Raw genomic sequence first — 57,671 nt, forward strand, 5'->3', positions numbered from 1 at the left:
TTAAAAATGTGGTGACCTTCAATATGGATGAATACGTGGGAATTCCTAAAGATCACCCTCAGAGTTACCACTCGTTTATGTGGGATAATTTCTTTTCACATATCGATATTCAGGAAAAGAATGTTAACATTCTGAATGGCAATGTCTCGGATGTGAAAGCAGAATGCCAACGTTACGAGGATAAAATTAAATCGGTTGGTGGAATTGATTTGTTTTTAGGTGGAATTGGTGCTGACGGACACATTGCTTTTAATGAGCCAGGTTCATCGTTGGTATCTCGCACACGCGACAAAGAGTTGAACTACGATACCATGGTGGCCAATTCTCGCTTTTTCGACAATGACGTAAATAAGGTGCCTAAAAGCTCACTGACCGTTGGTGTTGGAACTGTCCTGGATGCCAGAGAAGTGGTAATTATTGTGAATGGCCTGTCGAAAGCAAGAGCTTTACGCCATGCTGTTGAAGAAGGAGTGAACCACATGTGGACCATCAGCGCGCTGCAGCTGCACCCCAAAGGAATGATTGTTTGCGACGAGCAGGCAACTTATGAACTGAAAGTGGGAACTTACAAACACTTCAAGTCAATTGAAGCTGGCAATTTGGACGCGGATAAATTAGCCGGTTCAGATTTGGTTTGGTAGCCTGATCCCAGCCAATAGCGCATTGAAAGGACGATTGCAATTACCCGGTTAAAGGGGATGGCAGTCGTCCTTTTTGTTTTGTACAACAGGCTGCGCGAAACTCATATTTTTCATAACTTTAGTGGAAAATAAGTCATTATGAACGAGGCTTTTCTTCAGTTTATATGGAAGCACCGGTTATTTACGGCGGGTAATTTGAAGACCGAAGATGGGGAAGTGGTCGAGGTGGTTCATCCCGGGCAGCCGAATACCGATGCTGGTCCCGATTTTTTTAACACGCGGGTTAAGATTGGTGAAACAACCTGGGCCGGCAATGTTGAGATTCATCAAAAAGCATCGGATTGGTACCTGCACCAGCATGAAAAGGATGCCGCTTATGACAACGTGGTGTTGCATGTGGTGCGCGAAAACAATGTAGAAGTGAAAACCTCAGCAGGCGAAGAGGTTCCAAGTCTGGTGCTTCAGTATCCATCTTACTTGGAAGAGAATTATCAAAAATTGCTGAAATCTGATCGTTGGATTGCGTGTGCCGACCGTTTTCATGAAATAGATCCTATGGCTTTGCAGATTTGGTTTCATGGGCTGATGGTGGAGCGCTTGCAGCAAAAAACACGGGCTATTGTTGACCAGCTGACACTTAACAAGAACGATTGGAACGAAACCTTTTACCAGTTTCTGGCGCGTAATTTCGGCTTGAAAACCAATGCCCTGCCGTTTGAGCTGCTAGCCCGGGCTTTACCGGTTCAAACTTTGGCGAAGCATAAGAATGACCTGTTTCAGTTGGAAGCCTTACTGTTTGGAACTGCCGGCTTGTTGAACGAACAGTTGTTGGGGGACGATTACTTTCTGGCCTTACGGAAAGAATACGGGTTTTTGTATAAAAAGTACCGATTAAAGCCCATTGAGGCTCATCTCTGGAAATTTTTACGACTGCGTCCGGTCAATTTTCCGACGGTTCGGCTGGCACAGTTTGCCGCCTTGGTGCACCACTCTTCGGCTTTGTTTTCGAATTTGGTTGAAAAGGATAATTTGCATGACATCCGTGAATTGTTTCGGGTTCAGGCTTCGGGCTATTGGGATACCCATTATCGTTTCAACAAAGAATCGGGCAACCGACCTAAGCTATTGGGCGATACTGCCTTTCAAAACATCTTAATCAATACGGTCGTGCCTTTCTTGTTCGTTTATGGCGAATACCACAACCGGCAATACTTGAAAGACAGGGCTCTGCAGTTTTTGGAGAAACTACCGGCCGAAAGCAATTCCATTATTTCGAACTGGAAAGAATTGGGAGTATCGGTTCGGTCTGCTTTTGACAGCCAGGCTTTGATTCAATTGAAAAATAGCTATTGCACTCCAAAGCGTTGCTTGCAGTGTCATTTGGGTGTGAAGCTCGTTAATCATGCGTTTGAGCAAAAATAGATGTAAGGAACATGGGGGCCTGGCTGAAAGATTTACTGTCGTTTGAAGGTTGGGCTGATATCAGGCAGGGCAGCCTGCTGCAGAAAGTGGACTCGGATTTCAAACAATTCAGAATGAGGCACTCTTTTGGCTGAAAAATCAATCTTTGGGATTGATAATCAAAGAATATTCATTACTTTTGCGGAAGTTTTTTGGAATTAATTTTAAGCGGTTGTAATTGAAAGCGATGCAGCGGTTTAAAAATTGTATCACAATTAAAAAAAGAAAAAATGTATTTAACTTCAGAAACAAAAAAAGAGTTTTTCAAAAAATTTGGTAAAAACGCAGAAGATACTGGTACTGCAGAAGGACAAATCGCCTTGTTCTCTTTCCGTATTTCTCACTTAACCGAACACCTGAAGAAAAACAAAAAGGACTATAGTACACAGCGTGCCTTGGTTCGTTTGGTAGGTAAGCGTCGTAACTTGCTTGACTACTTGAAAAATAAAGATATCGAAAGATATCGTGCGATTATTAAAGAATTGAAATTACGTCGATAATTTTACAAAAGAAAAGGCAATAAAGTTATTGCCTTTTCTTATTTTTGAAATCCCCACCACCATTCGACTTAGTTCGTATTGTTAAATTTTATCTGAAAAATTGATTATGAATCAAATTATTAAAACGATTGACCTTGGCGATGGCCGGACCATTTCGATTGAAACGGGTCGTTTGGCTAAGCAAGCTGATGGTGCAGTTGTCGTTAGAATGGGTGACACCATGTTGCTGGCCACGGTGGTTTCAGCCAAAGAAGCTAAAGAAGATGTTGACTTCATGCCTGTTTCGGTTGATTACCGTGAAAAATTCTCGGCTGCAGGTCGTTTCCCCGGTGGATTTCTAAAACGTGAAGCTCGCCCAAGTGACGATGAAATCTTGGTTGCCCGCTTGGTTGACCGTGCTCTTCGTCCGCTATTCCCTTCTGATTACCACGCTGAAACAGCCGTGATGATCAGCTTGATTTCCTACGATGAAAACGTCATGGCCGACTCATTGGCCGGGCTGGCTGCGTCTGCTGCCATTGCCGTTTCTGACGTACCTTTTGAAGCACCCATCTCTGAAGTGCGCGTAGCCCGTGTTGCCGGAGAATTGATTGTTAACCCTAGCAGCGCTCAGTTGGACGAAGCTGACATCGATATTATGGTGGCAGCTACCTACGATAATATTATGATGGTAGAGGGTGAAATGGACGAAGTCTCCGAAGAAGAGATGCTGGAAGCCATTAAAGTTGCTCACGATGCCATTAAAGTTCATTGTAAAGTACAGGAAGAATTAGCCGCTGAAGTAGGCGTTGTGAAACGTGAGTATTGTCACGAAGTAAACAACGAGGAGCTGAAAGCCAAAGTAGAGGCTGATTTGTTCCAGCCTTGTTATGATGTTGCCAAGCAGCAAATTACAGACAAGCAAGTTCGTATTGAGTCGTTTGCAAAGATTGTGGATGACTACGTAGAAGCTTACTTGGAAGCCAATGCTGAGAATGAAGAAATTGACCTGGTACAGGACGAAAAACTAATCCGTCGCTATTTCCACAAAGTGGAAGGCGAGGCCATGCGTCGCATGATTTTGGATGAAGGTATTCGTCTGGATGGTCGTAAAACAGACGAAATTCGCCCAATTTGGGGTGAAGTGGATTACTTGCCAGGTGCACATGGCTCAGCCATCTTTACCCGTGGCGAAACCCAATCGCTTTCATCCATTACTTTGGGAACAAAAATGGACATTAAGAAGATTGATAATGTAACTTTCCAGGGAACCGAAAAATTCCTGTTGCATTACAACTTCCCTCCTTTCTGTGTGGGTGAAGCAAAAACACCTCGCGGACTGGGTCGTCGTGAAATTGGTCACGGTAATCTGGCATTCCGTGCCCTGAAACGCATGATCCCTCAGGATTTCCCTTATGTGGTGCGCGTTGTCTCTGATATTCTGGAGTCAAACGGATCATCGTCCATGGCTACTGTGTGTGCCGGAACAATGTGTATGTTGGATGCCGGTATGAACATGAAACGTCCGGTTTCAGGTATTGCCATGGGATTGATTTCAGATAAGGAATCAGGTAAATTTGCCGTTCTTTCTGACATCTTGGGTGATGAGGATCACTTGGGTGACATGGACTTCAAAGTAACCGGAACCGAAAAAGGTATTACGGCTACTCAAATGGATATCAAAGTAGACGGACTTTCGTATGAAGTTCTGACACAAGCCTTGCATCAAGCCAAAAAAGGCCGCGAGCATATTCTTGGAAAAATCCTTGAGGTTATTCCTGAGCCACGTGCCGAATACAAACCAAACGTACCACGCGTTGAAACCATTCAGATTCCGAAGGAAATGATTGGACCAATCATTGGACCTGGAGGTAAGAATATCCAGCAAATGCAGGAAGAAACCAACACGGTGATTGTGATTGAAGAACGCGATGATTTTGGTTGGGTTGAAATTTCAGGATTGAATAAAGATGCGTTGGAAGCTGCTAAAGAGCGCGTAAAACGAATTATTGCACTACCTGAAAAAGGAGAAACTTACAAAGGTAAGGTGAAGAATATCACCACTTTTGGAGCTTTTATTGAAATTATGCCGGGCAAAGAAGGCTTGCTTCATATTTCTGAAATTACCTGGGAGCGCTTGACCAATGTGGAAGACGCCTTGAAAGTGGGTGATGAGGTAGAAGTGAAACTGCTGGATATTGACCGCGATGGGAAACTGAAACTTTCTCGCAAAGCATTACTTCCAAAACCGGAAGGATATGTGGAGCGCGAACGTAGCGACCGTGGAGGCGATCGTCGTCCGCCACGCCGTGATGGAGGTGACCGTCGGGACGGAAGAGGAAACCGCGACAACCGGGGTGATCGTCGTCCGCCAAGAGAAAACAGAGACTAATACTAGTTTATAAATAGATGCCCGCTTGTCGGGCATTTTTTTTCTTCTATTATGAAAGAATGGAGTCAGAAATTAACCGCTCATATTGAGCAGGAGCTGGAAGGAACCAAAGCAAGTGATTTGCGCTTTATGCGAGTTGCCGAATACCTTCGCATGCTTAGCCGGATTGATGAGTTCTCGGATGGTTGTCCGCACTGTAAGCAGTTAAAGCCGGAAATCGAAGAGCAATCGGCATCGATCAAGCAGGCTGTTACGCATATTGGCAAAGAACGACGTAGCTACGACAAGCATATTGATAAGCTGGCTCGCCATCTGAAAAAAGAGCATGGCTTTTATCCGCCTTATTTCTATACTTATTCATACAGCTTTTACTTTATTGTAGTGGCCGGCGTAATTGGTTTCCTGCTTAGCCTGCTGTTTCCCGCTACCGATCGCTGGTTTTTTCTTATCCCTGGCCTTGTTTTTGGCTTACTGGCTGGCCAGTTGGTTGGCAATCGGAAAGACGCGCGAATCCGATCCGAAAATAAAATATTGTAATTATTTACCAGAGCTGAATACGGATAGGTTTTAGTTTTTGCAAAACAAATATATCCGATCATGAAGAATAGCTTATACTTATTCGTTTTTGTATTGATGAGTTCCTGTACAAACCAATCCACAATACCTTATCCGGAAACCACCAAAGGCGAGGTGAAAGATACCTACTTTGGGACGGAAGTAGCTGACCCTTACCGCTGGCTGGAAGATGATAACTCAGCTGAAACAGCCGCATGGGTTGAAGAACAAAACAAGGTGACCTTTAATTACCTGGAAGCACTTCCTTACCGGGAGGAAATTAAAGGACAGCTGACCGATTTGATGGACTACCCCAAACATGGTACCCCATTTAAAAGAGCTGGAAAATATTTTTATTTCAAAAACAATGGGCTTCAAAACCAAAATGTTCTGTATCGCACCGAAAAGCTGGGCGAAGAAGCGGAAGTCATTCTCGATCCCAATACTTTTTCGGAGGACGGCACCATCGCCTTGTCAGGGGTTGAACTTTCGGAAGATGGACGATACCTGGTTTACATGGTGGCCAAGTCAGGCTCTGATTGGAATGAAATCTTTGTGAAAGATCTTGAAACCGGGAAGCTGCTTGACGACCAGATTCAATGGGTGAAGTTCTCCGGATTGGCTTGGTACAACAATGGGTTTTACTACAGTGCTTATGACCGGCCAGAGGAAGGGACTGAACTGTCAGAGTCCAATCAATATCAGAAGATTTACTATCATCAGCTTGGAACGTCGCAAGCTGAGGATCAGCTGATCATGGAAGATCAGGATAAGCCTAAGCGCATGTTTGGTGCCGAAGTTACTGAAGATAAGCGTTTCTTGCTGGTGTCGGTAAGTGAGGCTTCGCATGGAAATGCCTTGTCGGTGAAAGATTTAACCCGTACAAATGCTGCCTATGTTTCGTTAATGGACCGGCTGGATTATGAGTTTCATGTTCAGGATAATGTTGGCGACAACCTGTTTGTTCGGACCAACTATAAAGCTCCGAAGTACCGGTTGGTGAAGATTGATGTGAAGCATCCGGAAGAGGAAAATTGGGTTGAAACCATTCCGGAGAAAGACGAGGTGCTGCAGACCGTTAGTTTTGTTGGTGGCCGCATCGTGGCCGAATACATGAAAGATGCCCACAGCGTGGTGGAAGTTTATGACTACGATGGCGCTTTGGAGTATGAGATTGAACTACCCGGGCTTGGAAGTGTCGGCCAGTTTTCGGGAAAGAAGGAAGAGCCGGAAGCTTTTTACAGCTACTCATCCTACAATACACCGGGTGAAATCTATCAGTTTGATGTTGAAACCCAGGAGTCTTCGCTGTTTTATCGCCCTGAAGTGAAGTTTAATCCGGATGACTTTATTGTCAAGCAAGAGTTTTTCACTTCGAAAGACGGGACGCGTGTGCCAATGTTTATTGTGCATAAAAAAGGTCTTAAGCTCGATGGAACAAATCCCACTTTGTTATATGGTTATGGCGGATTCAACGTAAGTTTAACACCTTCTTTCTCTACCACCCGCATGGTTTTTATTGACAATGGTGGAGTTTATGTGGTGGCTAACCTGCGGGGTGGCGGTGAGTACGGTGAAGATTGGCACCAGGCCGGCACCAAGTTGAATAAGCAAAACGTATTTGACGACTGCATTGCTGCGGCAGAATACCTGATTGCCGAAAAATATACTTCGAGTGAGAAACTGGCCCTGATGGGAGGATCGAACGGAGGCTTACTGGTGGGGGCAGTCATTAATCAGCGTCCGGAGCTGTTTCAGGTAGGCCTGCCTGCTGTTGGCGTGATGGACATGCTTCGGTTTCATAAGTTTACCATTGGCTGGGCCTGGGCCGGCGACTACGGAACCAGCGAAGACAGCCAGGAAATGTTTGAGTACCTCTACGGCTATTCTCCTTATCACAACATTCGCGAAGATCTTGACTATCCGGCGGTTTTGGTAACCACAGCAGATCATGATGATCGCGTGGTGCCGGCACATTCCTTTAAATACATTGCCCGCTTGCAGGAACGGCACAGCGGATCGCAGCCTACCTTGATTCGGATTGACACCAAAGCTGGGCATGGAGCAGGTAAGCCCACCGCCAAAGTAATTGAGGAATACACCGATGTTTGGTCATTTCTGTTTTTCCATCTGGGTATGAGGATGTAAACACTCACCGAATACATACTATCATCAGCTTTGGGCTGAAATCGTTATTCACCATCAGCAGATGAGGCAAGAGATCTTGCCAATCAACAGGAAATTATTGTACTTTTATGTCCCGGAAGAGATGAAGCTTCCGGGATTTTTTTTGACATGAAGATCAACTACTTAGTCATAGAAGGAAATATTGGCTCGGGGAAAACAACTCTGGTCAATAAGATTGCCGAGGAATTTGAAGCCCGAACTGTATTGGAAGGCTTTGATAACAATCCGTTTCTGCCCAAATTTTACAACGAGCGTGAGAAGTTTGCCTTTCCGCTGGAAATGTCGTTTTTAGCTGACCGCTACAACCAGTTGAAAAACAACATTCGTGAGTTTGAGCTTTTCAGCTCGTTCCTTGTTTCGGACTATTACTTTATGAAATCGCTGATTTTTGCCCAAACCACCCTGTCGCCCGATGAGTATGTGTTGTATCAACGTTTTTTTAACATCATCTACGACAAGTTGCCCAAGCCTGATCTTTACGTATATTTACATGCTGATGTTGAAAAACTGCTAAGCAATATTGAAAAAAGAGGACGGGCTTACGAGCAGAATATGGATCCGGCTTACCTGGAGCAAATCCGTCAGGGATATTTCTGTTTTTTTAAGCAACAAAATGATTTTCCAATTCTGGTAATTGATACGAATAATATTGATTTTGTGCATGATGAAACTCATTTTCGCCAACTGCTTTCCGTTATTTTTGAAACCGACTATTCCAGTGGGATTAACAGGGTTTTAATGGATTAAAAAAGTTCGAACAATGCTTTTATTTCGTCAAAACATTGCTATTTTTGTGTACAAGTACCGAATTAATTCAAAATTAAATATTCTAATACTGTCGACATGAAAAAACTTAGTTTAAAAACTCTATCCTTTTTTGTTTTGGCTGCAGTGCTTTTTGCAGGCTGCTCCAGCCTTAAGAAGATGAAAAAGAATGCAGATGACATTAACTTCAAAGTAACTCCGGAAATTTTAGAAGCCAACGGTGGCGATGTGGATGTTGCTATTGATGGCCGTTTCCCGGCAAAATATTTCAACAAAAAAGCCACAATTGTAGCGACTCCGGTCTTAAAATATGACGGTGGTGAAACTGCATTCGAATCAGTAACTCTTCAAGGGGAAAAAGTAGACGCCAACAATAAAGTGATTAGCTATGCTGGTGGAAACTTTTCATACAAAGATGCGGTAGCTTATGATGATGACATGCGTGTTTCTGATCTTGAAATTCGTATTACTGCGTCAAAAGGATCTAAGAGTTTGGATTTCGAGCCGATCAAAGTGGCTGACGGTGTGTTGTCAACTTCAGAAATGGCCATTAACTACCCCATGCCAATCATTGGTATTCAGCGTGAGAAAAACACAACAGGTGTTTACGATCCAAACATCGATGCATTCCAACGCATTGTGCCAGATCAGTATGTAGCTGACATTCACTACTTAATCAACAGCTCTTACGTTCGTGGAACTGAATTGAAAAGCGAAGATGTAAAAGAATTGTATGCTTACGCGAAAGACGCTTTCGAGGCTGAGCGCAAAGAGTTGAAAAATGTTGAAGTTTCAGCTTATGCTTCTCCTGATGGTGAGTTGGATTGGAACACAAAATTGTCTGAGCAACGTGAAAACTCTTCAAACAAAGTTGTTGCCAGAGAATTGAAAAAAGAAAAAGTGGAAGCTGAATTGAAAACAAAATTCACTCCGGAAGACTGGGAAGGTTTCCAGGAAATGATGGAAAAATCTAACATCCAGGATAAAGAATTGATCTTGCGTGTTCTTTCGATGTACTCAGATCCTGAAGTACGTGAGCGTGAAATCAGAAACTTGTCTGAAGCCTTTACAGTTGTTGCTGACGAGATTCTTCCAAAATTGCGTCGTGCTAAAATTTCTGCCAACGTTGACCTGATTGGTAAAACGGACGAAGAAATCGCCGCTTTGGCTGACTCTGATCCAGCTTCATTGAACCCAGCAGAATTGCTTTACGCTGCTACTTTAACAGCTGACCAAAACAAAAAACTGGCGATCTACAATTCATTTATCAAAGTTTATCCTAAAGACTGGAGAGGTCATAACAACGCTGGTATGATCTTGGCTCAGCAAGGAAAATACGATGATGCAAAACCATTGTTCGAAAAAGCTGAAAGCTTGGCAAGCAATGAGCCAATCATCAAAAACAACCTGGGAACTGTAGCTCTACGTCAAGGTGATTTGGACAAAGCGGAAACTTTATTCGGTGCTGCTTCAGGTGCTGGCGAAGAAGTTAACTACAACTTAGGAATTGTTGCCCTGAAAAAAGGTGAGTATGACAAAGCCGTTCAATTGTTTGGCGACAGCGATTCTCCAAACGTAGGTTTGGCTAAAATCCTTGCTGGTGATAATAATGGTGCGTTGAAATCATTGGAGAACTGCACTTGGGAAGGCTGCTACATGAAAGAATACTTCAAAGCAGTTGTTGGTGCTCGTACAGCTAAAGAAAACCTGATGTACGAAAGCCTTGAAAAAGCAGTTGATATGAAACCTGAGTTGAAAGAAAAAGCAGCTACAGATTTAGAATTTGCTAAATACTGGGATGACGCTAAATTTCAAGGAATTGTAAAATAATAACATCGATCAAGATCGATGAGCTAAAAAAAAGCGACTTCATTTGAAGTCGCTTTTTTTATGTCTTTTCTGAAATGGAATTCAATTAGTAGCGGAACTTTTTAAACAGGTCCCACATCACAATGCCGGCGCTAACCGAGACATTGAAGGAATGCTTGATCCCAAACTGAGGAATCTCAATGGCGCCATCACACTGGTTAATGACTTGTTGCTGTACCCCTTTTACTTCATTGCCAAAGACCAGCGCTAAGCGGTCGTCTTTCTTTACCTCAAAATCCGGAAGCATGATGCTGTTTTCGACCTGTTCCAAAGCAAATATGCGGTAGCCTTCTTCTTTTAGTTGCTGAATGGAATCTTCGGTCTTTTCAAAATAAGTCCAAGGAACCGATTTTTCGGCATCCAAAGCTGTTTTATGAATTTCTTTGTTGGGTGGGGTAGCTGTAATGCCGCATAAGTGCACTGCTTCAATCAGCAGGGCATCGGATGTTCGAAATACTGAGCCGATGTTGTTGCAGCTGCGAATATTGTCCAGTACAATCACTAAGGGCGTCTTTTCTGTCTTTTTGTATTCTTCGGCACTGATTCGCCCGAGTTCGTTTGTTCGTAGTTTACGCATCAAAATTAGTTCAAATTGAAAACAGAACTGTTTTCTCCATTTTTAAATCATAAATAATAGCACGGTAGCTTTTGTAATGGCTTTGCTCAGAGCTACCACTCAATCGACTTTCGGCGGAAAGGCATGCTCATACACCGGGCTCCGCCACCACCGCGTGCCAGTTCAGAACCGGCAATGGTAATCACGCATTTCTGGTTTTTCGGAAGCGTTGCTTTCCCGCTGATATAATCTTCGGCCTTAATGACCTCAAAGCCATTTTTGTTGAGCTCTTCCACCGTATTAACATTGCGTTCGTAGCCAATAACCTGCCCGGGGGCGATGGCGAAAAAGTTGGCTCCGCTGTGCCATTGTTCCCGTTCCTGAGTCCAGATGTCCTTGCTGCCACCACAATGAATCGGTTTCAGATCCATGCCGAGTTTCTTCAGCGCTTCCGGCAGGTTTTTCTCTTCTTGAATGGATGAAACTTCTCCGTTTTCAATTTGAATATGAATGGTGTGGTAACGATTGGTACCTAAAATCAAGGGTTCGTAAACCATGCAGGCATCGCGGTCCAGAAAGGTGAAAACCATATCGAGGTGAATAAATGACTCCGGCATATCGGGCAGTTCCTGCACGATGACATGGTGGATTTTCTCCTTTTTAGCCTTGATGCTTTCCAGAATAAAATCAATTCCTTCGGTACTGGTTCGGATACCGGTTCCGATTACGAGCACATCTTCACGCGCCACCTGAAAATCACCGCCTTCAATCATGATTTTTTTGTCAGGCGTTAGGCCTTCAGCATTCAAGGGGTTTAAGGTCCGGGCTTCGATTAATGGATGGTTGTTGAAGATGGTCTCCATGATTAAAGCCTCGCGGTCGCGAACTTTGTTGGCCATTTTCCCAATGACAACCTCGTCGCAAAAGGACATGGAAGCGTCGCGGGTGAATAAAAAGTTATGGAGTGGAGTCAGGCTAAAACGTTCCTGGCTCAGGTAGCGAGTCAGGTTGTCACGCTTGATGGGAACTCCCTGAATCAACTGGCGGGCAAGTTCTTTTGCGTCAATTTCGAGCAAGGCTGGAAGGATGTCCAGCGCTTTCTCGGCGGTGCATATTTCCTGCAACAGTTTTTGTCGCACCAGATCATTACTAAGCACATCGCTAAGCAGGTCTTTCACTTCAAAACAACGACTGGCTTTGGATAAGACGCCCTTCAGTTGCATGTATTCTTTTCCGGCAACTGCCAGGTTCAGGATATCACTGTATAAAGCCCGTTTGGCTGTTTCCGGGGTCATTTCCTCCACTTCCAGTCCCGGAGTATGTACAATGACGCCTTCGAGTTTGCCGAACTCCGATGTTACGTTTACTTTTAATCTTTCAGACATGTGACCATTTTCTAAGATTTGCACAAATATAGTAACTCTAAACCGAAGCTAATCTGAAACAAGCCTGATTCGTTTCAAGTTAAATAACATGTCATTATCTTCGCAGGGTACCATGAAAAACTATTTGATTTTATTCGTTTGGTTTTTTAGTCTGGCTCTGGCAGGAATGGCTCAGGAGCCGGATTCGCTGCATTGGCTTGAGGGTGTTGAGTCGAATGGGGATACTTTGCCTCATCAGAATCTGGAGGAAATCCCTGTTTTCCCTAAGTTGAAGTTTAAAAACCGGAGGTATGAAAAGCGCTATTACCGGCTGGAGCGAAAGGTCAAAAAAGTGTATCCGTATGCGACCAAGGCGGCTGAGCTTCTGGAAAAATATGAAGCGGAGTACTTGGCTGCAGCGACCGAGAAAGAGCGCCGGAAATATGTGAAACAGGTAGAGAAAGAACTGTTTGACCAATATGGGCCGGAGTTGAAGAAATTGTCCATTTCGGAAGGGCGGATTCTGATCAAATTGATTGACCGTCAGACCGGGCATACTTCGTACGAGCTGATTCGAGACCTGAAAGGGGGATTGGTAGCTTTCTTCTGGCAAGGGGTGGCACGCTTGTTTGGTAACGACCTGAAAGAGGAGTACGATCCGGTGATTGAAGACCTATTAATCGAACAGATTATTCTGAGGATTGAGGCCGGAGTTATTTGAACCAATTTCATATGTAACGGGTAGCAATGGAAGTAAAACGCGTATTTATTGCCTTTAAAATTAACTTGCAGCCGGTGCTTCAGCAACATGTTCAACAGTTAAAGCAAGAGCTGAAGCAGGAGCGGATTCGGTGGGTGCCTGAGGAAAATCAGCATTTGACCATTCGTTTTTTGGGGGACCTTTCAGCAAACCAGCTGGGCGAGGTGAAGGCTGTGCTCAATCGGGTAGCCAGGCATACCAAATCGTTTTCATTTCAGCTGGGAGGATTGGCTTATTTCCGGCACCGGGGAATTCCATCGGTTATTTTTCTTGGGGTACAAACCGACGAAATATTGGTAGAGTTGGCCAAAAAACTCCGAGCGGAGCTGGAAAATGCCGGAATCGAATCTTCCAAAAAGTACAATCCGCACCTGACGCTGGGGCGACTTAAACGCCCCAATAACGTCGAGCATTTTGAAGCCACGATGGAAAAGTTGCGGACAACAGCAATTCAAAATGTGATTGCTGATGAATTGATATTGTATGAGAGTCACTTGTCTCCTTCCGGCTCAAAATACCATGTTTTGGGAAAATACACGTTGGGCTAGTTTACTTTCCATCACCTTTAAAGCAGGCAATGAGGGTGTAAATTAAGATTTTGAAATCGATGTAAATCGACCTGTTATTCAAATAAACCAAGTCGTAAGGAAGTCGTTTGATCATCTGGTCAACCGAAGAAGCGTACCCGTACTTTACTTGTCCCCAAGAGGTGATTCCGGGCCGGATTTTGTGCAAAAGACTGAAGTGCGGCGCTTGTTTCACAATCTGTTCAATGAAGTACTTACGCTCCGGACGTGGACCGACCAACGACATCTCCCCTTTAATGACATTTAAAAACTGGGGAATTTCATCGAGATGTGTTCGTCGCAGAAATTGCCCGACAGGGATGATACGGGGATCATTTTCTCCGGATAGTTCCGGGCCGTTCTTTTCTGCATGCCGGACCATGGTTCGGAATTTAAAGATGGTAAACGGTTTGCCAAACCGTCCAATTCGTTCTTGTTTGTAAAGCACCGGCCCACTGCTTTGAAGTTTGATGATGATGGCAATGATAAGGCTGGGAGGCAAGAAGAAAAGAATTGCCAGAACGGAAAAGCTGATGTCAATCAGTCGCTTGAGTTTGGCTTGCCAGTCGGGCAAAATGCCGTTGGATATTTTCAGAAGCGGGCTACCGTATATAATACGACTGTGGGTATTCCCGGATAATAAATCGTATAAATCCGGAATTCCCCAGATGGTTAGATTCAGATTTTGGAGGGCGGTTAAAACAGGCGCAAGCAAATCATGCTGGGACGATTCAATGGCAATGATCACTTCTTCCAGTTTGTGCTTTTCAGCAATGGTGGCAAGGTCATTTAAGTTCCCCAAGTTGGGAAGCTCTGGCGAAAGTATTTGCGGATCATCCTCATCAATGGTCAGGAAACCAATAAACTGAAAGCCGGCAGGCCTGGGCTGACTGTTTAGCTCGCGATAAATGTTCAGGGCCTTTTCATTGCTTCCAATGAGCAAGGTGTTAAATCCGAATTCACGCTGATGAATCCGGCGTATAATTCGACTGGTTTGAATAAGCCGAAAGAGATAGGTGAAACAAAAGTGGAGCAGAAAAAGGGTGACGAATAATTTATAGTAGTCCTGGTAGCCACTGATGTAATCGTCAAGCAGAAAGCAGAAAAACAGAATGACCACTCCGGTTAAGGAGCTTAGGAACGTTTGCCCCAACTCCAGTAAGCGCGATTTTCGGAAAATGTTGCTGTAATAGCCTGAGAAATAGTAAATGAAAATCCAAAACAAAGGGATTAGCACTAAAGCCAGGAAAAACTGTTGGGTCAATTCAAACGGAACATCAACCTGGAACAGCTGCGGTTCGATATGGCGCTTGCGGTAGACGTAAAACAAAGTCCAGCTGGTTGCAGCTGCGATAAAGTCAAAAAATAAGTACCTGGCTACTTGTACTTTTTCCTTCATAGAGACAAATTTGGGTTGCTTGCGTCTGCTACGCCTCTTGGTTGAAACGGGCGGCAGGGCTAATTAATGGACTAATTTAACCTTTTTAGCTTGTTCTCCATCACGGAATGCTTGCTATCGCATCAACTTTCAGCGGATCGCGTGGAGAGCCTTGTGGCTGGCAAGGAACGAAAGCAAATTCCTTTTGGTGATTATAGCGTCCGTTTAGAAATAAAAGGCTATTTTGATGGACTCGGCCAAATCAGTACTTTTCAACGGGATTTGTTGATAATGTTAACTGCTAAGGCCACAAATTACAGTCATTTTGGTGTATTTTTACCTAAAAATTGGATGCTAATGGATGCTCGCGATAGTTTAAGACATAAAGGATTGCGGAAGCGCTTAGTTGAAGGTATTCGTATTAAAGGTGTTAGAGATCAACGGGTACTTGATGCCATCGCCAAGGTTCCGCGCCACCTGTTTATGGATAGTAGTTTTATTCAGTTTGCCTACAAGGATCAGGCGTTCCCTATCGGTGCCGGACAAACCATTTCGCAGCCTTTTACGGTTGCTTTTCAAACCCAGCTGCTGGATGTGCAACCCAACGAGAAAGTGTTGGAAGTGGGAACCGGCAGTGGCTATCAAGCAGCTGTGCTGCTTGAAATTGGTGCTACGGTTTTTACCATTGAGCGCCAGCGCGAACTTTTCCTGAAAGTGCAGCAGTTACTTCCCGAATTGGGTTATCATCCCAAGTTCTTTTATGGTGATGGTTACAAAGGATTGCCAACATACGGGCCGTTCGATAAGATCATTATCACAGCCGGGGCGCCGTATGTTCCGGAAGACTTGCTGCTGCAGTTACGTGTAGGTGGCGTGTTGGTGGTTCCCGTGGGACCAACCGAAAAACAAATCATGTATAAAATTACCCGAATTTCTGAGGAAGAATTTGAAAGGGAAAAACATGGAACATTTGTTTTTGTTCCCATGTTAAAGGGTACTGTTAATTAATAAGCGAATGATACAAATTAAGAAATTTACATTTAATCCGATACAGGAGAATACTTATGTGTTGTATGACGAAACCGGAGAGTGCATCATTGTTGATGCCGGTTGCTTTTTCGATTATGAGCAGCAAGAGCTGGATCAGTTTATTCAGGAAAAGCAATTGAAGCCGGTTAAGTTGGTCAATACCCATTGCCATTTCGACCACATATTGGGGATTAATTATTGCCGGAGTAAGTATAACATTCCGTTCTATGCGCACCAGGAAGATGCTTTTCTGGTGGAAGCCATCACCGAGCATGGAGATCGGTTTGGGGTGCCCGTAGAACCTGTCGATCCGGCTGACCACTTTTTAACCGAAGGGCAACCGGTTGTTTTTGGAAATTCTTCGTTGGAGGTGATTCATGTGCCGGGCCACGCTCCGGGGCATGTCGTGCTGCATCAACCCGATCAGCAATTCATGCTGGTAGGTGATGTGTTGTTTTACGGAAGTATTGGCCGTACCGATTTACCCAAAGGGAATTTTGAGCAGCTGGTTGGAAACATCAAAAACAAGTTATTCAAATTCCCGGATGAGACGGTGGTTTACAGCGGACATGGGCCGGAAACCAGCATTGGATTTGAGAAAAAGAGCAATCCCTTTTTAGTGGACTGAACGCACTAGTTGCGGGTAAAAATCATTTTTTTATACACATCTTCCAGCTAATATTACAGCAAACTTCAGATATAAAAAAGAAAAAATGGGAAGTGATAATTTTGCAACACGCCATATTGGTCCTCGGGAGGAGGATATCAAAAGTATGCTGGAAACCATCGGCGTTTCCTCTCTTGAAGAGTTAATTGATCAGGCTGTTCCAGCCAATATCCGGTTGGAAAAGCCATTGAAGCTGAAGGATGGACTGACGGAAAGAAAATATTACCGTCGGATTCACGATTTGGCTAAAATGAACAAAGTGTTCAATACCTATATCGGGATGGGGTACTACGACACCATTACGCCCGCTGTCATTCTGCGGAATGTTTTGGAAAACCCGGTTTGGTACACTTCCTATACCCCTTACCAGGCCGAAATCTCTCAGGGCAGGCTGGAAGCTTTGTTGAATTTTCAAACCATGGTTTGTGAGCTGACGGGGATGGAACTGGCGAATGCCTCCTTGCTTGATGAAGCGACAGCAGCAGCCGAAGCCATGGTAATGATGTACAATGGACGGTCCAGAGCTAAAGCCAAAGCCGGTGCCAATGTGGTTTTGATTGATGAAAATATGTGGCCGCAGACATTGGAAGTACTTCAGACACGGGCCATGCCGTTAAACATTGATTTGAGGATTGGTGCTATTGGTGACTTTGCTTTTGATGAGCAGGTTATTGGAGCCATGTTGCAATATCCGAACGCCAATGGCGAAATTTTGTCTTATGACAACTGGGTGGAACAGGCCCATGCTGTGGATGCCAAAGTGGCTGTGGCGGCAGATTTGCTTAGCTTGGCCTTGTTAACACCTCCGGGAGAATGGGGAGCCGACATTGTTTTTGGAAGCTCACAACGCTTTGGCGTACCTATGGGCTATGGAGGTCCACATGCCGCTTTCTTTACAGCCCGTGCCGAGTACAAGCGGATTATGCCCGGCCGAATCATTGGCGTTTCAAAAGATAAGCATGGTAATCATGCTTTACGCATGGCGCTTCAAACACGTGAACAGCATATCAAACGCGAAAAGGCAACTTCTAATATCTGTACAGCCCAGGCGCTGCTGGCTACGATGGCCGGTTTTTACGGGGTGTATCATGGTCCGGAAGGAATCCGTGGAATTGCCGAACGGGTTCATGCCATCGCTGTTTTGCTGGACAAGCAAATAAGCGCACTGGGCTACCAGCAGTTGAATCAGAATTATTTTGACACCATTCGTTTTGCGCTGCCCAAGCACGTTAAGCGCGAAGACATTGAGTGGCTTTCGCATGAGCTGGAAATGAACTTCCGTTATTTTGAAAATGGGGAAGTTGGTTTAAGCATCGATGAAACCACCAATCTGGAAGATATTAACTGGATTATTGAGGTGTTTGCCAAAGCTGCAAACAAACGTTATCCGCATATTCTGGACTATCCGGAAGTGTGTGCGATTGATGCAGCCTTTTTGCGTCAGTCTTCATTTATGAAGCAGGAGGTGTTTAAAAAGTACCGTTCGGAAACCGAGATGCTGCGCTACATTAAAAAGTTGGAGCATCGTGATATTTCTCTGGCACACTCCATGATTCCACTGGGCTCATGCACCATGAAACTGAATGCAGCAACCGAAATGTTGCCGCTTAGCTGGTTTGAGTTTAGCAGTATGCACCCTTTTGTGCCTAAGAATCAGGCTCGCGGCTACCATGAAATGATGGAGGAGCTGCGACGTGATTTGGCTGAAATTACTGGTTTTGCTGATGTGAGTCTGCAGCCAAACTCAGGGGCAGCTGGTGAGTACGCCGGATTAATGGTAATCCGCCAGTACCACCTAAGCCGTGGAGATGATCATCGGAATGTGGTGTTGATTCCCGCCTCGGCGCATGGAACCAATCCGGCAAGTGCCGTAATGGCCGGGATGAATGTGGTAGTGGTGCCTTGCGATGAAAAGGGAAATGTGGATGTAGAAGCTCTACGTCAGAAAGCGGAAGAATACAAGGATACCCTTTCAGCCTTTATGGTTACTTACCCGTCAACGCACGGGGTGTTTGAAGCATCGATTGTGGAGATGTGCGAAATCATTCATCAGAATGGTGGTCAGGTTTACATGGATGGTGCCAACATGAATGCGCAGGTGGGCTTGACCAATCCCAAGCGGATTGGTGCCGATGTTTGTCACCTGAATTTGCATAAAACTTTTGCCATTCCACACGGTGGTGGTGGCCCGGGGGTTGGCCCAATCGGAGTGGCTGAGCATTTGGTGAAATTCCTACCATCGCATCCGGTTATGAATAACGGACATATAGGAATTTCTGCTGTTTCGGCAGCGCCATGGGGTAGTGCCTCTGTGCTGCCCATTACCTATGGATATATTAAAATGCTGGGCGCTGATGGCTTGACCAAGGCCACGGAGATTGCCATTTTGAATGCCAATTATATTGCCAGTCAGCTGAAAGATACATACGGCATTTTATATGTTGGAGAAAAGGGACGGGTGGCACACGAAATGATTCTGGAGTGCCGTCATTTGAAGGCAGATTCAGGAATTACCGAAGCCGATATTGCTAAGCGTTTGATGGATTATGGCTTCCATGCACCAACACTCTCATTTCCGGTTCATGGTACTTTGATGATTGAGCCAACCGAAAGCGAATCAAAAGAGGAGCTGGATCGTTTCATTGAGGCATTAAAATCGATTTTCGAAGAAATTCAAGCCATCATCCGGGGTGAATCGGACAAGGAAGACAACCCGCTGAAAAATGCGCCGCACACGGCTGATACCGTAACAGCTGACAACTGGGAGCATGCTTACAGTCGCCAGCAGGCAGCCTTCCCGTTGTTGTGGCAAAAAGAAAATAAATACTGGCCACCAGTTGGCCGTGTAGACGATGCTTATGGTGATCGCAACTTGATGTGTACCTGCGATCCGATAGAATCTTATCAATAGTTACTTGATCATGACTGCTGTTTCGTATCTTTACAGCAGTCATTTTTTTTACCATGATAGTATATCCGATTGCCAAAATTAATTTGGGTCTTTTGGTTACAGAGAAACGACCCGATGGATTTCATAATATAGAGACCGTTTTTTACCCTGTCCCGATTCAGGATGCCTTGGAAGTGGTCGAATCTGACGCTTTTAGCATTGCAATTTCAGGGATTGATTTGAAGGAAGACTTTGAAAAAAACCTGGTTGTGAAAGCCTATCAGTTGCTGAAAACGGATTTTCAGTTACCTCCGGTGAAAATTCATTTGCACAAGAATATTCCGGTAGGAGCGGGTCTTGGCGGAGGTTCGTCGGATGCAGCCTACATGCTGCTTCTTTTAAATGAGCTTTTTCAACTGAAGCTTTCCGAAGAGCAATTGTTGGCTTATGCCTTGCAATTGGGGAGCGATTGTCCGTTTTTTATTCGTCAGAAACCGGCTCTTGCCCGTGGTCGCGGGGAGTTACTGGAAGAGGTTCATCTGAATTTATCTGACTACTACCTGGCTGTTGTAAAGCCTCCTATCCATATTTCTACCCCGGAAGCCTATAAAAATATTGTACCCGGTATGAGTCGAATGTCCCTGAAAGCATTGATTCAATTTCCCGTTTCAAAATGGAAGGGCAACCTTCAGAATCAATTTGAGCAGGTTGTCTTTGAGAAGCATCCTGAAGTAAAGGCCATCAAAGAAAAATTATACCAGCTGGGAGCCACTTTCGCCTTAATGTCCGGAAGCGGTTCGGCGGTGTATGGTCTTTTCCGCTCCGAGAAGAAGAATCTGGCGGCTCATTTCCCGGGTGATTACGAAGTGTTTAGCCAGAAATTATAAGGATTTTAAGATTTCATTAAGATTAAACTCAGAAACTTTAACAGTCTCGTTCGTAACTTTTGCTCTTTTCGTGAGTCTTTTGATTAGAAAACAATTAGAAACACACACGAAAGTCTTGAAGCTATGAAACGATTCGTTAAACAAATTTTAGTATTGGCTCTTTTTGCTGCTGTTTTGGCGGGCATGCAGAGTAGAGCAAGGAGCGATTTGATGAAAGCAGAAGTTGAGCCGGCATTGGAGCTCGAAAGCTGGATGGTGGATGAGTTTTTCTGGAACCGGGGAACAATGGACTGGACTCCGGCAATTGATCAGACGCTGGCACTTGAAGCCTGGATGGTGGATGATAACTACTGGCAATAGAACAAGAGGGGATGCCCGGCGGTTGAAAACAAATAAAAAAAGGGGCTTAAGCCCCTTTTTTTTATAATGGTTTGATTTCAAGCATCAAATGTTTCTTCGGAATTTTCTCTCCCGGTTTAACATGCACTTTAACAATTTGGCCATCAAATGGCATTTGAACGTTGTTGTGCATTTTCATCGCTTCCAGGATCAACAAGCTATCACCTTCTTTCAGTTTTTCACCCGCTTTTACATGCACATCAATGATGGTTCCGGGGATGAATGAATAGATAAGGTTTTCATCGGGGGTTGCCCAAATCGGCCTGTTCCGGTATTTGCGCGTGTACTCAGTCAAGTACTTTGCGCTATGAACGATTATCGTTTCGTATTTCTTTTCAGTCATACTTCTTGTTTTAGTTTAAAATGGAGGAATTCCGTGCTTTTTGCTTGGTCCGCTCACTGCTTTGTTCGCAGACACTTGCAGGGCGTGAAGCAACATTTTGCGGGTATCTTCAGGTTCGATAACCTCATCGATGTATCCTCTTGCTGCTGCCACATACGGGTTGGCAAATTTTTCTTTGTACTCCTCAATTTTAACCTGACGCATGGCATCCGGATCTTCTGCTTCGCTGATTTCCTTACGGAATACGATGTTCGCAGCTCCTTCAGGCCCCATAACGGCAATTTCGGCTGTAGGCCATGCAAATACGAAGTCGGCACGCAGGTGACGCGAGTTCATGGCAATATAACCTCCACCGTAAGCCTTGCGGATAATCACGGTGATTTTTGGAACAGTGGCTTCACTGTAAGCATACAGAATTTTTGCACCATGGCGAATTACACCGGCATGCTCCTGGTCAACGCCCGGAAGATAGCCTGGTAAGTCTTCTAAAGTGATGATTGGGATGTTGAAAGCGTTACAGTAGCGAATGAAGCGGGCTGCTTTATCCGAGCTGTCGCAATCCAATACTCCGGCCAATACTTTAGGCTGGTTGGCGACAAAACCAACTGTTTCTCCGTTCAAGCGACCAAATCCGATAACGATGTTTGGAGCAAACAATTCCATGATTTCAAAGAACTCAGAATCGTCGGTGATGGCTCCAATAATGTCACGAATGTCATAAGGCATTTTAGGATCGCCGGGAACGATATTCTCAATTTTTGTCTTCTTCTTCGGAAGTTGAGGCTCAATTTTCGTTGCTTTTTGCTTGTTGTTCCATGGAATGTAAGCCATCAATTTCTTGATTTGATCAAAGCATTCCAATTCGCTTTCAGCATAGAAGTGGGCGTTCCCGGTCACTTCAGCATGAACTTTAGCTCCTCCAAGCTCTTCCATGGAGATTTCCTCGCCAAGTACCGTTTTGATGACACTTGGTCCGGTAATAAACATTTTGGAGATGTTATTAACCACAAATACAAAGTCAGTTAAAGCAGGAGAGTATACGGCTCCACCGGCGCAAGGGCCCAGAATAACTGAGATTTGAGGGATCACACCAGAGGCCAGGGTATTGCGGAAGAAAATTTCGCCATAACCTGCCAGGGAGTCAACACCTTCCTGAATACGGGCACCACCAGAGTCGTTGATACCGATTAAAGGCACGCGCATTTTAAGGGCGTGATCCATGATTTTTGTGATTTTCCGGGCGTGCATTAAGCCCAGTGACCCACCGGCTACGGTGAAATCTTGTGCAAAAATACAAATCGGAGAACCATGAATTGTTCCTGTTCCGATGATGACACCATCGCCATGCAATTTTTTCTTTTCCATGTCAAAATCGCGGCCAACGTGCTCAACAAACAGGTCGTACTCGTGAAATGAACCCTCGTCAAGGATGTATAAAATACGTTCGCGGGCCGTGAGTTTCCCCATGGCTACTTGCTTCTCAATGGCTTTTTCACCACCACCTTTGAGAACTTCACTTTTCCTTTTTCGAAGGTCAAGGATATTCCGTTTCAACGACATATCATATAGTTTTAATTAAAAAAAATGTCTCGTTTTTGTTTGAGACCGTTATGATTTTGTGTTTAGTTTTATGTTCTTCAACGGGTCAAAATTAGAACTTTTTCAAACACATTACTACATTTTTAAAACATTTGATGTTAGCTCTTACGAGAGAGTTAATATTTGGTTTTGAACAATTTGATATATCGTTTGAAGGTTCGCTTAGCGGCTTCCCCATTTGTACATGTATGCGGCCAGTGCACCGAAAAGGATGTTAGGGATCCATGCGCCCATCAAGGGGGAAACGGCTCCTGACAGTGCAAAAACAGTGGATATTTGCATAAACATGATGTAGGTGAAGGCTTGCAGAATTCCTAAGCCAAGATGAAGGCCAAGTCCTCCTTTTACTTTTCGCGAAGCCAGTGAGGCTCCGATAATCGTCAGGATAAAGGCAGAAAAAGGCCCAGCGAAACGCCGGTGTTTTTCAATTTCAAATTCGGTGGTATTCACCCCGCGCAGCTTCATGTCTTTAATTTCATCATTCAGGTCAGGCAGTATCATGGTTTCCACAACATTTTTCATGACCCGGTAGTCTTCAGGTGTCATATTTAAAGTGGTATCAAGCTTGGTACCGGTGTCGATGGTTTCCGTGTAGCCGTCAATATCGCGAATGACATAATTATTAACGGTCCACTTTTTATCTTCCCGGTCCCATTTGATGTAGTCGGCTTCAAGCTTCGACTTCAATTTTCCTTCTTCAAACTTTTCAATGGTAAACTTATACCCCACATCATTGGAGGTATTGTAGCTTTGCATATAAATAAAAACGCCCGGAGAGAGTTGTCGGTGAATATTTCTTTCCAGGTAGTTTCGGGGCGAATCGATATAGGTGCTTCTGAATTCGATCCTTTTTTTATTCGACGGCGGAATAATGTAGTTGCCCAATGTGTAAGAGAAAAGTGCAATCATAAAGGCCGAAACCATGTACGGACGCATGAGCCGGGCATAAGAAACGCCACTACTCAAAATAGCAATGATCTCCGAGTTGTAGGCCATCTTCGAGGTAAAGAAGATGACGGCAATGAATGTAAACAGCGCGCTGAATAAGTTGGCGTAGAAGGGAACGAAATTCAGGTAATAATCAAAAATAATGACGTTGATAGGCGCGTCTTTCGAAATAAATTCGTCCAGGTTTTCCGAGACGTCAAACACCATGGCAATGCTGATGATTAGTGCAATGGAGTAAAAGAATGTTCCGAGAAACTTCTTTATGATGTAAATGTCAATGGTTTGCAGTCTGGGTATTTTCATAGGGCCCACTAGTTTTCTTTATGCTGAAAAATTTATAATCGCCTGCCAAGTTTTTGAACCAGCTCTTCTTTCCACTCTTTGAAGGTGTTTGCCAGAATTTGCCGGCGGGCTTCCTTAACCAGCCACAAGTAAAAGGCCAGGTTATGCTGGCTGGCAATTTGTGCACCCAGCATTTCATTAGAAACAATAAGGTGACGTAAAAAAGCCTTCGAATAGTGCTGGTCCACAAAAGAAGTGCCATCGGGGTCAACCGGAGAGAAATCGTTGGCCCATTTCCGGTTCTTAATGTTGATAATGCCTTTTTTCGTGAACAGCATACCGTTTCGCCCGTTGCGGGTAGGCATTACACAATCAAACATGTCCACGCCACGATCAATGGCTTCCAGAATGTTGATGGGGGTTCCAACGCCCATCAGGTAGCGGGGTTTTTCTTTGGGCAGAATCGGATTAACCACATCAATCATGGCGTACATGTCTTCCTCGGATTCGCCTACCGACAATCCGCCAATGGCATAACCATCACTGGGGATGGAGCTGACGTGTTTGGCAGCCGCTTCCCGAAGATCCGGATAAACGGCCCCCTGAACGATGGGGAAAAGGGATTGCTGGTGCCCGTAAAGCGGGCTGGTTTTTTCCATTTGGTTAACACAACGCTCAAGCCAGCGTTGGGTTAGTCCCAGCGATTTTTTGGCGTAATCGTAATCAGCATCCCCTGGCGTACACTCGTCAAAGGCCATGATAATGTCGGCGCCGATCTGACGTTGAATGTCAATGACGCTTTCGGGCGTAAACAAGTGACGTGATCCATCAATATGAGACTGAAATTTAGCTCCTTCTTCGCTTAGCTTGCGGATGTCTCCCAGTGAAAAAACCTGAAAACCGCCACTGTCGGTCAGGATGGGGCCATCCCATCCGTTAAATTTATGCAGGCCGCCAGCCTCTTGAATGATCTCGGTTCCGGGGCGCAGATACAAATGGTAGGTGTTTCCAAGAATGATCTGTGCTTGAATATCGTCTTTTAATTCTTTAACATGAATTCCTTTGACTGATCCGGCTGTTCCAACCGGCATGAAAATAGGTGTTTCAATTGCCCCGTGGTCTGTTTCCAATCTCCCAGCCCGGGCTTGGCTGTTAACTGCTTGATGTTGAAGCGTAAAGTCCATGCATTAATTTTTGAGTGCTCAAAGATAGGCATAAAAGTTAAACCACCAGAAAGCCACGCTTCTGGCTGGTCATTATTTTAATTTAAAAAAACGGAATTAAATGTGTTTGATTGTTAAATTTGCGAGTAAAATCTGAACATGAACTGCGACTTCTTTAACCGAACAACGTTGGAATGGATTGCCCCGGCCATTTTCTTTGGAGCTGTGGTGGTTGAGTTGTTCTTTCTATTGTTTTTCTATCTCCGTTTGTTGTTGATAAAAAAAACATCACCGCAACAGGCAGAGCGGTCGGTGAGTGTTTGCCTGGCGGTACGTAACGAAGAAGAGCGCATTGAAGCGGTGCTGACGCAGTTGCTGGAGCAGGATTATTCGAACTATGATGTGATTGTGGTGGATGATTTCTCCGAAGATTGCACCATTCAGAAGGTCGCTCAGCTGGCCAAAAAATTTCCCCGGTTAAAATTCACCTCTATTTGTCAGGAAACCAATTTCTCTGAAAAGCTTTCCATCAATCTGGCTATGAAAGCCTCCAACTCGGAGTTGGTATTGTTTGTAAGGCCTGACAGTCATCAGATTAATCGGCAGTTTCTGAAAAAGGCGAATGAACAGGTGGGCGATTCAAGTTTGCTGATTAATTACACCAATGTTTTGGCACAACGAAATGTGTGGAATAAACTGTGTCGGTTGGAGCGTTTTTCTGCTTTCTTAAGCTCGGCTGCCTATTCATTGGGAGGTTTGCCTGTTATTTATCAGGATAGTAACGTGCTTTTTCAACGGGCCATTTATTTTAACCAATCTGGCTTTAAAGGGAAGATGAACGACCATTTTGCTAACCTGGAATTGGTTTTGAATGCTGCGGTCAAGAAGAAGGTAAAGGTTTCTGTGGATATTGAAACCTGTGTACGGGAAAATACCGAGACGGAATCGAGCGATTTTTCAGCTTTAATAAAAAAGAAAATTTGTCTGAACCGGCAGTTGCGATTTGGAGCCCGGTTGCTTCATGGGCTGGCCGATGTCTTTAAGTTACTGTTTGTCGGACTAGGGACCTGGCTGTTAGTTGTTGAACCTCAAAACTGGCCGTTTTATGTCATTCCAGCCTTTTTTGTCCTTTTTTTACAACTTTTTATTGTCAAAAGTATGTCAGCCCGTTTGAAGGAAGATAAAATCTTTTTATCTTCGTTTGTGTACGTTTATATCAGGCCGATACTAAGTTTGTTGCACGGTATAAAAATATACATCCACAATAAACGAAATAAATGGAATTAAATCCTAATTTGTCCGATAAGGCCCAACAGGATTACGCTTTAGTCGAATCCGCCTTAACAGGAGATGAAAAAGCGTTTGCAAAGCTGTTGAGTAAGTACAAGGACGCCATTTATTTTATGCTCCTGAAAATGGTCAATAATAAGAACGATGCCGAGGACCTGACCATTGAAGCTTTTGGTAAAGCCTTTAAAAACCTGCATCAGTATTCGCCCAGTTACGCCTTCAGTACCTGGCTGTTCAAGATCGCCTCAAACAATTGCATCGACTTTTTGCGAAAGAAGAAAGGCGTACATGTTTCGATTGAAAGCAATCCGGAAAGCAATGAAAATGAGCAGTCGGTTCGACTCCGATCGAAAGATCCGAACCCGGAGGAAAAACTGATTCGTATTCAAAAGGCCATTTTACTGCGTCGCATCGTTCATAAACTAAAGCCGCGCTACCGCACCTTGGTAGAACTGCGTTATTTTCGTGAATATTCGTATGAGGAAATTGCAAAAGAGCTAAATTTGCCGCTCGGAACAGTAAAAGCTCAGTTGTTCAGAGCGCGTGAAATGCTTTTTAAAATGATTGAATCTACCGAGATTGACGATCAGGAAGAGTAAGTTCGCCGCTTGTAGCTTGTTTATTTTGTTTCGGGGCTAAATTGAAGAGGTCTTCAAGGGGCAGCGGTTTTGTAATCTTATTATACGCATATTCTATGGAAATCATCACGAAATATTTTCCGGATTTAACGAGTCATCAACTGGAGCAATTGTCGCAACTGGGCGACTTGTACCGGGAGTGGAACGAAAAAATTAATGTCGTTTCCCGCAAGGACATCGATCATTTGTACGAACGCCACGTGTTGCATTCGTTGGCCATAGCCAAATACATCCGGTTTGAACCGGGAACCTCCATCATGGATGTTGGAACGGGAGGTGGTTTTCCGGGCATTCCATTAGCGATTCTTTTTCCTGAAACCAATTTTTTTCTGGTCGATTCCATTGCCAAGAAGATTAAAGTGGTTGAAGGAGTGAGCCAGAGTTTGGGCTTAACCAATGTTCGGGCGGAGCAGAACCGGGCAGAAAAAGTGCCCGGGCAATTTGACTTTGTTGTCAGCCGGGCAGTCACTGCTTTCCCAAAATTTGTTTCGCTGGTGCGCAAGAAAATCAGTAAGGTTCAGCATAATTCATTAGCTAATGGTATTTTATACCTGAAGGGTGGCGATTTTGACGATGAGCTGGAAGCCTTCAGGAAAAAGGTATCGGTTTACCCTTTGAGTGACCAATTTGAGGAGGAGTTTTTTGAAACGAAAAAGCTGATTCATTTACGACTCTAATTTCATGCAATACCGCTGGCTGTGGCATGACCTTGGCTGTAACGCAGGAATTGCTGCCAGCGAAGGATTGGACTGACTGACTATAAAAATGTTGCTGGAACCCGAGCCGGATGAAGAATTCGTATGAAAACCCGTGAAAATTCCTGACAATATTTTGGAAGGAATCAAAAAAGAATTATTTTTGCAGTCCAAAATAAGCGAGAGTACATCACACATAAAAATATTGACAAATGAAAAGGACATTTCAACCATCTAACAGAAAGCGCAGAAATAAACATGGATTTCGTGCGAAAATGGCTTCTGTCGGCGGTCGCAAAGTTTTGAAATTGCGTCGTGCGAAAGGAAGAAAGAAATTGACTGTTTCTGACGAACCACGTCATAAGCGTTAAGACACTGAAAAAACTTAAATACATTGAAAGGTGAAGAATAACTATTCTTTGCCTTTTTTTGTTGGGCCATGTTGAATAGGTCAGCCGAAAGATGCCGGGAGACCGAAGTTGGTTGGCAGGCTTGAAACTATCCTCCGAGCGGGTATGAGTTGACCAAAACGTTAAGCTGATAACCCATTGTGCCAGATATTCGGATTAAATTTTAATCGCATTTCCACATACTAATTTTTAAGCTATTTTTGTTTCATAAGAAGATTAAATGCTTACCCTATGAGTTTTAAGGCGTACCTGGCAAGTAAGAGTTTCTGGATAAGTGTCTTACTGGCAATTGTTATTACGGTGATGCTGTTGTTGATCACCATATTCGGATTGCGAATTTATACCAACCATGGTGAAGCTTATGCCGTACCCGATTTTTCGGGCATGCAGCTTGAGCAAGTGAAAATGAAAGTGGTGGAGGATGAGTTGCTTTTTGATGTCGTGGATTCCTTGTACATTAAAGATGCAGCGCCTGGAGCAGTCATTGACCAAGTGCCTGCAGCCGGAGCCATGGTGAAGCGTGGACGTACTATTTTTTTGACCATTTGCGCGTCTAAACCGGAGCAGGTGGCTATGCCCAAACTGACCGATATTTCGTATCGTCAGGCCATGAACCTGATGATGAGTTTCGGCTTGAATGTAGGGAATGTGGATTATGTGCCTAGCGAGTTTCCAAACCTTGTGTTGGAACAGAAACTTCAAGGGAAACCGGTGAAACAAGGAACCTTGGTCAACAAGGGGGCTAATATTGATTTAACGGTGGGGCAAAGTCGCTTTGGTGAAGCTACTGAAGTTCCGGATTTATTAGGTGTTCGGCTGGATCAAGCCACTGAGTTGACTGCAGTGTCGTTCCTGAATTTGGGAGCAATTATTTATGATGACTCTTTTGAAACTGCTGAAGATAGTGCCAGCGCACGTGTGTGGCAGCAACGTCCGGCCCCGGCCCCGGGCGCAAAAATTGAGCAGGGAGCGTCAATCGATATCTGGTTGACCGTGGATGAGGAGAAACTAAAGTTGGAAGAAGAAGAGGAATTTTAAGGATGGTTGAAGATAAAAATACAGACTTCAGTGAAGAGCTGGATGAGTCGGAAGAAGGTGCTTTGTATGAGCACTATAAGCTGATAGTAGATGCCGGGCAGAAATTGCTTCGGGTGGATAAATTTCTGGTAAACCGGATCGACAATGCTTCGCGAAGCCGGATTCAAGCGGCGGCCGAAGCCGGTAATATTCTGGTTAACGGACAGGCTGTCAAGTCAAATTATAAAGTTAAGCCTGGGGATGAAGTGGCCATTGTAATGGATTTTCCCCGGCGTGAGTTGAAGATTATACCGGAACATATTCCTTTAGATATTGTGTACGAAGACGACCAGTTGCTGGTGGTCAATAAGCAGCCTGGTTTGGTGGTTCATCCCGGACACGGGAATTACAGCGGAACATTGGTTAATGCCCTGGCCTATTATTACCAGGACCTGCCGCTTTTCAAAACAACAGATCCGCGTCCCGGACTGGTACACCGCATTGATAAAAATACTTCGGGCTTAATGGTGGTCGCTAAAACCGAATTGGCCAAAGTGAAGTTGTCTCAACAGTTTTTTGATAAAACCACGAAACGACAGTATGTTGCGTTGGTTTGGGGAACACCCAAAGAACCCACGGGCACCATTGAAGGAAATATTGGGCGCAGTGTGAAAGACCGGCAGGTTTTTACCGTGTATCCTGAAGGGGAACATGGCAAACATGCGGTAACACACTACAAGGTTTTGGAAGAGCTGGGCTATGTTACCCTGGTTCAGTGCCAGCTGGAAACCGGCCGTACGCACCAGATCCGGGTACATATGAAATACCTGGGGCATCCGCTTTTTAACGATGATACCTATGGTGGCAATCAGGTACTTCGGGGAACCACTTTTGCCAAATACAAGCAATTTGTACACAACTGTTTTAACGTGTTGCCTCGCCAGGCCTTGCATGCCAAAACACTCGGGTTTATTCACCCGGTAACAGGCGAGGAAATGCTTTTTGATTCCGAATTGCCGGAAGACATGAGCCAGGCGATTGACAAATGGCGCGCTTACATTGCTAACAGAAATATTGATTAACGGATGAAAAAGAATATTGCAGTGGTGTACGGAGGCGATTCCTCCGAATACGTGGTATCGGTGAATAGCAGCAAAAATGTCTTTCAGTCGATTGATCCGGAATTGTTTCAGCCTTGGGCTGTGGAAATGAAAGGAGCCGACTGGAAATTGGTGGTTGATGGGGAGCCGGTGGCGGACATCAACAAGCAGGATTTTTCAGTTCACTACCAAAATGAGCACATCCGGTTCGATTATGCTTACATCACCATTCATGGCACACCGGGTGAGGATGGTATTTTGCAGGGCTACTTCGATTTGTTGAAAATTCCCTATTCCACTTGCGGCGTGCAATCATCAGCGCTTACCTTCAATAAGTATTACTGCAGCAACTATTTACGCAATTTCGATCTGGCTATGGCCAAATCCGTTCGCCTAACCAAAGGGGATGTGATTGACGAGGATGTCTTGGTTGAAGAGCTGGGTTTGCCTGTTTTTGTAAAGCCCAATGCCGGTGGTTCCAGTTTTGGAATAACCAAGGTGAAGACGAAGTCTGACCTGAAAGCAGCTATTGAAGCCGCTTGGAAAGAAAGCAACGAAGCCTTGGTTGAAGAGTTTATTGAAGGACTTGAAATTACCAGTGGACTTGTGAAGCTGAAGAATGAGTCGTTTTTGTTTCCGGTAACCGAAGTGATCCCCAAGAATGAGTTCTTCGATTTTGAGGCGAAATACACCAAAGGCGCAACGCTTGAAATTACACCTGCTCGTATTTCCGAATCGCTGACTGAAACCTGTCAGCAGCTTTCATCGCGTATTTACGACCTTTGCAATTGCAAGGGAATTGTCCGGATCGATTACATCCTGAAGGATGGTGTTTTTTATTTCCTGGAAGTAAATACCACACCGGGAATGACCGCAACAAGTTTTATTCCTCAGCAGATTGAAGCCATGGGAATGCAACTGAAAGACATCATAAGCAAGATTATAAAAGACCAGGTTTGTTGAAAACTAGTCCTTATAAATTCCTGAGGGAGATTATAAAAGGTCTCCTTTTTTTTTACCTTTAAAGTTCGTTTCTCGAACCAATTAGCTTTTCGAAAGAAATTGAAAATCAACACGTATAGTATTTGCAGATATGGCCACAGATAAAAAAAGCAATCAAAAAGTTTCCTCCCTAGAACAGCTCAACGCGCAATATGGCAAGTTGCCCCCCCAGGCAATTGATGTTGAAGAAGCCGTTTTGGGTGCCTTAATGTTGGAGCGGGATGCTTATGTTACGGTGGCTGATGTGATTGACACGCCTAGTTTTTACAAGGAAGAACACAAAAAGATTTTTGATGCCATCAAGTATTTGTCCACCCACGAAAAGCCGGTCGACTTGTTGATGGTAACTCAGCAATTGCGCGACATGGCGCAGCTGGATGCTGTTGGTGGTCCGCTGTACATTACCCAATTAACCAGTCGTGTGGCGTCGGCGGCTCACATCGAATTCCATGCCCGCATTATTGCCCAGAAATACATTCAACGCGAATTGATCCGGGTGTCATCGGAGATTCAAACCAGTGCCTATGATGACAATATGGATGTGGATGATTTGATTGACTTTTCGGAAACGGCTCTTTTTAAAGTTGCGGAAGGAAACATCAAAAAAGAAACCCTGCCAATTAAACCCATTCTGAAAGAAGCTGCGCGCTTGATTGAAGAAGCATCGAAGCGCGAAGATGGCTTGAGCGGGGTGCCCAGCGGATTTACTGCTTTGGACCGAATGACTTCAGGATGGCAGAAAACCGACTTGGTGATTATCGCCGCACGTCCGGCGATGGGTAAGACGGCTTTCGTACTTTCCATGGCTCGGAACATGGCTGTTGAGCATCGGGCTCCGGTAGCGGTTTTCTCGCTGGAGATGTCCTCAGTACAGTTGGTTAACCGTTTGATTGCGGCCGAAACGGAGCTGGGATCCGAAAAAATTAAGAATGGTAGCCTTGTCGATTGGGAGTGGGAACACTTTAACCGGAAGCTGAACGTGCTGGAAGATGCCCCGCTGTTTATCGACGATACGCCTGCCTTGTCCATTTTTGAATTCCGGGCCAAGTGCCGGCGCTTGAAAATGCAACACAATATTGGTGCGGTGATTGTTGACTACTTGCAGCTGATGACGGCAGGTGATGCCGGACGCGGAAGCCGTGAGCAGGAGGTGAGTATGATTTCACGCTCGCTGAAAGCCATTGCCAAGGAGCTGGATATCCCGATTTTGGCACTTTCGCAGCTAAACCGTTCGGTGGAATCGCGCGAAGGAAAACGGCCACAGCTTTCCGACTTGAGGGAATCCGGTGCGATTGAGCAGGATGCCGACTTGGTGTTGTTTATTCACCGTCCGGAATACTACGGAATTACAGAGGATGAAAACGGGAATTCGCTGATTGGTGTGGCCGAGATTATTATTGCTAAACACCGTAACGGTTCGGTGGGCGATGTGCAGCTGGCCTTTAAGAAACAAAACGTGAAGTTTGCCGATTTGGAAACGGTTATTCCGGAGGAAATTGGTGGCGGAAACTTTGGACAAACCTTTGGGTCAAAAATGAATGATGACACGGGAGGCATGGAAATGCCGGTCAACAGTGGTTTTGAGTCCGAAAATAGCGATTCATATGGAATGCCTAAAGCAGACGATATTCCTTTCTAAACGCCTGAAGAAGGGCTTGCTGGTCCTTTTTCTTTCGTTGTTCTTCGCCCAGAGCAGCTGGGCAGTTTATTTGCTGGTTCCCATGGATCAGCAACAGCAAAATCACTTAAAAGCTTACGGAATTGCCTACTGGACGCTGGAGCAGGCCATTGAAGTAAAATGGTTACTCAACTACCGCGGCGGCAGTTTTTTAATACCCTATTACCAGGAAATTGAAAGCGAATGTTTGGTTCGCGGTGTTCGCGTTGAAAAGCTGGCAGATGCACAGGTCAATCAATTGTTGGCCGAGATAGGTCGGGCTGAGGTAAACCAGGATGCCATAAGCATGCAAAAGGCACCCAAAATTGCGGTATATTCTCCGCCTAACAAACAGCCTTGGGATGATGCCGTGACCCTGGTTTTATCCTATGCCGAAATTCCATACGAGGTGATTTATGACGAAGAAATCCTGACCAATCAATTGCCGGACTATGACTGGCTACACTTGCATCATGAAGATTTTACCGGGCAGTTTGGAAAGTTTTTCCGCTCGTACCAGCATATGCCCTGGTACCAGGAGGAAGTGAAGACCAATCAGGAACTGGCCAATAAACTGGGCTTTGCCAAAGTCTCGGAGATGAAACAGGCTGTTACCAACGAAATTCAGGCTTACATTGCCCGTGGCGGCTTTCTATTTGCCATGTGTGCGGCTACCGACACCTACGATATTGCTCGTGCGGCAGATGGAGTGGACATTTGTGAGTCGATGTTTGACGGCGACCCGGCCGACCCGCATCTGAACGAGAAACTCAATTATAACCGCACATTGGCCTTTCGCGATTTTACCGTGGTGAAAGATCCCTTTCAGTATGAGTTTTCGGATATTGATGTGTCTACGAGCCGGAAGGTTACGCCGGCACAAGACTACTTTACCTTGTTTGAATTCTCGGCCAAATGGGACCCCGTACCCACCATGCTTACCCAAAACCACGAACGGATCATTAAGGGGTTTATGGGGCAAACCACTGCTTTTAAGCATCAACTGGTGAAACCGGATGTGCTGGTAATGGGCGAAAATAAGGCAGCCGGAGAGGCCCGCTACATTCATGGCGAAGTAGGGCAGGGCTTCTGGACCTTTTATGGCGGGCACGATCCGGAAGACTACCGTCACCTGGTGGGCGATCCACCAACCGATTTAAACCTACACCCCAGCTCTCCGGGCTACCGCCTGATTTTGAATAACATTCTTTTCCCCGCCGCTAAAAAGAAAAAGCAGAAGACTTAAGAGGGGGTGTAAGTTCCTGATTACCTAGCTTATGTGTTGTTTCTTCGCGGTTAAGAAGACTGTTTTCAGTTTTCAGTTATCGGTTTTCAGTTTGTGCCCAACAGCTGTATCTTTCTCTGTGTAAGTCGGTGAAAAAAACGCTGTGTTTCTCTGTGGTTAAAATTGGTCATTATAGTCATTATTTGTCAATGATGGTCATTGGTTGTTAGTCGATAGCTTACGTGGAGCCCAGACAGTCAGATTTTCGGATAGTCAGCTATTCCGATTGTGCGTGACTTCGTGCGTTCTTGACTTCGTCGGGTTGAGCGTCTTCCTGAACTTGTTTCAGGATCTGTTATCAATTTTCAGTTTCATGTCTTCTGACGCACTCAGCTTATGCAAAAAGCCTGTAAGTACTGTCTTTTCTCCTCGTTTTAGGTAAGGAGGAGTGGCACCGGTTTACCGGTGAAGAGGTGGTTTCGTTTCAAATTCAGAATTAGTTAAGTTCCTTTTTTTATTGCTGATTTTGACCACCCCGTCCTCGACAAGTCGTGGACACCCTTCCTTGTCAGGCAGTGAAATGGGCCAGAGCCGGACAATAGACATTCGCCCCACTCTCATCGTCTCTTATTCTGTTGTACAACAGCAAGATGCTTGTTTCATTTATGCAGTTCATGTCTTAATTTTATTGATTAGTAAACAAAAATATACTAGAGACTTTGTTGCTGCAAAAGAATTAGTTAATGGAATTTTGGCGTATGGAGTGACAGAGCCTTTTATTTATTAATTAAACTCATTTATTATGGCATCAGAAAATTTAGTTTCCGTTACCTTCACCGATGAAGAACGAGCCCAGCTTGGTGAACACCTGGCAGCAATTGAGTCGATTTTGCACAGCAAGTGTATCAGTTTAACACCCGAAGAACGGCAAGAGTATGCCCGCCTGGGCAACAAAAGTGAAAACTGGTCACGCAAAGTGATTGACTACATGAACCAACAACCGAACCTAACTCCGGCTTTTATTGATCTGGACGAAACCATGAACGATTATGAAGCGCGTCGGGCCTTACAACCCATTGCTGCACGCGGGGAGGCAGTAATGGATATGTTGAATGATACCATGATGTTGCTGGGATCGGACCTTTACCACAGCTGCATTGCGTATTATCGGAATATCCGTTTACTGGCCCGCCAAAATGTAAATGGAGCCAAAGCCATTTATGAAGACTTGTCTGCACAATTTCCGGGAAGACCATCCAAAAAGTAACTTGGGCACAAAGACTGAGTTCCTTGTTTCAGGCCCTGTCAACATACGCCATTGACAGGGCTTTTTGCTACCTGCACAAGGGCTGATCAGTGCTTCGGAACGGGTAATAATCCCTTCGCCATGGGATAAAAAGTACTTACCCATGGGGTAATAAGTGACTCAGAACGGGCAATAACTCCTTAGCTAGGGGGTAAAAAGTACTTGCCCATGGGGTAATAACCCCTTCCGAAGGGGTTATTAGTACTTGTATATGGGGTTTTAAAATTCTCTCGAACAAATTAACCGGAAACAAAAAGGGCTGCCCAATAGTTGGACAGCCCTTTAAGTGAATTATTTTGTAGGATTAATTTCCTAATGTGAAGCTTGCAGATCCTGTATCTCCAAAATCACCATCGATGTGTACAATCTCGTTACCATCAAAAACAAGAGAGGCAGCTCCCGTTTCCGGGTAAGTTAGTCCATCGCCGTATTCATCGTAAATTTTGAATGTATAAGTACCATCTTCCAAGCAATGCTTGCTGGTTGCTGAAACAGTACCATCGGCCCAAGGGCCTCCTGATGTTATAACTTCGTCGTCAGCATCCAGAATTTCCCATGTACATTCGCTGGCATAGCCATCAAAAGTAATATTCAGAATTACTTCATTCTCAGAACAAGGTGGTTGAATGAAGGTTTCAAGTTTGAAGTAGGGATACTCAACTTTATATGGGTTGGTGTATTGCTCATCAAATTGAATTTCTAAACCACAAGTTACTCCTAACGGAGCATTGTCATCCAATGTAATGGTTAAACTAACGGTATCTTCTCCTGCTGGAAAAGTTAAGGTCTCAGGCACATTGAAAATGTTTGCGGTGTCAGCTACTTCTGTAATCGGCACTTCAATTGCTTCCTCTTTATTCTCACGAATTACAGTAAGATCAAGAGATAGTTCATCAGTATGTTCAAATTTGAACAGCATTGAGTTCTCCGAATAAAAGCGTACGGCAGGATTACCTTCAGCAACTACCGGGCTTGGGTCAACGGTATCTTCATATTCGCTACAGGCCATCATAGTGACAGATAGTAGCAAAGAGAATGCGATATATAATTTGTTCATTTTCATAATTTGTAATAATAAGTTGATACATTAAAGATCAGCAACCGGTTGAGGTGTTGTTCCTGTTGGGTTATTATCCGCATTGGTTAAGGCAGGATTTGCCTGAATTTCAGCTTCAGGAATTGGCCACAGCAGGTTAGCGTCTTTGGCTGGAATGTTGAATACCATAGTGGCATTTGGGTAGCCAGCACCGCGACGGTCAACACCCTTGTTCAAACGCATAACATCGAACCAGTTTAAGCCTTCGCCCCACAATTCAATCCGACGTTGGTTGAATACTTCTTCCTGAATGTCTTCAGGAGAGGTAGCTGTGCAAACATAGTCTGGATTACGGTAAGTCTGGATAAAGTCTTCCAAGGTGGCTTTTCCGTTTGCTCCGCTCATGGCTTCCGCTTCGGCTTTAATCAGATACATCTCTTCAATACGCATTAAAGGAACGTCATTGGCATTGGTCGAGTTTTTAACAATGTTCTGATAGGGGGCAAATTTGACTTGCGTGTAAGCAGCGTAGCCGTAATCTTCCATTGCCTTTGCTTGTTCAGCGTTTAAGTTTGGAGAACTCAGGTTTTCATCAATCCACCATCCTTTGCGGACATCGCTGGCGGGAATCGATTCAAATAGCTGTATGTTAACCTGTTTTCCTCCAGCATAACTGGAATAACCACTGTTGAGCGATCCCATGTGCGAAATCCAGTTCACAATACCTGAGGTCACTACCCGGTCGGTTTCAGCAATAATAATTCCCCACATCCAATTGTCTTCGTCTACTGCCCAGAATGAAGGTTTGTTTACATCTTCTAGTCCGGCAGGCGTAGCATCCGAAAGTTCGATAGCTTTGCTGGCATCTGCAGCAGCTTCAGACCAGTTCTGCATGGTCAGGTTAATCCGGGCGCGAAGTCCATAGGCTACAGCCAAGTCAATGTAACGTTTGTCTTTACGGTTGATGCCTTGTTCCTTTGCAGCGCTCAGGAAAATAATCGCTTTGTCAATATCAGAAGTGATTAAGTCATACACTTCTTTCACACTTGAGCGTGCAGCTCCTTCCAACGCAGCTACACCTGCATTTTCATTGGTGATGATGGGCACACAAGGGGCTGCTTCATTACCTACATAGTTGAATTGGTACAACTGAGCCAATACCCAATAGCTAAAGGCACGCGTAGCCAATCCTTGTCCCAGGTAGAACTGAGAAGTTGGGTCTTCCACCTCTTCATTAATTGAGCCAATCACATTGTTGGTCATGTTGATGATGGCGTACATGTTATTCCAGGTAATTTGGCCTTCACGAGAGGATTTAGACCGGTCAGAATAGTCCAAACTATTGCCTGTCCAGTTATAGCCGTTGTCTTCCGATACCACATCGTAACCATTGGCATCGGTAAACATCATGATGGCCGGGTAGCCAAAGTCATTGTGACGAACGGAGCCTAAGGCATCTTCGTTGGGGGCATACTGCGAGAATTGAGCAAAAATGGAGTTTACGCCGGCTTCTGCTTTCGACGGGTCGTTCTCCACCACCTCTTCTTTTTGCGAAGACGTTACTTCGTCTCCTTCGGGAAGCATGTCCAGGTCTTCGCAGCCGGTAAGGGCGAAGGAAAAGGATGCGATTAACGCAAGGAAATATGTTTTATTAAAAGTCATAATTGTCAATTTTTTATTAGAATGTTAAATTGATACCTCCAGAAATGGTTCGAATTGGTGTGTAACGCGCCGTTGTTGCAGTGGTATAGCTTTGACGTGGATCCAAACCTTTACGACTTGACAGTAAAGCGATGTTATCCGCAGCAAAATAAACGCGGATTTTATCAAAACTTACTGATTCTGCCATATTTGAAGGCAAGGTGTAGCCTACCGTAATGTTATTCAGACTCAAATAATCAGAGCTTGTCAGGAAGCGCGTTGATGTGGAACTGGCGTACCGGTCGTTCGCGTTTAAGCGGGGAACATCCGTATTGGTATTGGTTGGTGTCCAGGCGTTCTGGATATCTTTATGCCAGTTGGTTCCGGCAGAACTTCCCATGCCACTGTGCATTAGGCGTGCGTAACCTGAATCATAGATTTCACCTCCCAATTGGTAAGAGAACTGGATGGAAGCATCAAAGCCGTATGCTTCAACTGTCGTTCCAAAACCACCATACACAGCAGGTAGCAAATTATCTGTTGCTACTTTATAGTCTTGAGCAACAGTGTAGTCACTGGTTTTAATCGGATTGCCCTCTGCATCTTTTGCCCAGTATTGCGCCATACCTGTTTCAGCATCTACACCGGCATAGTCAACCAGGTACATGCGGTACATTGATTCGCCTTCTTCATAAATACGTGTGCCATCAATCAATTCGCCATTCAAATCAGGATGTAGCTCGTTAATCTTGTTCTTGATAAAGGTGGCATTGGTATTCAGGCTCCAGTTAATGTTGCTTGTTTTCAGAATGCTCCAAGCCAGGTCAACTTCAATTCCTGAGTTGGTCATTGAACCTACGTTCATCGGGATTGAGGTGTAGCCCAAACTTCCGGCAACAGGCTTGTAGTAAAGCATGTCGGCTGATTTACGGCCAAAATACTCAATTGATCCTGACACGGTATTGGAGAACAGGCCAAAATCTGCTCCCAAGTTATATGAAGTAGAAGTTTCCCAGGTAATGTCCGGATTTCCTTTGTAAGCCAAGGTTCCATCCGAAAATACACCATCTGATCCGGTTACTTTGAACTGGTCTAACCAGGCATAATAGTTTCCGATGTTGTCGTTTCCTTGCTCCCCGTAAGAGGCTTTCAACTTCAACATGTCAATCCAATGCACACCAGCCAGGAAGTCTTCGTTGCTCATCATCCACGCAGCACTGGCCGAGTAGAAGTCACCCCAACGGTTGTCCGGGCTAAAACGAGATGACGCATCACGACGGTATGCAATGTTTGCAAAGTAGGTGTCCTGATACGAGTAGTTTACACGGGCCAAAATACCTTTGGTGGTGTAAACATCTTTACCACCACCACCACGGAGGTTGTCAATAGCATTACCTACATAATAGTTTTCCGGATTATATAGTTCGTCTCCCGAAGCGAAAACAAACTCGTCAGAATACGTATAACCGTCGTAACCAGCCGTGATGTCAAACTGGTGTACATCAGCTACGGCAAAACGGTAGTAAGCAATGTATTGCTGGTTGAAGCCCTGTGTACGGGTTTGTTCCTGGTAAGCCGTTCCGCCGTAATTTGCACTTTGCCCCATGTAGGCATTTCCTAAGTCGTTGTAACGCGTATTATCGATGTTGAAACCATACTTGGCAGTCAACTTCAATCCTTCCAGAGGAGTCAGTTCAGCAAACCAAGAAGTATTTATAACATCTGTTAAGTACTCCGTTTTGTTGTAAGTCAAATCACCGGCAGGATTGGCGATTTGCATAAACGACCGCGAGAAGTTCGTGCTATTTCCATCTCCATAGTCATAGACTTTACGGCCTCTGTTCAAGACAATTTCTTTCGATTCGGCATCGCGCACATAGATTGGATAAACCGGAGCAATGTAGTTGGCAATAAAGAAAGCGTTACCGCTGGAGTTGGTTGTTACCTGCTCGCCAGGATAATCGCTGTTGATTTGGCTGTAGCTTACATTGGCGCCCACTTTCAACCACTCTTTTACTTTATGGTCTCCGTTGAAACGTCCGGAGATACGGTTAAAGCCAGAACCTGAAATCACTCCCTGGTCATCCATGTAACCAAATGAAATGAAGTAGTTTTGTTTGTCGTTACCACCAGAGATCGACAGGTTGTAATCTTGTCTTGGGTTGTTCGAGAATGTTTCGTCGGCCCAGTTATCTGGCGTATAATAATAGGTTCCGTCGCTATAGCCTAAAGCAGCGTTGGGGTTTAGTTTTCCATTAAATCCAACTAGAAGTTCACCTTGTGGAACTGTGTAAATATTGTATCCATAACCACCTTCTGAATCAGTGGTCAACATTGCATTGGCATACGCGTTAGCCTTAGCTGGACTGTATTTCAGGTTATAAATACCAGCATTATAGATAGCATTATAGGCTGTTTCCGTATATTTTTGGTGGCTGGTGAAAACATCATAGTTTTCAACGGCACGGTCGTTTACACCAACTTTCATGTCGAAGTTGATTTTAGCTTCTCCGGATGTTCCTTTTTTAGTGGTAATCATGATGATCCCGTTGGCTCCACGTGCACCATAAAGGGCTGTAGAAGCAGCATCTTTCAATACGGTCATCGACTCAATGTCGGAAGTATTGATTGAGGCTAAGTCTCCGTCAAATGGAATACCATCCACAACATACAAGGGGTCTGATTCTGCGTTGATTGATCCAACACCACGAACGCGCACTGTTGCTGAAGATCCGGGTTGTCCGTTGTCTGTCAATACCTGAACACCGGCAACGGCTCCAGCTAATGCGTTGGATACGTTGGATACTTGGCGTTTTTCCAGTTTTTCGGTTCCCATAACTGCAGCCGAACCGGTAAATGATCCTTTGGTTGATGTACCGTAGGCAACAACCATAACTTCTTCAACACCTACGAAATCTTGTGCTAGTGTTGCATTCACCACCGAGCCGCTAATGGCTAATTCTTGTGACTGCATACCAACAAATGAAAACACCAAGGATGCGGCGTCTTGAGGAACGTTAATAACATAAGCTCCATCTAAATCTGTAATAGTTCCCAGTGTGGTGCCCTTTACGGAAACAGAGACACCAGGGATCGTACTTCCGTCATCGGCGGAAGTGACAGTACCTGTAATTTCCTTGGTTTGCGCATACAATGACTGCAAACCAAAAGCAAAAATTGCAAGTAACAATGCGATTTTTCTCATAGAAATAATTTTAAAATTTAACAGCATTAATTTTATAACTATTCAACAATCAAGGCAAAAGCGTAGCCACAAGACGAGACTGTCCTTTAACGTTAAGCTTGTTTTATGATCCCCAAATCATAAAAGCACGAACCGAAATGACTTAAATTGACCCTTCAATTTCAATTTATGCTTTCTAACCAGATGTTAAAAAGTCTTAATTGAGCAAAAATAATAATTAAACTGAATCTTGCTAGTGTTGATAACATCTGTTAAGAAATAAGTAACCTAAAGCTTACATGGGTCGTTTTTACTGGGGTTTTGGAGGAGGGGTGTTTTTTGTTGCCAAAATACGGATGAAAAGAATATTGTTTACTGACAATGAGTAGTGTAGGGGTAGAGTGGCGGTTTTGTATGGCGTAATTATTAGTAAGGTGCTCAACGGATGTTGATTATTGAAGGTTGTTGAAGGAGAGGAGATGATATGTTCGGGGCTATTATTGGACGCTGAGTTTGTTACCTCTCATTTTACTAAACAAAAATCCCTGAGCATTTCTTGCTCAGGGAATATTTGTTTCATGTAAGCTTTTTTAGCTTTTAAAAAGCACACTGCGGTTTTTCTGGATTTAGAGATTAATCTTGCCAGCCTGTATAGCGGTGTCCTGATTCCAGGTAATCGTCAACTACTTCACCATCTTCATCATACAGAACTACACGAAAGACGATACTGTCATTGTTGATAACTTTGCCATCAATGATATCAATTAGTCCATCAGCTTCGCCATTAACATCAGTTGCTCCAGTGACTGCAAAGGTTGTTTCGGAGAGTTTAGCACTTTTTACCTTATATCCGCTGTCGTAGATGTTTTCAATCCAAATGGAATCGGTACCCGTGGCCGTGTTGTAAAGCTGCAATTCGTATGGGCCATAAAGCGGATCGGCATCCAGGCTGTATTCTATGACAGTCCAGTCGCCTGACAGTTGTAAGGACCCTGCATCTTCAATTTTAAGGTCTTCCTGGCATGCCGAAAATGCGACAAATGCAAGAAGGAAGAAAAAATATTTAGTGATTGCTTTCATATTCTATCAATTTTTATGTTAGAAATTTGGGGTTAATGTAACATGGAAGGTACGTCCTCCTGCATAGAGTGCACCGTATGTAATTACACCAGAGTCTGGGTCATAACTGCCATCAACGATACCTTCTCCTTCCAGCGTATCTTGCCATGCGGGAGAGAAGCTTGCTCCGTGGGTTAACGTATTGTCAGGATGTAGAGCAACAAATCCATGGACAAAATAACTGCCAGAAGAACTATACCCAAATCCATCATAGTAATAACTACCTAGTAGTCTGTTAATGTAGAAATTTCCATTGGTAATTAGGGTAATGTTAACAGGAAATCCTTCAGTGAATGTCTCTCCTGTTGGTGTTCTGTAGACAGTTGCAGTGTAACTGCCTGAGATATCAGTTGTAAAGTCAGGATCAGAAACAAAGATGCCTTTTGTTACTCCGGCAGAATAGCCGTCTGCATTAACTGCAGAATAGTGAATCGGGTAGTATCCCGGTGTATTAACATCTATTGTTCCATCTATTTCAGCTCTATCAGTCACGTCTTCAGAGCCCTCCGTTGCAGAGAAGTGTTCTGCAACGTCATACGGAGTACCTTTCTCAATTATCAATTTATTATTTCCAAGCTGATCTTTTTCACTTGTATCGTCAAATGAGAAAGTAACATAGTTTGTAATGGTGGATATGTCTTCTGTCGTAATATCCTTTTCACATCCAATAAACAGGATACTCAATACGAAAAGGCTCGCTATTATTTTTTTCATATTTCTTTCGTTTTAAAATTTAATTTTGATCCCACCAAACTTTGTCCGTCAGGTTTGGCTGACTAGGTGTGTTTTCATTGGTAGACACAGCAGCATCAGGATAATAGAAGCGATTTAGCCATTTGCCATCTCCAAGATTGTTCTCATAAGGGCGAATACGATCTCCGGGTGTGTATAAAGTAGGATTATCCATGATTTGGCTTGCCGTTGCTCCTGATATAACCGGGTATTCCGTTCGCTTCGTTTCGAACCAAGCTTCAATATTATTAACTAAGGCCAGGGATGCCCACTTCTGCATCATAATTTGCTTGTGTGTTCCGTCAAACTCATAGGGTTTGCCCGTTCCGTAGAGGTCGGCTCCTGGAGTGCTGATTCCGTGAAGTGCCAAGTTGGCGTCAATGGCGGCTTCGTAGGCTACTTTAGCGGCAGTTGCATCATTGTTGTAGCGAAGTTCTGCTTCCGCAATAAACAGGTATAGCTCGCTCATTGTGTAAAGATAAATTGGTTGTGTTGGACTTACGTTCGGGAAGCTAAAGTCTTCGTTTTTAATTCCGGGAATCGTTTTTCCAGCAGGGAAGTTACCGTTGAATTCGTCATTCTTGGTTGCTTTCTTCCACATGATATCTATCCTAGGGTCTGCGTTTGTAGCAAGGAAGCTGATGATGTTTCTTGTTGCTACATGGTTGATTCCTCCCAAGCGATCAACATCGGTGTCGTACCAAGGGTTGCGTTTGTTTTGTTCGTCAGCGAATGACGCAAACATGACGTCCATTGTCATGAAATTATTCTCGGCAATCAAAGCTTTTACTTCTGCCTGATGGTTTTCGGAAGTTTCGCTTTGACGCATGAAGATTTTTAATTTCAGGGCATTGGCAAAACCGATCCATTCATCAATGTCTGCTCCTAAAAGCATGTCGGTGGTGGCTACCATTTCAGTGCCTGTTACCTTGCTGAGGGCATCATTGATTTCACTTGTGATGCCATCATATACGACTTTTCCGTCGTCAAAGACTGGGTTGAGTACTTCTGTCCCTTGTAGGGCTTCAGTGTAAGGAACCTTGTCGAATAAATCAACCAGAAGTTGGTAAGTGTAGGCACGCAGAACTGTTGCAGCCAAATAATTTCCCCAATCTTCTTCTTCTTCAGCGGCAGTTAAAATATACTTTAGGTCGTTAAGTGCTCCGGCGTATAGCTCCGTATAGACGTTATCCATAAAGTCGGTTTTTACATCGAACTTGTCTAAGTTGTTGTATTGGTTTGCTTCAGGAGCTTGTGACCAATATTGCGCGTAAAAACCACCCGTATTGAAAAGCAGACCTCCAACTTGAACAGCAATGGATGCCTGGGCAGCAGGTAAAACCAGTTCTGTGGTTACTGCAGTGGGTACGTTGGGGTCGTCATTAACATCCAACCAGCTCTCGCAGGAAACCAACATTGTACTTATAAGAGTAAGTATTAACAATATTTTTTTCATGTTCTTTTTTTTAGAAGTTCAACTTAAGATTAAAGCCCCAGCTCCGTGTTGATGGGTTTGCTGTAAATTCACCAAATTTACCTTCAAGATCATTTCCGAAAGTCGATACTTCTGGATCGATCAGGTTGTTTTCAGCCGGGGTCCACAGTGCCAGGTTGTTTCCATATGCTGTTAGTGAAATCCCGGTAAATGGTGTTTTTTCTGTGTATTTTCTTGGTAGATCATACGTTAAGGCTACGCGTCTCAGTTTCACAAATGAGCGCGAAATCAGGAATGTTTCATCGAGTAAGTCAGCTCCATCTGCAAAATAGTCATCCATGTCTTCTTTGGAGATAGGTGTGGTATTGGTGATGTAGCCTTCTCCATCTGGATTTTCAATGACCGAATTTGGAATAATGAAAGTTCTTCGCGAGTTGTAGGTTGTTTGAACAATGTTACCCGTGAAATAGTTGATGTCAGCTGTTCTTGAGAACATCACTCCACCTTGGCGAATGTCTAAATCAGCACTTAAGGTGAAATCTTTGTAGCTGAATGAGTTGGTAATCCCCATGGTGTAGTCGTAATCTGAGCTTCCGATGATTTCTTTCTCGGTTGCCGTAAGTGGTCTACCTGTGGTTGGATTTACAACGATTCTGCCATCGGGTGTTCTTTGAGGAACTGTTCCTTCGTAAAGCCCAATGGGTTGTCCTACAACAGCTACAAAGCCGATTGTGCTTAATCCTCCAATTGGAATTTTATCGCCTAGTTCCTCGGGAAGGCTAACCAGTTTATTTTTGTTTTTAGCATAGTTAAATAGAATGTTCCAGCTGAAGTCTCTGGTGCGGATAGGTGTACCTTCCACCAATAGTTCGATACCCTTGTTGTTGATTTCACCAAGGTTTGTTGTTTGGTTGGTGTATCCGGTTGATGGAGCCAGGTCGAGACCAAAGATTTGATTGTCTGAGGTTTTATCGTAATAGGCGATGTCGAATCCAAGCCGATTGCCGAAAAGTTTAACCTCCATTCCAATTTCAAACTCAGAAGAAATTTCAGGTTGTAGTAATTGGTTTCCTAAAGTGTTGCCGACCTCAAACGCATTCTGCCCGTTTAGAGGGAAGTCTAGCGTTCGGAATGGGTTGAAGATTACGCTTTTAACGAAGGCGGGATTGATGGAGTAAACATCAGCATCATTACCAGTTGTTCCATAGGCTAAGCGAATTTTTCCGAGGTCAACGGATTTTTTTATGTTTTCAGGTAGTAGTTCGCTGAAAAGGAAACTCGCTGCGGCTCCATAGTAGAAGAATTGGTTGTTGTCTTTAGGAAGCGTTGATGACCAGTCGTTCCGGGCATTTAGCGTAAGGAATAATGTCTCCTTGTAGCCAATTTCAGCGCTGGCCAATAAGCCAACCAGGCGTCTTTTTGAATAGAACTCATTTACGACGGGAGTGGAAGAAGAGTTGCTTAGATCATAAAATCCAGGAATATCTAAGCCGGTTACTGTTCCTTCTAGGGAGCTTACGTTGCGTTCATTGATGTTAACACCTCCGACAGCGCTGATGGTGAAGTCTTCCAGCATTTTGTTGTAGTTCAGCAAGAAATCGTGGGTGTATTCATGTCTACGAATAGTTGCTTTTTCAACTGAGCCTTCCTGGTTTGTGGATGCGCCTTCATTTGGAGTTCCTGGTGCGGCCTGAACCTCGGGTGTTCCAATCTTTTGAACATCATCAGAAGCATCAATACCCATACGATACATCGCGCCCAAGTCGTCTGTGATTTGATAGTCAAATTGCATTTTTCCAAAGAACTTCTTTTGTTCGTAGGCTGCTTCCATGTTATCAATTACGAAATAGGGATTCGCAATACCGTAGGGAGTGTAATAATAATCGATGTTGTCAAACGGATCTGTCTTGTAGTCCGCTAAGCTAACAATGCTGATGTCTCTTGGTGTTTGGTAGAGGCCGTTGATCACTGTTAGACCCTGTCCTGTTGGGGCAAACTTGTTCTCTTGTTGAGAGTAGTTAATGGAGGTTGATACCTTCAATTTACCAATTTCGTGTGTTGCCCTGAAAGAGGATGTGTACTTGTTGTATAAATCAATATCTGTGGGGATAAGTCCATCTTGTTTGATGTACGATAATGAAGAATAGTAAGTTGTTTTGTCGCTTCCTCCTGAAAGAGAGACTGAGTTTGAATATTTCATTCCATAGTCAAAGAAGTCTTTTACGTTGTCCTTTTGAGGAAGAAATGGTTTAAGCTTCTGGGAGTTGTTGTAGATATTACCCCATAGGCGCAGGCTTCCGTCGAAGGCTGGTCCCCAGCTACCATTTTCGTTTAATGTGTGGTGTGCGTCCCATCCCATTCCAAAGTCGTTTTGAAATTCGGGTAGGCGAAGAATGTCTGAGAACTCAACGCTTGAGTTGAAATCAATTCTGGTTTTGCCTGATCCGTCTTTGGTGGTGATTAATACAACGCCGTTAGAGGCACGGCTACCATACAGCGCAGTAGCGGATGCTCCCTTTAGGATGGTTATATTATCAACATCGTCTGGATTGACAAGGTTGGCTGCATTACCAAAGTCAAAGCCATTGTCGAGACTTGAGCTGCTGCTAGAGTTGTTAGTTAATGGTACGCCATCAATAACATACAAGGGCTGGTTGCTTCCACCTAAAGATGTCACCCCCCGTATGATTACTGAGTTTGAAGCACCAGGGTCGGACGAGCTTGTGGAGATTTGAACCCCAGCAACTTTTCCCGAAACACTTGACATGATGTCTGAGTTTCTTGTTTTTGTTAGCTCTTCGGCGCCAACGGAGGCTGCTGCATATCCGATTGCTTTTTGCGACCTCTTAATACCCAGGGCTGTTACAACCACTTCGTTGATTCCAACAACGTCGGACTCCATTTCAACATCGACTCTGTTGCCGGTGATCGCCAACTCTTGGGTTTGCATGCCAACAAAGGAGAATACCAATGTTCTTGCCTCTTGAGGAGCGGTAATGACATAGTTTCCGTCAAGGTCTGTTATGGTACCAAGTGTAGTACCTTTCACAGATACGGAAACGCCAGGGATAGTACTCCCGTCTTCGGCGGAAGTAACTGTACCTGAAATTTCCTTGGTTTGCGCGTATATCGACTGCAAACCAAATGCAAAAATTACAAGTAACAATGCGATTTTTTTCATAGAAATAATTTTAAAATTTAACAGCATTAATTTTTTGCTCGTATGATAAAAGGATAGTAAAATCTGATCTTGCTTCCTTTTGGTTTCTGATTACTTTTCGGTCCCCCAACCATGAATCATGAACAAGAGCATTTTTTTATTTTACTTTTCACTTCATTTTATTTTCCGGTCTAGCGTTGTGTTATTTAGTTTAAAAATTTTGCACCAATGTTAGCTGTGTTTGTCGTGTTGAGTATGTTATTTTGGTAGTGAGTAGTCGTGCGATGAAAGCAAAGAGGACCAGAGGTGCAGTTACTGAGAACTTTTCTTTGAAATTGAAGGAGAAAGAAGTGCAAGCCTCTGGTCCGTTTTTTTAGTATCATAAGCATATTGCGGTTCATTTTAATTGCTTGTTGCTCGGAAAGTGAGCAGGCAGAAATTGCTGGCAATAATGCGGATTTAGTCATGTTAGTTTTTTAATAGCATTAATTTATCATGCATCAATAAAACAGGATAGTAAAATTTTATCCCCTTTAGTGTAAAACAGGTCGTTTATTCCCCCAAATAAAATCGGCCTGTTGTTTTAGTGAGAAAAAGTGTTTGAAACCTTCAATTTCAATTGCTTTAAGATTGTTAAAAAACCTTAACTAAATACAAAAATATAAAAATCCTCATACCGCGAAAGTTTTTAATCAAAAAAATACATAAAAGTTGATATATCTCATTTGTAGATTGTAAGTGTTTGGCGTTCCGTGTTTCGGTGGCTGTTTGCTGAACCCCTTATGGCATGCGGGTTTGAAGACTCTTGTTTTAAGATTGTGTTATTTATTTTATGCGGAAAATAATTTACAGAAAGACTAGTTTCATTTCGCAATTAATTCAATGGTTTTAGTTGAGAAGTGTATTGGATCAGGCGTAATGGTAGATGAAATGTTGAATAAATCATCAAAAGTGTTAATTGTCATAAAATGATGACAAAAGTCATCGTTGCTCGTTCTGCCCGTTTGGATACAGAAGCGCAAAAACAACGTGTTGTGCCTGCTGCTGGGTAAGCTTTTGTTTTTAGAATAGCGGAAAGGACAGCTTTTAATTTAAAGCAGTTTGCTTAGCTTTTCAATTCCGCTTACAATGTAAGTGGTTGTTGAAGGAGATATATTTTGGAAGTAGTGTTCTTTTTCCTCGCCCCATTCTTTTGCTGGGGGTGTTGTCTGGGGGTGTGTATTGTGTAAGACTAAGACCTGATTGATACCAGCGTTTTTAGCTCCTAGGATGTCTGCCTCCCATGAATCGCCAATCATTAAACTCTTCTTTTTACGGGCATTGCAGGATGAAAGGGCGTGTTGGAAAATCCGTTTGTCTGGTTTTGGGGCTTGCACTTCCTCTGAGATAAAAATGCGTTTGAAATAAGGCGCTAAGCCACTTGATTCAATTTTGCGATGTTGAACTTCGGTGAAGCCATTGGTGATGATATGCATTTGATAGCCTTTTTGCTTCAGGTAGTCCAATACGTCAAGTACATTGGGGTAAAGCTGTTTTTGGACGGGCATCAGCTTCAGGTAGTGGTCGTTCATGGCCAGCGGGTCAACCGTCGTGATGTTGAAATAATTCAAGGTGTCCTCGAACCTTTTGCGGATTAGTTCTGGTTTTCGGATTTCCTGCTTGCGGTATGCTTCCCAGAGTTTGGTGTTTATGGTTTCGTAATAAGCAAAAAAGCGGTCAAAGTCAGGGATCAGCTTGTCTAATCCCATTTCAGCAACGGTTTGTTGCATGGCGAGTCTCGAATTGGTGCCGAAATCCCACAGGGTATGGTCGAGGTCAAAATACAGATGATCGTAAGGTCTCATACAGTTCAATTGTTCGTTTTCATTATTGACTGAGTGTTTTGTTGCAAGTTCCAAATTCCAGGTTCGAAATATCAAGTTGTTCGAAATATCAAGTTGTTCGAAGTTTCTTAAAGCCTGGGAAGTTGAATGTCCGAATGTTGAACCTCCTTGTGATAGTGGTCAATTATTGGCTTTTGTTGGCTGACTTTTTGCCTTCTACCACAATGACAATTTCCCCCTTAACGGTTTTTGATTTGAAATGGTTGGCGAGTTCGGTGACCGTGCCTCGTGCATTTTCTTCATGCAGTTTGGAAAGTTCGCGTGAAACGGATGCTCGGCGGTCAGCACCAAAAAACTCAGCAAATTGCTCGAGGCTCTTCACCAGCCGGTAAGGCGATTCGTAAAAAATCAGGGTGCGTTCTTCTTCGGCCAGTTGCATCAGCTTTTTCTGACGTCCTTTCTTGGGTGGTAAAAATCCTTCAAAGCAAAAACGGTCGTTGGGGAGTCCGGAGTTGACCAAGGCTGGAATTAGCGCAGTGGCTCCGGGCAGGCATTCAACCTCAATTTCATGGTCAATGCAAGCTCTCACCAATAAATAACCGGGATCACTTATCGCTGGCGTGCCTGCATCCGAAATGAGGGCAATGGTTTCGCCCCCGGCAATACGCTGGGCAATGTGCTCTACGGTTTTGTGTTCGTTAAATTTATGGTGTGAAAAGACCTTCTTCTGAATTTCAAAATGATGAAGCAGCTTGGAAGAGGTGCGTGTGTCTTCTGCCAAAATCAAGTCCACTTCCTTTAAAACTTTGATGGCCCGCAAAGTCATATCATCCAAATTGCCAATTGGAGTTGGCACAATATATAGTTTTCCCATTTTTTGCTGTGTAATTAATGTATCTCAGTTTGAATTTCGGTTTAGTTGTTGAAACGTCGTTTAACCAGTTGAGCAAACTGAACGCTGGTGTCGGTCTTTTTCCATTTGAAGTTGGAATTTAGATAGGCCACGGCTTCCTCCAGGTTTTGGGCCTGGTCAATCTCCTTCACGGTTTGTGAAAAAAGTTCGGGATTGTTGTTGAAAAGTTCCCGTGTATATTGAAAGCGGTCATTAAGGCCAATGGCTGTTTCGAGCTTCTGGATGGGTGAACTGGACAGTTTGGTGTCTACTGGTTTGCCTTCCAGAAGCAGGTCATTCAGTGACTTGCCCGTAACAAAATTTTCACCAAGGGTTTTGGAAAACACAGGTTCTTCCTTTTCTTCTGGTAAGTTCTCAGCCATGACGGTTTGTTTTTCACTTACTTCTTCCACTTCTTGAATATTCGGGCTAACAACAGCTTCCGGTTCTACCTCGTTAGTTTCTGCTGAAATTGGTTCCTCAGGAACTTCGGCTACCTGAGGTTCAGGTTCAGTTGTTGTGGGCTCCTCGCTTTTCTCGGGTTGAATCGAAGAAGGCTCCGGCTGTTCAATTGCCTGTTTGGGAGATTCTACCTTTGCTGTTATTTCCTCCTCTGTTGTTTCCATTGCCGGTTCCGAAACAATGGGACTTGCCAGGGTTGTCGGTTCTTTCAGTGCGCTTCCGTTGGTGCTTTTCTGCTGGCTGAGTTCTTTTAAGAATTCAAACTCCTGCGCCACAAGTTTCGACTTGCTAACGGCAATGTCAAGCATAAAACGCGAGAGCTCCTGAGACTGTTTTAGCTCGCCGGCAATTTCATTTAATTCTTCCAGATCTTTTAAAATGAGGTGTATCAATTTGTGCTTTTCCATAATGATTCAAAAACAATTTAACCCGACAATTTCGTTACTTTTGTAAAAGTAGTAAAATACAAATTTAAACACTGTAAATGTTTCTTGAAAGGGATGTCAGCCATCATAAAAACGGCGGTACAATAGAAGTTATTGCCGGTTCCATGTTTTCCGGGAAAACAGAAGAGTTAATCAGACGATTGCGACGAGCACAGTTTGCCCGCCAGAAAGTGGAAATCTTTAAGCCGATTGTCGATACCCGCTATTCAATGCAGGATGTGGTGTCGCATGACGAGAATTCCATCCCCAGTTCTCCGGTTGAAAACTCGGCGAATATTTTGTTGCTGGCCGGAAATGTGGATGTGGTGGCCATCGATGAAGCTCAGTTTTTCGATAAAGGCCTGGTTGATGTTTGCCAGAAATTGGCTGACATGGGAGTTCGGGTAATTGTTGCCGGGTTGGATATGGATTTTCAAGGGAAGCCTTTTGGGCCGATGCCCGACCTGATGGCAATTGCCAATTATGTGTCGAAAGTACATGCTATCTGCGTACGATGTGGCAGTGTGGCCCAGTTTTCGCACCGACTGGTCTCGAATGACAAGCAAGTCTTTTTAGGAGAGAAGTCAGAATATGAACCGCTTTGTCGGGTGTGCTACAATAAGGTGAAATAATTATGAGCCAATTGTCAATTGAAAAAATAGCAGCAGTTGTTGAGGGAACCGTATTGACGGGAAGTGCTGCAACAACAGGAGTAATTTCGTCGCTCTCCATCGATAGCCGAACACTGGTCGATCCGGAAGGCTGTCTTTTCTTTGCCTTGGTCGGAGAGCGTCATGACGGCCACCGTCACTTGCTTGAGCTGTATGAAAAAGGCGTACGCCATTTTGTGGTTTCAGCGCCTCCGCAGGAATCGGATGCCTTTCAGGAAGCCTCTTTTATTGTTGTAAAGAATACATTGACTGCGCTTCAGCAGTTAGCCGCCTTTATTCGAAATGAATTTCAGTTCCCTGTTTTGGCAATCACCGGGAGCAATGGGAAAACCATTGTGAAGGAATGGCTTTTTGATTTGCTGCAGCAGGAATTCCGAATTTTTAGAAGTCCCAAAAGCTACAACTCGCAGGTTGGTGTTCCGCTTTCAATTTGGAACATGCAGGGAGATGCTGAGTTGGGGATTCTGGAAGCAGGAATTTCAAAGCCCGGCGAAATGAACAAACTGGCCGGATTGATTCGCCCGGAAATTGGTTTGTTTACCAACATTGGTGATGCGCATCAGGAAAACTTTTCATCGGTGGAAGAAAAAGTGGGAGAAAAACTGCGGCTTTTTGAAGGAGCCAACTTGTTGGTTTGCCGTCGGGATCAGGAGCTGGTTTTTAAAATGGCTTCTGAAAAATATGCATCAAGCGAAACCCGTATTTTTTCGTGGTCAACCAATGGCTTGCCGGCCGATCTGGTGTTTACTGTAAAATCCAGCCAGACGACAACCCAGCTTCTTTTTGAATGGGAAGCATCCAGCTATGCCATTCCGATTCCATTTGTTGATGAGGCTTCCATAGAGAATGCCTGTCATTGTTTGGCACTCATTTGTGCCAAAGGATGGTTGAGTGATTCCGTCATCCGCGGGTTTGAAAGTTTGCAGGCCGTTGCCATGCGACTGGAGCTTAAGCAGGGGGTGAATGGCTGTACGCTGATTAATGACTTTTACAATTCAGATATCAATTCGCTGGAAATTGCCTTGCAGTTTCTGAACCAGCAAACCGGCTTCCCGAACCAGCGGAAAACAGTTATTTTATCCGACATCAAGCAATCTGGCTTTGCGCCCTATCAACTCTACACGGAGGTGAATCGTTTGCTGCAGCTGAACCGGGTGAATCAACTCATCGGAATTGGTTCGGTTATTCAGGAGCATCAGGGTGTTTTTCAGGTGCCGGCGCAGTTTTATGAGTCAACGCAGGAGTTTGTAAAACAGGCAAAGACGGAAGATTATCAGAATGAAGTCATCCTTCTAAAAGGAGCGCGCGAGTTTCGTTTTGAAAGTGTGTCTTCCTTGCTTCAGAAAAAATACCACCGGACCCAGCTGGAAATTAGCTTGAACACCTTGGTGGAGAACCTGAACGCTTTTCGGGCTGTGATCAAACCAGAAACCCGTATTATGGTCATGGTGAAAGCCTTTTCCTACGGAAGTGGAACGGTGGAAATCGCTCGTGCCCTGGAATATCAGAATGTGAACTATTTGGCGGTGGCTGTGGCTGATGAGGGAATTGAGTTGCGACAGGCCGGCATTGAAACGCCCATTTTGGTGATGAACCCGGAAGAACACAGCTTTGATGCGATGATTGAGTACCGGCTGGAACCCAACATTTATTCCTGGGAGGTGTTCCGGAAATTTAATAAGGTGGCGGCTCATTCAGCGGTTTCGCAGTATCCGGTTCATATTAAGCTGGAAACTGGCATGAACCGCCTGGGATTTTCTGATGCTGAAGAGTTGGCTGAAATAACGAACCAGGTACAACAAGAGGGGATTCTGCGCGTGCGGTCGGTCTTTTCGCATTTGGCAGCCACCGACGAACCCTTGCATGATGCGTTTACCCGAAGACAATATGAGCGGTTCCAGCATTTGGCTGATGTGGTTGTTGCTAATCAAAAAAATAAGGTGATCCGGCATATTCTTAATTCAGCGGGCATAGAGCGTTTCCCGGAGTTTCAAATGGATATGGTGCGTTTGGGAATTGGGCTTTATGGAGTGGCTGCTGAGTCGATTGACGTACGACCAATTGCTCGTTGGACAACGGCTGTTTCGCAAGTGAAAACGGTGTTGAAACAAGAGACCGTTGGCTATGGACGAAAAGGAAAAGTGGATCGACACAAGCAAATCGCGGTCATTCCGGTCGGTTATGCCGATGGTTACAACCGCCGCTTCAGTAATGGCGTGGGTAAAGTATGGGTGAATGGTGTTCGGGTGCCTGTTATCGGGAATGTTTGCATGGACATGACGATGATTGACGTTTCGGAGGTGGAAGTAAAAGCGGGTGACTTGGTCGAGTTGATGGGCGAGCACATTGGCTTAATGGAGCTTGCTGCTTGGGCCGAAACGATTCCGTATGAGATTTTAACAGGGATTTCGCAACGCGTACGACGGGTGTATTCGCAGGAATAAGAAAACTCTTGCAAAATCCGACTTGGTCCAAATGGAGGTTTCCGGTAGCGTGGGGCCAGTAAGAACAAAAGGAGAAATTGAGCTGAAACAGGTCAATTTCTCCTTTTGCTTTTTATAGTTAGTGGATTTTAGCCTAGTTTGCTAATTTTATCCAGTTTATGTGCGTCTAGAATCCGGATTTTACGACCATCAATGGCAATGACTTTTTCGCCTGCAAAAGTGGAAAGCGTACGGATGGCATTGGATGTGGTCATGTTTGAAAGGTTGGCAATATCTTCGCGCGAAAGGAACACTTTCAACGTTGCCCCGTCGTTTTCATACCCATACTTTTCTTTTAATAAAAGCAAGGATTCGGCTAAACGTCCGCGAATATGTTTCTGGGTAAGCGTAACGGTGCGCGAGTTGGAAAAACCGAGTTCGCGGGCCAGTTTCCGTAAAAGCTTAGCGGTAATGTCTGAGTTTTTCAGCATGTAGTCGAAGAAAAATTCGGAATCAACATGGCAGGCCAGTGAGTCTTCTAAAGCAACGGCTGATGCAATGTGTATTTCTCCGGCCAAAAGAGCGCGGTACCCAATAAAGCCACAAGGCTTGGTCATGCGAATGATTTGTTCGCGTCCCCCAACCCCTTCTTTAAAGATCTTGATTTTTCCTTCAATCAAGAACAAGAATCCGCTGGGTTTATCACCTTCCTTATAGATGAACTCATTTTTCTTAAAATTGGCGAGCGTGATATGTTTGAGTAGTTGCTCTTTTTCATCGGGAGTTAACAAACTGAAAACCGATTCTGGATTTTCGAGCATCTCCTTAATTCCCCTTTCATGACTCAGCATATATTCCAACTTTATATGTTATACAGCATCAAAGTTAACTAAATTTAACAAATAAAAAATCTTTTGACGACTTATTTGCCCTTGAGTGAGGCTGATTGTGGTGACCTCTCATTTTATGGGGTGTGCAGGTAAAATCAAGCCTTTTTAAACTAATTATACCTGGCCACCAGGGGCATTCTTCGGCCAAAGCCAAAAGCTTTTGAACTTACTCTTAAAATTGGAGGGGATTGAAACCGTTTGTACTCATTTTGATTGACCATTCGAGTTATCTTTAAAACGGTTTCCGGCTCAAAACCCTTGCTAATAATTTCATCCGGAGATAGGTTCATTTCAATGTAATTGAACAGTACCGCATCCAAGATATCGTAGTCGGGCAGGGAATCCGTGTCTTTTTGGTCGGGGCGTAATTCGGCCGACGGTGGCTTGACAATGCTATTGTGTGGAATGATCTCCTGCTCGCGGTTGATGTAGTGGGAGAGTTTGTAAACATCGGTTTTGTAAACATCGCCTAATACCGACAGTCCTCCATTCATGTCGCCATACAAGGTGCCGTAGCCCACAGCGCACTCACTTTTGTTGGTCGTGTTCAGCAGAATATTGCCAAACTTGTTGGAAAGAGCCATTACCAGGATGCCTCGTGTGCGGGCCTGGATATTTTCTTCGGCTACATCGGGTGGCAGATTATTGAACAAGGGTTTTAGTTGTTCTTCAAAATCATTGACCATGCTTTGGATAGCGATGGTGTCGTGCCTGATTCCCAGGTTTTCGGCTAGTTTTACAGCATCGTCAATGCTGTGGTCTGACGAGTAGCGGGAGGGCATTAGTACGCCACGTACATGATCTTTGCCTAGGGCTTCAACGGCCAAGGCACAAACCAGTGCCGAATCAATCCCACCGGATAGCCCCAGTATGGCATCTTTAAAGCCCATTTTCTGAAAATAGTCGCGAATGCCTAGAATCAAGGCCTGGTGAATTTTGGCAATGTAATCCTCGTGTTCGATTGGTTTTGAAGTAGGATTATCGGTATCAATCACCTGAAAGTCTTCTTCAAAATAGGCCAGTTCCACGGGAATGGTTCCATCTTCTTTCAGGAAAAAGGAACCGCCATCGAACACAATTTCGGTTTGCGCGCCAACTTGGTTGACATAGACAATCGGAAGTTGGTATTTGATGGCTTTTTTGACCAAGGTGTCTTTGCGCCAGTTTTCCTGGTTGTAGGAAAACGGTGATGCCGACAGGTTGATCACCAAATCAGGCTGGTGCTTGCTGAGCTCTTCCAGCGGCGACCGGGTGTATAATTTATCTTTCCCAAATTCATTTTGGGTGGGCTGTTCGTCCCACAGGTCTTCACAAATGGTGACGGCTAGCTTCTTGTCTTTGAACGGGACGATTTCGAATTGGCGGTTGGGCTCAAAATGACGGTACTCGTCAAAAATGTCGTAGGTTGGCAATAATGACTTGTGACGCACCGTTTCAACCTTTCCTTGGTTAAGCAAGTAAGCAGAGTTGAATAATTTTTTACCACGCGGACTTTGATTGATGCTTGGTGCGCCAACCAGCGCCGCAATGTTGGTGCACTCCTGCGCAATTTTCAGAATGGCCTGTTCGGCTTTCTCAATAAACTCTTTGCGTTCCAGCAAATCGTGCGGATAATAGCCGGTAACTGCCAGTTCTGAAAAAACGACAAGTTCAGCTCCTTGTTCTTCAGCCCGCCGGATAGCTCCGATAATTTTATTGGTGTTTGCCTCGAAGTTGGCAATATGGTAATTCAGTTGCGCCAGTGCAATTTTCATGTGTTTAAAATTAGAGCCAGGACCCGAAAATCAAGACACCGAATAAGCTACTTGTAGCATGCTCCTGGTATCCGGAAATCGCAGTCATGGGTGTTTCATCTGATAATTTATTCGTTTTCAAACGGATCCTATGGGATTCGCAAAAATAACTGAAAAAGAATAAAAAACCCCTTGATTGCCTGTCGAATTGCCACAATCGTTTATTTCGAAGCCGGAGACAGGCTTTAGAATATCAAGCCCAGTTTCAGAACGAGTGAATTTAAGGTTGTTTTGTCTTCAAACTGGTCATTGGATGTTACATCCATAAAACCGTTTTTGTACACCAGCCCAAGGGCGATGGCGTTGTCGCCTCCCAAGTCAAAGTTGGAGCCAATACCAATGTTCAGGGCGAGGTTGAATAATTTGACTTCATCATTGATCTTGTGCTTATCGAATCTGCCGTCGCTGCTGTCGCCTTTGGCCTGGATGTTCACAAAGGAGGAGAAGCCAAACTGTCCCCAGTAC

The 57,671-nt window shown here is 44.3% G+C and carries 47 protein-coding genes (2 of these 47 only partly in view); 27 read left to right on the top strand and 20 right to left on the bottom strand.

Annotation, left to right across the window (positions count from 1 at the left end):
- The 8 genes from nagB to ACRD6K_RS01390 form a co-directional block, all read left to right on the top strand.
- Window positions 1–641, top strand: the 3' portion of a protein-coding gene (nagB, locus tag ACRD6K_RS01355) for a glucosamine-6-phosphate deaminase (protein ID WP_430971756.1). It extends 187 nt beyond the left edge of the window; only the last 641 of its 828 coding nucleotides appear in the window; its start codon lies beyond the left edge, outside the window; the stop codon is at window positions 639–641.
- Window positions 642–779: 138 nt separating this feature from the next.
- The gene (locus tag ACRD6K_RS01360; RefSeq protein ID WP_430971757.1) at window positions 780–2,063 is read left to right on the top strand and encodes a DUF2851 family protein; all 1,284 of its coding nucleotides are present in this window, start codon (window positions 780–782) and stop codon (window positions 2,061–2,063) included.
- Between the two features lie 269 nt (window positions 2,064–2,332).
- Window positions 2,333–2,602, top strand: a complete 270-nt coding sequence (rpsO, locus tag ACRD6K_RS01365; protein ID WP_299578243.1) for a 30S ribosomal protein S15 — start codon at window positions 2,333–2,335, stop codon at window positions 2,600–2,602.
- A 106-nt stretch (window positions 2,603–2,708) separates the two neighbouring features.
- Window positions 2,709–4,973: a polyribonucleotide nucleotidyltransferase gene (gene pnp, locus ACRD6K_RS01370; RefSeq protein ID WP_299578242.1), complete on the top strand. Its 2,265-nt coding sequence runs from the start codon at window positions 2,709–2,711 to the stop codon at window positions 4,971–4,973.
- A gap of 51 nt (window positions 4,974–5,024) precedes the next feature.
- Complete coding sequence (locus ACRD6K_RS01375; RefSeq protein ID WP_430971758.1) at window positions 5,025–5,510, top strand: hypothetical protein; 486 nt, start codon at window positions 5,025–5,027, stop codon at window positions 5,508–5,510.
- Window positions 5,511–5,570: 60 nt separating this feature from the next.
- Entirely contained in the window at window positions 5,571–7,676 is a 2,106-nt protein-coding gene (locus ACRD6K_RS01380; protein WP_430971760.1) for a prolyl oligopeptidase family serine peptidase, read from the top strand.
- 147 nt (window positions 7,677–7,823) lie between these two features.
- The gene (locus ACRD6K_RS01385; protein ID WP_430971761.1) at window positions 7,824–8,462 is read left to right on the top strand and encodes a deoxynucleoside kinase; all 639 of its coding nucleotides are present in this window, start codon (window positions 7,824–7,826) and stop codon (window positions 8,460–8,462) included.
- Between the two features lie 96 nt (window positions 8,463–8,558).
- Window positions 8,559–10,310 (top strand): tetratricopeptide repeat protein, encoded by a 1,752-nt coding sequence (locus tag ACRD6K_RS01390; protein ID WP_430971762.1) that lies wholly within the window; start codon window positions 8,559–8,561, stop codon window positions 10,308–10,310.
- Window positions 10,311–10,395: 85 nt separating this feature from the next.
- Here ACRD6K_RS01390 and ACRD6K_RS01395 read toward each other — a convergent pair whose 3' ends face one another.
- Together ACRD6K_RS01395 and ACRD6K_RS01400 are read right to left on the bottom strand one after the other, a co-directional pair.
- Window positions 10,396–10,926 (bottom strand): RNA methyltransferase, encoded by a 531-nt coding sequence (locus ACRD6K_RS01395; RefSeq protein ID WP_299578237.1) that lies wholly within the window; start codon window positions 10,924–10,926, stop codon window positions 10,396–10,398.
- Between the two features lie 92 nt (window positions 10,927–11,018).
- Window positions 11,019–12,290, bottom strand: a complete 1,272-nt coding sequence (locus tag ACRD6K_RS01400; protein WP_430971763.1) for an arginine deiminase — start codon at window positions 12,288–12,290, stop codon at window positions 11,019–11,021.
- A gap of 88 nt (window positions 12,291–12,378) precedes the next feature.
- On the opposite strand from ACRD6K_RS01400, the gene ACRD6K_RS01405 reads away from it, so the two are divergent.
- Together ACRD6K_RS01405 and thpR are read left to right on the top strand one after the other, a co-directional pair.
- Complete coding sequence (locus ACRD6K_RS01405) at window positions 12,379–12,990, top strand: DUF4294 domain-containing protein (protein ID WP_430971764.1); 612 nt, start codon at window positions 12,379–12,381, stop codon at window positions 12,988–12,990.
- A 26-nt stretch (window positions 12,991–13,016) separates the two neighbouring features.
- Complete coding sequence (gene thpR, locus ACRD6K_RS01410; protein ID WP_430971765.1) at window positions 13,017–13,577, top strand: RNA 2',3'-cyclic phosphodiesterase; 561 nt, start codon at window positions 13,017–13,019, stop codon at window positions 13,575–13,577.
- A gap of 1 nt (window position 13,578) precedes the next feature.
- Here thpR and ACRD6K_RS01415 read toward each other — a convergent pair whose 3' ends face one another.
- On the bottom strand, window positions 13,579–14,994 hold the full coding sequence (locus ACRD6K_RS01415) for a sugar transferase (RefSeq protein ID WP_430971766.1): 1,416 nt from the start codon (window positions 14,992–14,994) through the stop codon (window positions 13,579–13,581).
- 336 nt (window positions 14,995–15,330) lie between these two features.
- On the opposite strand from ACRD6K_RS01415, the gene ACRD6K_RS01420 reads away from it, so the two are divergent.
- From ACRD6K_RS01420 to ACRD6K_RS01440, 5 genes are all read left to right on the top strand, one after another.
- Window positions 15,331–15,981, top strand: a complete 651-nt coding sequence (locus tag ACRD6K_RS01420) for a protein-L-isoaspartate(D-aspartate) O-methyltransferase (RefSeq protein WP_430971767.1) — start codon at window positions 15,331–15,333, stop codon at window positions 15,979–15,981.
- 7 nt (window positions 15,982–15,988) lie between these two features.
- Window positions 15,989–16,630 carry an MBL fold metallo-hydrolase gene (locus tag ACRD6K_RS01425; RefSeq protein WP_430971768.1) on the top strand — a complete coding sequence of 214 codons (642 nt, stop codon included), beginning with the start codon at window positions 15,989–15,991 and terminating at the stop codon, window positions 16,628–16,630.
- 85 nt (window positions 16,631–16,715) lie between these two features.
- Window positions 16,716–19,580, top strand: a complete 2,865-nt coding sequence (gene gcvP, locus ACRD6K_RS01430) for an aminomethyl-transferring glycine dehydrogenase (protein WP_430971769.1) — start codon at window positions 16,716–16,718, stop codon at window positions 19,578–19,580.
- Window positions 19,581–19,633: 53 nt separating this feature from the next.
- A complete protein-coding gene (gene ispE / locus ACRD6K_RS01435; protein WP_430971770.1) occupies window positions 19,634–20,446 on the top strand; it encodes a 4-(cytidine 5'-diphospho)-2-C-methyl-D-erythritol kinase in 813 nt (270 codons plus the stop codon).
- A gap of 123 nt (window positions 20,447–20,569) precedes the next feature.
- A complete protein-coding gene (locus ACRD6K_RS01440; protein WP_299578228.1) occupies window positions 20,570–20,806 on the top strand; it encodes a hypothetical protein in 237 nt (78 codons plus the stop codon).
- Window positions 20,807–20,867: 61 nt separating this feature from the next.
- Here ACRD6K_RS01440 and ACRD6K_RS01445 read toward each other — a convergent pair whose 3' ends face one another.
- The 4 genes from ACRD6K_RS01445 to tgt form a co-directional block, all read right to left on the bottom strand.
- On the bottom strand, window positions 20,868–21,188 hold the full coding sequence (locus tag ACRD6K_RS01445) for a biotin/lipoyl-containing protein (protein WP_299578227.1): 321 nt from the start codon (window positions 21,186–21,188) through the stop codon (window positions 20,868–20,870).
- A 15-nt stretch (window positions 21,189–21,203) separates the two neighbouring features.
- A complete protein-coding gene (locus tag ACRD6K_RS01450) occupies window positions 21,204–22,748 on the bottom strand; it encodes an acyl-CoA carboxylase subunit beta (protein WP_299578226.1) in 1,545 nt (514 codons plus the stop codon).
- 201 nt (window positions 22,749–22,949) lie between these two features.
- Window positions 22,950–24,038, bottom strand: a complete 1,089-nt coding sequence (locus ACRD6K_RS01455; protein ID WP_299578225.1) for an LptF/LptG family permease — start codon at window positions 24,036–24,038, stop codon at window positions 22,950–22,952.
- A gap of 32 nt (window positions 24,039–24,070) precedes the next feature.
- Complete coding sequence (tgt, locus tag ACRD6K_RS01460; protein ID WP_430971771.1) at window positions 24,071–25,201, bottom strand: tRNA guanosine(34) transglycosylase Tgt; 1,131 nt, start codon at window positions 25,199–25,201, stop codon at window positions 24,071–24,073.
- Window positions 25,202–25,339: 138 nt separating this feature from the next.
- Between tgt and ACRD6K_RS01465 the strand changes: the two genes are divergently transcribed.
- The 10 genes from ACRD6K_RS01465 (at window position 25,340) to ACRD6K_RS01510 (ending at window position 35,481) form a co-directional block, all read left to right on the top strand.
- Window positions 25,340–26,467 carry a glycosyltransferase gene (locus ACRD6K_RS01465; protein ID WP_430971772.1) on the top strand — a complete coding sequence of 376 codons (1,128 nt, stop codon included), beginning with the start codon at window positions 25,340–25,342 and terminating at the stop codon, window positions 26,465–26,467.
- Window positions 26,458–27,069, top strand: a complete 612-nt coding sequence (locus ACRD6K_RS01470) for an RNA polymerase sigma factor (protein ID WP_430971773.1) — start codon at window positions 26,458–26,460, stop codon at window positions 27,067–27,069. Before ACRD6K_RS01465 ends, ACRD6K_RS01470 begins: the two co-directional genes overlap by 10 nt.
- 95 nt (window positions 27,070–27,164) lie before the next feature.
- Window positions 27,165–27,785, top strand: a complete 621-nt coding sequence (gene rsmG / locus ACRD6K_RS01475; RefSeq protein WP_430971774.1) for a 16S rRNA (guanine(527)-N(7))-methyltransferase RsmG — start codon at window positions 27,165–27,167, stop codon at window positions 27,783–27,785.
- Window positions 27,786–28,015: 230 nt separating this feature from the next.
- Window positions 28,016–28,174, top strand: coding sequence for a 50S ribosomal protein L34 (rpmH, locus tag ACRD6K_RS01480; protein ID WP_299578220.1), 159 nt, complete (start codon window positions 28,016–28,018; stop codon window positions 28,172–28,174).
- A gap of 270 nt (window positions 28,175–28,444) precedes the next feature.
- Window positions 28,445–29,251, top strand: a complete 807-nt coding sequence (locus ACRD6K_RS01485) for a PASTA domain-containing protein (RefSeq protein ID WP_299578219.1) — start codon at window positions 28,445–28,447, stop codon at window positions 29,249–29,251.
- A gap of 2 nt (window positions 29,252–29,253) precedes the next feature.
- On the top strand, window positions 29,254–30,312 hold the full coding sequence (locus tag ACRD6K_RS01490; protein WP_430971775.1) for an RluA family pseudouridine synthase: 1,059 nt from the start codon (window positions 29,254–29,256) through the stop codon (window positions 30,310–30,312).
- A 3-nt stretch (window positions 30,313–30,315) separates the two neighbouring features.
- Window positions 30,316–31,293 (top strand): D-alanine--D-alanine ligase, encoded by a 978-nt coding sequence (locus ACRD6K_RS01495; protein WP_430971776.1) that lies wholly within the window; start codon window positions 30,316–30,318, stop codon window positions 31,291–31,293.
- Window positions 31,294–31,423: 130 nt separating this feature from the next.
- Window positions 31,424–32,971 (top strand): replicative DNA helicase, encoded by a 1,548-nt coding sequence (dnaB, locus tag ACRD6K_RS01500; RefSeq protein WP_430971777.1) that lies wholly within the window; start codon window positions 31,424–31,426, stop codon window positions 32,969–32,971.
- Window positions 32,937–34,235 carry a hypothetical protein gene (locus ACRD6K_RS01505; RefSeq protein WP_430971778.1) on the top strand — a complete coding sequence of 433 codons (1,299 nt, stop codon included), beginning with the start codon at window positions 32,937–32,939 and terminating at the stop codon, window positions 34,233–34,235. Before dnaB ends, ACRD6K_RS01505 begins: the two co-directional genes overlap by 35 nt.
- Window positions 34,236–35,016: 781 nt before the next feature.
- Window positions 35,017–35,481: a hypothetical protein gene (locus ACRD6K_RS01510; RefSeq protein WP_430971779.1), complete on the top strand. Its 465-nt coding sequence runs from the start codon at window positions 35,017–35,019 to the stop codon at window positions 35,479–35,481.
- A gap of 343 nt (window positions 35,482–35,824) precedes the next feature.
- Here ACRD6K_RS01510 and ACRD6K_RS01515 read toward each other — a convergent pair whose 3' ends face one another.
- From ACRD6K_RS01515 to ACRD6K_RS01560, 10 genes are all read right to left on the bottom strand, one after another.
- Complete coding sequence (locus ACRD6K_RS01515) at window positions 35,825–36,577, bottom strand: hypothetical protein (protein WP_430971780.1); 753 nt, start codon at window positions 36,575–36,577, stop codon at window positions 35,825–35,827.
- A gap of 30 nt (window positions 36,578–36,607) precedes the next feature.
- Window positions 36,608–38,218: a RagB/SusD family nutrient uptake outer membrane protein gene (locus ACRD6K_RS01520; protein WP_430971781.1), complete on the bottom strand. Its 1,611-nt coding sequence runs from the start codon at window positions 38,216–38,218 to the stop codon at window positions 36,608–36,610.
- A gap of 16 nt (window positions 38,219–38,234) precedes the next feature.
- Window positions 38,235–41,402, bottom strand: a complete 3,168-nt coding sequence (locus tag ACRD6K_RS01525) for a SusC/RagA family TonB-linked outer membrane protein (protein ID WP_430971782.1) — start codon at window positions 41,400–41,402, stop codon at window positions 38,235–38,237.
- Window positions 41,403–42,014: 612 nt separating this feature from the next.
- The gene (locus ACRD6K_RS01530) at window positions 42,015–42,461 is read right to left on the bottom strand and encodes a lipid-binding protein (protein WP_299578211.1); all 447 of its coding nucleotides are present in this window, start codon (window positions 42,459–42,461) and stop codon (window positions 42,015–42,017) included.
- An 18-nt stretch (window positions 42,462–42,479) separates the two neighbouring features.
- Window positions 42,480–43,214, bottom strand: coding sequence for a BT_2262 family domain-containing protein (locus tag ACRD6K_RS01535; RefSeq protein WP_299578210.1), 735 nt, complete (start codon window positions 43,212–43,214; stop codon window positions 42,480–42,482).
- A 19-nt stretch (window positions 43,215–43,233) separates the two neighbouring features.
- Window positions 43,234–44,688 (bottom strand): SusD/RagB family nutrient-binding outer membrane lipoprotein, encoded by a 1,455-nt coding sequence (locus tag ACRD6K_RS01540; protein ID WP_299578209.1) that lies wholly within the window; start codon window positions 44,686–44,688, stop codon window positions 43,234–43,236.
- 10 nt (window positions 44,689–44,698) lie between these two features.
- A complete protein-coding gene (locus ACRD6K_RS01545) occupies window positions 44,699–47,848 on the bottom strand; it encodes a SusC/RagA family TonB-linked outer membrane protein (RefSeq protein WP_430971783.1) in 3,150 nt (1,049 codons plus the stop codon).
- Between the two features lie 1,070 nt (window positions 47,849–48,918).
- Window positions 48,919–49,671: a YjjG family noncanonical pyrimidine nucleotidase gene (locus tag ACRD6K_RS01550; protein ID WP_430971784.1), complete on the bottom strand. Its 753-nt coding sequence runs from the start codon at window positions 49,669–49,671 to the stop codon at window positions 48,919–48,921.
- Between the two features lie 163 nt (window positions 49,672–49,834).
- Complete coding sequence (gene rsmI / locus ACRD6K_RS01555; RefSeq protein ID WP_430971785.1) at window positions 49,835–50,524, bottom strand: 16S rRNA (cytidine(1402)-2'-O)-methyltransferase; 690 nt, start codon at window positions 50,522–50,524, stop codon at window positions 49,835–49,837.
- 41 nt (window positions 50,525–50,565) lie between these two features.
- Window positions 50,566–51,411: a hypothetical protein gene (locus ACRD6K_RS01560; protein ID WP_430971786.1), complete on the bottom strand. Its 846-nt coding sequence runs from the start codon at window positions 51,409–51,411 to the stop codon at window positions 50,566–50,568.
- Between the two features lie 77 nt (window positions 51,412–51,488).
- Between ACRD6K_RS01560 and ACRD6K_RS01565 the strand changes: the two genes are divergently transcribed.
- Both ACRD6K_RS01565 and ACRD6K_RS01570 read left to right on the top strand, forming a co-directional pair.
- Window positions 51,489–52,061 (top strand): thymidine kinase, encoded by a 573-nt coding sequence (locus tag ACRD6K_RS01565; RefSeq protein ID WP_430971787.1) that lies wholly within the window; start codon window positions 51,489–51,491, stop codon window positions 52,059–52,061.
- Window positions 52,062–52,063: 2 nt separating this feature from the next.
- Window positions 52,064–54,544 (top strand): bifunctional UDP-N-acetylmuramoyl-tripeptide:D-alanyl-D-alanine ligase/alanine racemase, encoded by a 2,481-nt coding sequence (locus ACRD6K_RS01570; protein WP_430971788.1) that lies wholly within the window; start codon window positions 52,064–52,066, stop codon window positions 54,542–54,544.
- A gap of 128 nt (window positions 54,545–54,672) precedes the next feature.
- Here the strand turns inward: ACRD6K_RS01570 and ACRD6K_RS01575 are convergent, their stop codons facing one another.
- The 3 genes from ACRD6K_RS01575 to ACRD6K_RS01585 form a co-directional block, all read right to left on the bottom strand.
- Window positions 54,673–55,374 (bottom strand): Crp/Fnr family transcriptional regulator, encoded by a 702-nt coding sequence (locus tag ACRD6K_RS01575; RefSeq protein WP_299578202.1) that lies wholly within the window; start codon window positions 55,372–55,374, stop codon window positions 54,673–54,675.
- A gap of 149 nt (window positions 55,375–55,523) precedes the next feature.
- Entirely contained in the window at window positions 55,524–57,167 is a 1,644-nt protein-coding gene (locus ACRD6K_RS01580) for an NAD+ synthase (protein WP_430971789.1), read from the bottom strand.
- A gap of 224 nt (window positions 57,168–57,391) precedes the next feature.
- A protein-coding gene (locus ACRD6K_RS01585) for an outer membrane beta-barrel protein (RefSeq protein ID WP_430971790.1) crosses the window boundary here: on the bottom strand, window positions 57,392–57,671 show its end. Its footprint extends 398 nt past the window's final position; the window shows 280 of its 678 coding nt (coding positions 399–678); its start codon lies off the right edge, out of view; its stop codon occupies window positions 57,392–57,394.

The organism is Sunxiuqinia rutila (assembly GCF_050589705.1).
In the GTDB taxonomy this organism is placed as follows: domain Bacteria; phylum Bacteroidota; class Bacteroidia; order Bacteroidales; family Prolixibacteraceae; genus Sunxiuqinia; species Sunxiuqinia rutila.

Coding starts and splice junctions, on each gene's coding strand:
- ACRD6K_RS01360 (WP_430971757.1), top strand. CDS start 780: ATGAACGAGGCTTTTCTTCAGTTTATATGGAAGCACCGGTTATTTACG.
- rpsO (WP_299578243.1), top strand. CDS start 2,333: ATGTATTTAACTTCAGAAACAAAAAAAGAGTTTTTCAAAAAATTTGGT.
- pnp (WP_299578242.1), top strand. CDS start 2,709: ATGAATCAAATTATTAAAACGATTGACCTTGGCGATGGCCGGACCATT.
- ACRD6K_RS01375 (WP_430971758.1), top strand. CDS start 5,025: ATGAAAGAATGGAGTCAGAAATTAACCGCTCATATTGAGCAGGAGCTG.
- ACRD6K_RS01380 (WP_430971760.1), top strand. CDS start 5,571: ATGAAGAATAGCTTATACTTATTCGTTTTTGTATTGATGAGTTCCTGT.
- ACRD6K_RS01385 (WP_430971761.1), top strand. CDS start 7,824: ATGAAGATCAACTACTTAGTCATAGAAGGAAATATTGGCTCGGGGAAA.
- ACRD6K_RS01390 (WP_430971762.1), top strand. CDS start 8,559: ATGAAAAAACTTAGTTTAAAAACTCTATCCTTTTTTGTTTTGGCTGCA.
- ACRD6K_RS01395 (WP_299578237.1), bottom strand. CDS start 10,926: ATGCGTAAACTACGAACAAACGAACTCGGGCGAATCAGTGCCGAAGAA.
- ACRD6K_RS01400 (WP_430971763.1), bottom strand. CDS start 12,290: ATGTCTGAAAGATTAAAAGTAAACGTAACATCGGAGTTCGGCAAACTC.
- ACRD6K_RS01405 (WP_430971764.1), top strand. CDS start 12,379: ATGTCATTATCTTCGCAGGGTACCATGAAAAACTATTTGATTTTATTC.
- thpR (WP_430971765.1), top strand. CDS start 13,017: ATGGAAGTAAAACGCGTATTTATTGCCTTTAAAATTAACTTGCAGCCG.
- ACRD6K_RS01415 (WP_430971766.1), bottom strand. CDS start 14,994: ATGAAGGAAAAAGTACAAGTAGCCAGGTACTTATTTTTTGACTTTATC.
- ACRD6K_RS01420 (WP_430971767.1), top strand. CDS start 15,331: ATGGATGCTCGCGATAGTTTAAGACATAAAGGATTGCGGAAGCGCTTA.
- ACRD6K_RS01425 (WP_430971768.1), top strand. CDS start 15,989: ATGATACAAATTAAGAAATTTACATTTAATCCGATACAGGAGAATACT.
- gcvP (WP_430971769.1), top strand. CDS start 16,716: ATGGGAAGTGATAATTTTGCAACACGCCATATTGGTCCTCGGGAGGAG.
- ispE (WP_430971770.1), top strand. CDS start 19,634: ATGATAGTATATCCGATTGCCAAAATTAATTTGGGTCTTTTGGTTACA.
- ACRD6K_RS01440 (WP_299578228.1), top strand. CDS start 20,570: ATGAAACGATTCGTTAAACAAATTTTAGTATTGGCTCTTTTTGCTGCT.
- ACRD6K_RS01445 (WP_299578227.1), bottom strand. CDS start 21,188: ATGACTGAAAAGAAATACGAAACGATAATCGTTCATAGCGCAAAGTAC.
- ACRD6K_RS01450 (WP_299578226.1), bottom strand. CDS start 22,748: ATGTCGTTGAAACGGAATATCCTTGACCTTCGAAAAAGGAAAAGTGAA.
- ACRD6K_RS01455 (WP_299578225.1), bottom strand. CDS start 24,038: ATGAAAATACCCAGACTGCAAACCATTGACATTTACATCATAAAGAAG.
- tgt (WP_430971771.1), bottom strand. CDS start 25,201: ATGGACTTTACGCTTCAACATCAAGCAGTTAACAGCCAAGCCCGGGCT.
- ACRD6K_RS01465 (WP_430971772.1), top strand. CDS start 25,340: ATGAACTGCGACTTCTTTAACCGAACAACGTTGGAATGGATTGCCCCG.
- ACRD6K_RS01470 (WP_430971773.1), top strand. CDS start 26,458: ATGGAATTAAATCCTAATTTGTCCGATAAGGCCCAACAGGATTACGCT.
- rsmG (WP_430971774.1), top strand. CDS start 27,165: ATGGAAATCATCACGAAATATTTTCCGGATTTAACGAGTCATCAACTG.
- rpmH (WP_299578220.1), top strand. CDS start 28,016: ATGAAAAGGACATTTCAACCATCTAACAGAAAGCGCAGAAATAAACAT.
- ACRD6K_RS01485 (WP_299578219.1), top strand. CDS start 28,445: ATGAGTTTTAAGGCGTACCTGGCAAGTAAGAGTTTCTGGATAAGTGTC.
- ACRD6K_RS01490 (WP_430971775.1), top strand. CDS start 29,254: ATGGTTGAAGATAAAAATACAGACTTCAGTGAAGAGCTGGATGAGTCG.
- ACRD6K_RS01495 (WP_430971776.1), top strand. CDS start 30,316: ATGAAAAAGAATATTGCAGTGGTGTACGGAGGCGATTCCTCCGAATAC.
- dnaB (WP_430971777.1), top strand. CDS start 31,424: ATGGCCACAGATAAAAAAAGCAATCAAAAAGTTTCCTCCCTAGAACAG.
- ACRD6K_RS01505 (WP_430971778.1), top strand. CDS start 32,937: ATGGAATGCCTAAAGCAGACGATATTCCTTTCTAAACGCCTGAAGAAG.
- ACRD6K_RS01510 (WP_430971779.1), top strand. CDS start 35,017: ATGGCATCAGAAAATTTAGTTTCCGTTACCTTCACCGATGAAGAACGA.
- ACRD6K_RS01515 (WP_430971780.1), bottom strand. CDS start 36,577: ATGAACAAATTATATATCGCATTCTCTTTGCTACTATCTGTCACTATG.
- ACRD6K_RS01520 (WP_430971781.1), bottom strand. CDS start 38,218: ATGACTTTTAATAAAACATATTTCCTTGCGTTAATCGCATCCTTTTCC.
- ACRD6K_RS01525 (WP_430971782.1), bottom strand. CDS start 41,402: ATGAGAAAAATCGCATTGTTACTTGCAATTTTTGCTTTTGGTTTGCAG.
- ACRD6K_RS01530 (WP_299578211.1), bottom strand. CDS start 42,461: ATGAAAGCAATCACTAAATATTTTTTCTTCCTTCTTGCATTTGTCGCA.
- ACRD6K_RS01535 (WP_299578210.1), bottom strand. CDS start 43,214: ATGAAAAAAATAATAGCGAGCCTTTTCGTATTGAGTATCCTGTTTATT.
- ACRD6K_RS01540 (WP_299578209.1), bottom strand. CDS start 44,688: ATGAAAAAAATATTGTTAATACTTACTCTTATAAGTACAATGTTGGTT.
- ACRD6K_RS01545 (WP_430971783.1), bottom strand. CDS start 47,848: ATGAAAAAAATCGCATTGTTACTTGTAATTTTTGCATTTGGTTTGCAG.
- ACRD6K_RS01550 (WP_430971784.1), bottom strand. CDS start 49,671: ATGAGACCTTACGATCATCTGTATTTTGACCTCGACCATACCCTGTGG.
- rsmI (WP_430971785.1), bottom strand. CDS start 50,524: ATGGGAAAACTATATATTGTGCCAACTCCAATTGGCAATTTGGATGAT.
- ACRD6K_RS01560 (WP_430971786.1), bottom strand. CDS start 51,411: ATGGAAAAGCACAAATTGATACACCTCATTTTAAAAGATCTGGAAGAA.
- ACRD6K_RS01565 (WP_430971787.1), top strand. CDS start 51,489: ATGTTTCTTGAAAGGGATGTCAGCCATCATAAAAACGGCGGTACAATA.
- ACRD6K_RS01570 (WP_430971788.1), top strand. CDS start 52,064: ATGAGCCAATTGTCAATTGAAAAAATAGCAGCAGTTGTTGAGGGAACC.
- ACRD6K_RS01575 (WP_299578202.1), bottom strand. CDS start 55,374: ATGCTGAGTCATGAAAGGGGAATTAAGGAGATGCTCGAAAATCCAGAA.
- ACRD6K_RS01580 (WP_430971789.1), bottom strand. CDS start 57,167: ATGAAAATTGCACTGGCGCAACTGAATTACCATATTGCCAACTTCGAG.